This window comes from Colwellia sp. 75C3, assembly GCF_002836255.1.
GTDB lineage: Bacteria > Pseudomonadota > Gammaproteobacteria > Enterobacterales > Alteromonadaceae > Colwellia.
Map to the genome: position 1 here is coordinate 1 of NZ_PJAU01000037.1, position 50,789 is coordinate 50,789.

At 37.0% G+C, this 50,789-nt stretch carries 49 protein-coding genes, 1 tRNA gene and 1 pseudogene; 18 read left to right on the plus strand and 33 right to left on the minus strand.

The annotated features are described in order from the left end of the window. Positions 1-473 precede the first annotated feature (473 nt). Positions 474-2,732 (minus strand): ATP-dependent Clp protease ATP-binding subunit ClpA, encoded by a 2,259-nt coding sequence (gene clpA / locus CXF85_RS08475; protein WP_101228103.1) that lies wholly within the window; start codon positions 2,730-2,732, stop codon positions 474-476. Positions 2,733-2,752: 20 nt separating this feature from the next. Further along, on the minus strand, positions 2,753-3,073 hold the full coding sequence (gene clpS / locus CXF85_RS08480; RefSeq protein ID WP_101228104.1) for an ATP-dependent Clp protease adapter ClpS: 321 nt from the start codon (positions 3,071-3,073) through the stop codon (positions 2,753-2,755). Between the two features lie 283 nt (positions 3,074-3,356). Here clpS and cspD point away from each other — a divergent pair, with 283 nt between their 5' ends. Continuing rightward, positions 3,357-3,575 carry a cold shock domain-containing protein CspD gene (gene cspD / locus CXF85_RS08485; protein ID WP_101228105.1) on the plus strand — a complete coding sequence of 73 codons (219 nt, stop codon included), beginning with the start codon at positions 3,357-3,359 and terminating at the stop codon, positions 3,573-3,575. Between the two features lie 114 nt (positions 3,576-3,689). Here cspD and icd read toward each other — a convergent pair whose 3' ends face one another. Both icd and CXF85_RS08495 read right to left on the minus strand, forming a co-directional pair. Beyond that, a complete protein-coding gene (gene icd / locus CXF85_RS08490; RefSeq protein WP_101228106.1) occupies positions 3,690-4,940 on the minus strand; it encodes an NADP-dependent isocitrate dehydrogenase in 1,251 nt (416 codons plus the stop codon). Positions 4,941-5,189: 249 nt separating this feature from the next. After that, positions 5,190-7,421 (minus strand): NADP-dependent isocitrate dehydrogenase, encoded by a 2,232-nt coding sequence (locus tag CXF85_RS08495; RefSeq protein WP_101228107.1) that lies wholly within the window; start codon positions 7,419-7,421, stop codon positions 5,190-5,192. Between the two features lie 179 nt (positions 7,422-7,600). Between CXF85_RS08495 and CXF85_RS08500 the strand changes: the two genes are divergently transcribed. From CXF85_RS08500 to CXF85_RS08525, 6 genes are all read left to right on the plus strand, one after another. After that, positions 7,601-8,206 carry a pseudouridine synthase gene (locus CXF85_RS08500; protein ID WP_198555570.1) on the plus strand — a complete coding sequence of 202 codons (606 nt, stop codon included), beginning with the start codon at positions 7,601-7,603 and terminating at the stop codon, positions 8,204-8,206. Between the two features lie 190 nt (positions 8,207-8,396). Further along, positions 8,397-8,867, plus strand: coding sequence for an NUDIX hydrolase (locus CXF85_RS08505; RefSeq protein WP_101228108.1), 471 nt, complete (start codon positions 8,397-8,399; stop codon positions 8,865-8,867). Between the two features lie 112 nt (positions 8,868-8,979). Then, positions 8,980-10,122 (plus strand): tRNA 2-thiouridine(34) synthase MnmA, encoded by a 1,143-nt coding sequence (mnmA, locus tag CXF85_RS08510; protein WP_101228109.1) that lies wholly within the window; start codon positions 8,980-8,982, stop codon positions 10,120-10,122. A 73-nt stretch (positions 10,123-10,195) separates the two neighbouring features. Further along, positions 10,196-10,828, plus strand: a complete 633-nt coding sequence (hflD, locus tag CXF85_RS08515) for a high frequency lysogenization protein HflD (protein ID WP_101228110.1) — start codon at positions 10,196-10,198, stop codon at positions 10,826-10,828. A gap of 55 nt (positions 10,829-10,883) precedes the next feature. Next, on the plus strand, positions 10,884-12,254 hold the full coding sequence (gene purB / locus CXF85_RS08520) for an adenylosuccinate lyase (protein WP_101228111.1): 1,371 nt from the start codon (positions 10,884-10,886) through the stop codon (positions 12,252-12,254). Between the two features lie 498 nt (positions 12,255-12,752). After that, positions 12,753-13,226, plus strand: a complete 474-nt coding sequence (locus CXF85_RS08525) for a GNAT family N-acetyltransferase (protein ID WP_101228112.1) — start codon at positions 12,753-12,755, stop codon at positions 13,224-13,226. Positions 13,227-13,233: 7 nt separating this feature from the next. Here CXF85_RS08525 and CXF85_RS08530 read toward each other — a convergent pair whose 3' ends face one another. Beyond that, positions 13,234-13,641, minus strand: a complete 408-nt coding sequence (locus CXF85_RS08530) for a DUF4826 family protein (RefSeq protein ID WP_101228113.1) — start codon at positions 13,639-13,641, stop codon at positions 13,234-13,236. 230 nt (positions 13,642-13,871) lie between these two features. On the opposite strand from CXF85_RS08530, the gene CXF85_RS08535 reads away from it, so the two are divergent. Further along, on the plus strand, positions 13,872-14,909 hold the full coding sequence (locus CXF85_RS08535; RefSeq protein ID WP_101228114.1) for a Leu/Phe/Val dehydrogenase: 1,038 nt from the start codon (positions 13,872-13,874) through the stop codon (positions 14,907-14,909). Positions 14,910-14,989: 80 nt separating this feature from the next. On the opposite strand, the gene CXF85_RS08540 is transcribed toward CXF85_RS08535, so the two are convergent. The 5 genes from CXF85_RS08540 to thrS all read right to left on the minus strand — a co-directional run bounded on the left by CXF85_RS08540 (position 14,990) and on the right by thrS (position 19,627). Beyond that, a complete protein-coding gene (locus CXF85_RS08540) occupies positions 14,990-16,093 on the minus strand; it encodes a phosphoribosylaminoimidazolesuccinocarboxamide synthase (RefSeq protein ID WP_101228115.1) in 1,104 nt (367 codons plus the stop codon). Positions 16,094-16,294: 201 nt separating this feature from the next. Continuing rightward, complete coding sequence (rplT, locus tag CXF85_RS08545; protein ID WP_101228116.1) at positions 16,295-16,654, minus strand: 50S ribosomal protein L20; 360 nt, start codon at positions 16,652-16,654, stop codon at positions 16,295-16,297. A 16-nt stretch (positions 16,655-16,670) separates the two neighbouring features. Continuing rightward, the gene (gene rpmI, locus CXF85_RS08550) at positions 16,671-16,865 is read right to left on the minus strand and encodes a 50S ribosomal protein L35 (RefSeq protein WP_033080618.1); all 195 of its coding nucleotides are present in this window, start codon (positions 16,863-16,865) and stop codon (positions 16,671-16,673) included. Between the two features lie 168 nt (positions 16,866-17,033). After that, positions 17,034-17,591, minus strand: a complete 558-nt coding sequence (infC, locus tag CXF85_RS08555) for a translation initiation factor IF-3 (protein WP_101228117.1) — start codon at positions 17,589-17,591, stop codon at positions 17,034-17,036. A 125-nt stretch (positions 17,592-17,716) separates the two neighbouring features. Beyond that, positions 17,717-19,627 carry a threonine--tRNA ligase gene (gene thrS, locus CXF85_RS08560; protein ID WP_101228118.1) on the minus strand — a complete coding sequence of 637 codons (1,911 nt, stop codon included), beginning with the start codon at positions 19,625-19,627 and terminating at the stop codon, positions 17,717-17,719. Between the two features lie 374 nt (positions 19,628-20,001). Here thrS and CXF85_RS08565 point away from each other — a divergent pair, with 374 nt between their 5' ends. Then, a complete protein-coding gene (locus tag CXF85_RS08565) occupies positions 20,002-20,727 on the plus strand; it encodes a hypothetical protein (protein ID WP_101228119.1) in 726 nt (241 codons plus the stop codon). 719 nt (positions 20,728-21,446) lie between these two features. Here the strand turns inward: CXF85_RS08565 and CXF85_RS08570 are convergent. Then, positions 21,447-23,126: an NAD(P)/FAD-dependent oxidoreductase gene (locus CXF85_RS08570; protein ID WP_101228120.1), complete on the minus strand. Its 1,680-nt coding sequence runs from the start codon at positions 23,124-23,126 to the stop codon at positions 21,447-21,449. A gap of 147 nt (positions 23,127-23,273) precedes the next feature. On the opposite strand from CXF85_RS08570, the gene fdxA reads away from it, so the two are divergent. The 5 genes from fdxA (at position 23,274) to CXF85_RS08595 (ending at position 27,178) form a co-directional block, all read left to right on the plus strand. After that, on the plus strand, positions 23,274-23,609 hold the full coding sequence (fdxA, locus tag CXF85_RS08575; protein ID WP_101228121.1) for a ferredoxin FdxA: 336 nt from the start codon (positions 23,274-23,276) through the stop codon (positions 23,607-23,609). A gap of 100 nt (positions 23,610-23,709) precedes the next feature. Next, the gene (locus CXF85_RS08580; RefSeq protein WP_101228122.1) at positions 23,710-24,630 is read left to right on the plus strand and encodes a fructosamine kinase family protein; all 921 of its coding nucleotides are present in this window, start codon (positions 23,710-23,712) and stop codon (positions 24,628-24,630) included. 552 nt (positions 24,631-25,182) lie between these two features. Then, positions 25,183-25,380: a CPXCG motif-containing cysteine-rich protein gene (locus CXF85_RS08585; RefSeq protein ID WP_101228123.1), complete on the plus strand. Its 198-nt coding sequence runs from the start codon at positions 25,183-25,185 to the stop codon at positions 25,378-25,380. Positions 25,381-25,543: 163 nt separating this feature from the next. Continuing rightward, positions 25,544-26,956, plus strand: coding sequence for an MATE family efflux transporter (locus CXF85_RS08590; RefSeq protein WP_101228124.1), 1,413 nt, complete (start codon positions 25,544-25,546; stop codon positions 26,954-26,956). Between the two features lie 145 nt (positions 26,957-27,101). Further along, a tRNA-Val gene (locus tag CXF85_RS08595) sits at positions 27,102-27,178 on the plus strand. A gap of 328 nt (positions 27,179-27,506) precedes the next feature. Here the strand turns inward: CXF85_RS08595 and CXF85_RS23375 are convergent. The 12 genes from CXF85_RS23375 to CXF85_RS08655 form a co-directional block, all read right to left on the minus strand. Beyond that, positions 27,507-27,896, minus strand: a complete 390-nt coding sequence (locus tag CXF85_RS23375) for a helix-turn-helix transcriptional regulator (protein ID WP_101228125.1) — start codon at positions 27,894-27,896, stop codon at positions 27,507-27,509. A 773-nt stretch (positions 27,897-28,669) separates the two neighbouring features. After that, complete coding sequence (locus CXF85_RS08605; protein ID WP_101228126.1) at positions 28,670-29,326, minus strand: hypothetical protein; 657 nt, start codon at positions 29,324-29,326, stop codon at positions 28,670-28,672. A gap of 138 nt (positions 29,327-29,464) precedes the next feature. Next, the gene (locus CXF85_RS08610) at positions 29,465-30,196 is read right to left on the minus strand and encodes a hypothetical protein (protein WP_101228127.1); all 732 of its coding nucleotides are present in this window, start codon (positions 30,194-30,196) and stop codon (positions 29,465-29,467) included. 147 nt (positions 30,197-30,343) lie between these two features. After that, on the minus strand, positions 30,344-30,532 hold the full coding sequence (locus CXF85_RS08615) for a hypothetical protein (protein WP_101228128.1): 189 nt from the start codon (positions 30,530-30,532) through the stop codon (positions 30,344-30,346). A 370-nt stretch (positions 30,533-30,902) separates the two neighbouring features. Beyond that, a complete protein-coding gene (locus tag CXF85_RS08620; RefSeq protein ID WP_332870687.1) occupies positions 30,903-32,180 on the minus strand; it encodes an IS4 family transposase in 1,278 nt (425 codons plus the stop codon). 292 nt (positions 32,181-32,472) lie between these two features. Next, complete coding sequence (locus CXF85_RS08625; RefSeq protein ID WP_157829049.1) at positions 32,473-33,180, minus strand: FRG domain-containing protein; 708 nt, start codon at positions 33,178-33,180, stop codon at positions 32,473-32,475. 85 nt (positions 33,181-33,265) lie between these two features. Further along, positions 33,266-35,077, minus strand: a complete 1,812-nt coding sequence (locus tag CXF85_RS08630) for a DUF4209 domain-containing protein (protein ID WP_101228130.1) — start codon at positions 35,075-35,077, stop codon at positions 33,266-33,268. A 284-nt stretch (positions 35,078-35,361) separates the two neighbouring features. Beyond that, positions 35,362-36,027 (minus strand): hypothetical protein, encoded by a 666-nt coding sequence (locus tag CXF85_RS08635; protein WP_101228131.1) that lies wholly within the window; start codon positions 36,025-36,027, stop codon positions 35,362-35,364. A gap of 392 nt (positions 36,028-36,419) precedes the next feature. Then, positions 36,420-37,613 (minus strand): hypothetical protein, encoded by a 1,194-nt coding sequence (locus CXF85_RS08645; RefSeq protein ID WP_101228132.1) that lies wholly within the window; start codon positions 37,611-37,613, stop codon positions 36,420-36,422. 59 nt (positions 37,614-37,672) lie between these two features. Continuing rightward, a complete protein-coding gene (locus tag CXF85_RS22755; protein WP_157829050.1) occupies positions 37,673-37,828 on the minus strand; it encodes a hypothetical protein in 156 nt (51 codons plus the stop codon). Positions 37,829-38,308: 480 nt separating this feature from the next. Further along, entirely contained in the window at positions 38,309-38,527 is a 219-nt protein-coding gene (locus CXF85_RS08650) for a hypothetical protein (RefSeq protein ID WP_101228133.1), read from the minus strand. After that, entirely contained in the window at positions 38,520-39,263 is a 744-nt protein-coding gene (locus CXF85_RS08655; protein WP_232771132.1) for an MlaC/ttg2D family ABC transporter substrate-binding protein, read from the minus strand. The genes CXF85_RS08650 and CXF85_RS08655 overlap by 8 nt, the downstream gene beginning before the upstream one ends. A gap of 213 nt (positions 39,264-39,476) precedes the next feature. On the opposite strand from CXF85_RS08655, the gene CXF85_RS08660 reads away from it, so the two are divergent. After that, positions 39,477-39,674: a hypothetical protein gene (locus CXF85_RS08660; protein ID WP_101228134.1), complete on the plus strand. Its 198-nt coding sequence runs from the start codon at positions 39,477-39,479 to the stop codon at positions 39,672-39,674. An 81-nt stretch (positions 39,675-39,755) separates the two neighbouring features. On the opposite strand, the gene CXF85_RS08665 is transcribed toward CXF85_RS08660, so the two are convergent. The 5 genes from CXF85_RS08665 to CXF85_RS08680 all read right to left on the minus strand — a co-directional run bounded on the left by CXF85_RS08665 (position 39,756) and on the right by CXF85_RS08680 (position 42,243). Then, complete coding sequence (locus CXF85_RS08665) at positions 39,756-40,172, minus strand: DUF2787 family protein (protein WP_101228135.1); 417 nt, start codon at positions 40,170-40,172, stop codon at positions 39,756-39,758. A 36-nt stretch (positions 40,173-40,208) separates the two neighbouring features. Next, positions 40,209-40,667, minus strand: a complete 459-nt coding sequence (gene radC / locus CXF85_RS08670; protein ID WP_101228136.1) for a RadC family protein — start codon at positions 40,665-40,667, stop codon at positions 40,209-40,211. Between the two features lie 12 nt (positions 40,668-40,679). Continuing rightward, on the minus strand, positions 40,680-40,835 hold the full coding sequence (locus CXF85_RS22760) for a hypothetical protein (RefSeq protein WP_157829051.1): 156 nt from the start codon (positions 40,833-40,835) through the stop codon (positions 40,680-40,682). 63 nt (positions 40,836-40,898) lie between these two features. Continuing rightward, positions 40,899-41,606, minus strand: coding sequence for a hypothetical protein (locus CXF85_RS08675; RefSeq protein WP_101228137.1), 708 nt, complete (start codon positions 41,604-41,606; stop codon positions 40,899-40,901). Further along, positions 41,593-42,243, minus strand: a complete 651-nt coding sequence (locus CXF85_RS08680; RefSeq protein ID WP_101228138.1) for a recombinase family protein — start codon at positions 42,241-42,243, stop codon at positions 41,593-41,595. Before CXF85_RS08680 ends, CXF85_RS08675 begins: the two co-directional genes overlap by 14 nt. A gap of 98 nt (positions 42,244-42,341) precedes the next feature. Between CXF85_RS08680 and CXF85_RS22765 the strand changes: the two genes are divergently transcribed. Next, entirely contained in the window at positions 42,342-42,497 is a 156-nt protein-coding gene (locus CXF85_RS22765) for a hypothetical protein (protein ID WP_157829052.1), read from the plus strand. 365 nt (positions 42,498-42,862) lie between these two features. On the opposite strand, the gene CXF85_RS08685 is transcribed toward CXF85_RS22765, so the two are convergent. The 5 genes from CXF85_RS08685 to CXF85_RS08705 form a co-directional block, all read right to left on the minus strand. Next, on the minus strand, positions 42,863-43,324 hold the full coding sequence (locus tag CXF85_RS08685) for a hypothetical protein (RefSeq protein ID WP_101228139.1): 462 nt from the start codon (positions 43,322-43,324) through the stop codon (positions 42,863-42,865). Between the two features lie 145 nt (positions 43,325-43,469). Then, on the minus strand, positions 43,470-44,771 hold the full coding sequence (locus tag CXF85_RS08690; protein ID WP_101228140.1) for a hypothetical protein: 1,302 nt from the start codon (positions 44,769-44,771) through the stop codon (positions 43,470-43,472). A 1-nt stretch (position 44,772) separates the two neighbouring features. Continuing rightward, positions 44,773-46,674, minus strand: coding sequence for a DNA cytosine methyltransferase (locus CXF85_RS08695; RefSeq protein ID WP_198555572.1), 1,902 nt, complete (start codon positions 46,672-46,674; stop codon positions 44,773-44,775). A 660-nt stretch (positions 46,675-47,334) separates the two neighbouring features. Beyond that, positions 47,335-48,315 (minus strand): transposase, encoded by a 981-nt coding sequence (locus CXF85_RS08700; protein WP_101228142.1) that lies wholly within the window; start codon positions 48,313-48,315, stop codon positions 47,335-47,337. Positions 48,316-48,414: 99 nt separating this feature from the next. After that, complete coding sequence (locus tag CXF85_RS08705) at positions 48,415-49,158, minus strand: hypothetical protein (RefSeq protein WP_101228143.1); 744 nt, start codon at positions 49,156-49,158, stop codon at positions 48,415-48,417. 161 nt (positions 49,159-49,319) lie between these two features. On the opposite strand from CXF85_RS08705, the pseudogene CXF85_RS08710 reads away from it, so the two are divergent. Continuing rightward, positions 49,320-49,631 (plus strand): annotated as a pseudogene (locus CXF85_RS08710) (transposase); the annotation flags it as partial. Positions 49,632-50,021: 390 nt separating this feature from the next. Continuing rightward, positions 50,022-50,486 carry a hypothetical protein gene (locus CXF85_RS08715; protein ID WP_101228145.1) on the plus strand — a complete coding sequence of 155 codons (465 nt, stop codon included), beginning with the start codon at positions 50,022-50,024 and terminating at the stop codon, positions 50,484-50,486. The last annotated feature ends 303 nt before the right edge of the window (positions 50,487-50,789 follow it).

The following is a 50,789-nucleotide window of genomic DNA, read 5'->3' on the forward strand; positions in this document are numbered from 1 at the left end:
AATCCATGTGTCACTGGTTCGAGCCCAGTTTGGGGAGCCACATTAAAATGTGAAACGAAACCTGCTTTATGCAGGTTTTTTTTCGCCTAAAGAAAAGCAATTGTACTAACTGATTAGCCCATAACACAGTCGGCAAAGCGATGGACTGTACTCTCTTCCTCCTTTTCAAAGTATGAGCATGTATTACTGGTTCGAGCCATTATATGCAAAGAGCTGGGAGCCATATTAACATCTGAAACGAAACCTGCTTTATGCCGGTTTTGTCCGCCTGAAAAAAGTATATTCTTCTCAATTACTATAGCGATGGATACCCGATCAGAAATCTCGGGTATAACCTAATACTATCGTGGAACTTCAAAAATGATGTATTGTCATTTTGAAGTATCTCAAATAAATTAATCCATTTTATATCAGGCATAAAAAAACCTAACAATTTTAATTTGTTAGGTTTTTAATCGCTTACTTGTAAATTATTATTTCGCAGTAATTAATTCTTGTTTGTTTTCAAAGTTAATCACTAAGCGGTCTTTTTTAACATCAACTTTGGCAACGCCTCCGTGTGTTAACTCACCAAAGAGTAATTCATTTGCCAATGATTTTTTCAAATGTTCCTGAATCAAGCGTGATATAGGTCTTGCGCCCATCGACTTATCATAACCATTTTCAGCTAACCACAATCTAGCCTGCTTACTTAACTCTAGTGAAACACCTTTATCATCAAGCTGCGCTTGTAATTCAACAATGAACTTATCAACAACCTGCTGAATAACAATGTTATCTAAATGGTTGAACCATAGAATATTATCTAAGCGGTTTCTAAATTCAGGTGAAAATACTTTATTAATTTCACTTAAGGCATCAAGACTATGATCTTGTTGTTTAAAGCCAATAGATTGACGAACAGTTTCTTGAACACCAGCATTAGTTGTTAACACCAATATTATGTTTCTAAAGTCCGCTTTTCGGCCGTTATTGTCAGTTAAAGTACCATGGTCCATCACTTGCAATAAGATGTTATACACATCCTCATGAGCCTTTTCTATTTCATCCAACAATACCACTGCGTGCGGATGTTTTATAACAGCATCAGTTAACAAACCACCTTGCTCATAACCAACGTAACCAGGAGGAGCACCAATAAGTCTACTAACCGCATGTTTCTCCATATATTCTGACATATCAAAACGTAACAGCTCTATGCCCATTATTTTAGCTAACTGTTGTGTTACTTCCGTTTTACCAACACCTGTAGGACCGGCGAATAAGAAAGAGCCAACTGGCTTTTCTTCATTACCTAGGCCCGCTCGAGATAATCGAATAACGGATGAAAGCTCATCAATAGCTTTGTCTTGACCAAATACAACAAGTTTCAAGTTACGGTCAAGATTTTTTAAACCGTCTTTTTCACTAAGCGATACTGACTTTTCAGGTATTCTAGCCATTTTTGCGACAATACTTTCAATATCAGTATTATTAATGACTTTCTTTCGCTTATTAGGTGCAACAAGCTGTTGCCTAGCACCAGCTTCATCAATGACATCAATCGCTTTATCTGGAAGAAACCTTTCATTAATATATTTATCAGATAAGTGAGCAGCGGCATATAAAGCTTTATTGGTATAACGAATGCCATGATGGCTTTCATACTTTTCTTTAAGTCCTTGCAGTATTTTAGTTGTATCTGCAACACTCGGCTCTGCAATATCTATTTTTTGGAAACGACGAGCCAATGCACGATCTTTTTCAAATACACTTTGATATTCTTGGTAAGTTGTTGAGCCTAAGCAACGTATTTTACCGGCTGAAAGCAGTGGTTTAAGTAGATTAGAAGCATCCATCATGCCACCTGAAGCAGCTCCCGCGCCAATAATGGTATGGATTTCATCAATAAACAGTACTGCGTTTTTATCTTCTTCGAGCTCTTTTAATAAAGATTTAAAGCGTTTTTCGAAATCACCTCTATATTTAGTGCCCGCTAACAAAGCCCCCATATCTAAGGAGTAAATTGTCGCATCAGCTAAAAAGTCAGGAACCTCTTTATTAACAATTAAGTTAGCTAAACCTTCTGCAATGGCCGTTTTACCAACACCTGCTTCACCAACAAACAGTGGATTATTTTTTCTGCGTCGACTCAAAACTTGTAAGGCACGTTCAAGTTCATTGTCTCGCCCGATTAGCGGGTCAATATTACCTTTGAGCGCTTCTTCATTAAGGTTTACGGAAAAATTCTCTATGGTCCGTGGTTCTTCTTCGCTTTGTTGATCACCATCTAAAGTATGTGGTGCATTTTCATCATCAACTTTAGCAATACCATGAGAAATATAATTAACGATATCTAGGCGACTAATATCTGATTTCTTCAAGATATAAGCGGCTTGTGACTCTTGCTCACTAAAAATGGCAACTAGCACATTCGAACCACTGACTTCATTTTTACCTGATGATTGAACATGGAACACCGCGCGTTGTAGAACACGCTGAAAGCCTAACGTAGGTTGAGTCTCTCGTTCATCTTCTCCAACGGGGATCATCGGGGTTGTCTCGCCAATAAAATCTAATAGACTTTTACGCAATTTGGCTAAGTCTGCTCCGCAAGCGCCAAGCGCTTCAATAGCAGAAGGGTTATCTAATAATGCCAACAATAAATGTTCTACAGTCATAAATTCATGGCGAGATTCTTTAGCTTGGCGAAAGGCTAAATTCAATGATACTTCTAAGTCTTTGTTTAGCATAGCTACTCCAATTTATAACTTTATGCTTTGACCATCACACACTTTAATGGGTGCTGATTATCAAAAGCGTACTGGACAACATGTTCTACTTTTGTTTCTGCTATTTCTGCAGTATATGTGCCACAAAGGCCTTTTCCTTTATAGTGAATGGTTAACATAATATCTGTTGCTTGCTCTTCACTTTTATTAAAAAAGTTACACAATACATCTACAACAAAGTCCATCGGGGTATAGTCATCATTAAGTAAAAAAACATGGTATTTAGCCGGCTCTTCTAATTGCTCTCTAACTTCTTCTTCCACAATGCCTTGGGTGTCAAATAACTCTTTCCAGTTGCTCATATATTTATCTTAGTCTCTACTTTTTACTTTTGCTGTAACTTTTCGTGTAATTATACTTAAAAAACAGTAAAAAAAGCACTTTTTCGACTTGACTAATTTTATAAATTAGCTACGATTCTATAAGTGGCTAATATTTAGTCGCTTAGTTTGTTGTCTATGTAATTACTTATTATTTGCGTATTGTTTTGGGATTAGTCCTTTGAGGTTAATCCTTCAGTAATATGGGGTACAAAGATAAGTAAAACATAATTAAATACTAAAGGATATAAAAGGAAGTTGAAGTATGGCACACGGTACAGTTAAATGGTTTAATAATGCGAAAGGTTTTGGCTTTATTCGTCCAGATAGCGGCGGAGAAGATATTTTTGCGCACTATTCAACAATTGAGATGGATGGATATCGAACATTGAAAGCCGGACAAGATGTAGATTATGAACTTAATGATGGCCCTAAAGGTCATCATGCAGCAAGTATCAAGTTAGCTGAAGACGAATTAGAATAAATATAAAACTTTGCGCTAAAGTGACACAAAAAAACACAGCCATTTAGCTGTGTTTTTTCTTATCTACCTTCAATTATACCAACCGAACGAGTTTATTGACCCGTTTGATAATAATTACATATGTTCAATAATACAATCGCCAAACGCTGAACAAGAAACCAAGGTAGCATCATCCATAAGTCGTTCGAAATCATAAGTCACTGTTTTAGCTTTAATCGCGCCTGACATGCCTTTAAGAAGTAAATCAGCCGCTTCAAGCCAACCCATATGTCTTAACATCATTTCTGCTGATAGAATCACTGAGCCTGGGTTTACTTTGTTCTTACCAGCATACTTCGGTGCTGTTCCATGGGTAGCTTCAAACACGGCAACTTCATCACCTAAGTTTGCGCCAGGGGCAATGCCTATTCCACCAACTTGAGCAGCAAGTGCATCTGATAAGTAATCACCATTCAAGTTTAACGTTGCTATAACGCTGTACTCCGCTGGACGTAGTAATATTTGCTGTAACATAGCATCAGCAATAACATCTTTGATGATGATCTCTTTACCTGTATTAGGATTTTTAAGCGAGCACCAAGGGCCACCATCAATCAAACTAGCACCAAATTCTTCTAACGCAAGCTCATAACCCCAATCTTTAAAAGCTCCCTCAGTAAACTTCATAATGTTACCTTTATGAACCAGCGTTACCGAGTCTTTATCATTATCAATAGCGTATTGAATCGCTTGTCTAACCAAACGTTGTGTACCCTCTTTTGATACGGGTTTGATACCGATACCACAGTTTTCAGTAAAGCGAATATTACTTGCGCCCATTTCTTCAGTCAGAAACTCAATCATGGCTTTTGCTTTATCACTACCCGCTTTGAATTCAATACCTGCATAAATATCTTCAGTGTTTTCTCTAAAGATAACCATATCAACTTCTGATGGTCTTTTAACCGGACTTGGAACGCCGGTAAACCACTGCACAGGACGTTGGCATACATAAAGATCAAGCATTTGTCTTATCGCTACATTCAAAGAACTCATTCCCCCACCAACAGGTGTGGTCAATGGCCCTTTTATGGAAACTTTGTATTCTTGTAATATTTCTAGTGTTTCATCAGGAAGCCAAGTTTCACTATCATACATTTTTGTGGCTTTTTCACCTGCATAGACTTCCATCCATGCTATTTTTCTATCGCCTGAATACGCTTTTTCAACTGCAGCATTCACAACTTTTAGCATCGGTGGTGTTACATCAACACCTATGCCATCACCTTCAATAAAAGGAATTATTGGATTATTTGGTACTGATAATTTACCGTCAATAAAAGTAATTTTATCTCCGGTAGTGGGAATGGTGATTTGATTAGTCATAGGACGAACTCCACATTAAACGGGTATAGGAAGATTACTCTACTAAACTAATTCAAAAATGACCTAGGCACTAATCACTATTTAGTGATACCCACTATCACTAACATGAATAAATATCACTTAGACTAAAGTCTAACGGCAAAAAAAAGACATAAAAAAAGCTAAGTATTATTACTTAGCTTTTTATTTAATACGGTGCTATTCGCTAGCACCTGATCATTTGTACTTTATTTAAAACAATTAGTTATCTTAAAGTAGTGCAGATAAAATTGTATTAAATGTTTCACTTGGTCGCATTGCTTTTTCTGCAAGTTGAGTATCAGCAAAATAATAACCATTAATATCAATAGCTGGACCTTGAGCTGCATTTAATTCAGCTACAATTTTTTCTTCCTGCTTGGTTAGCGCTTGAGATACACCAGTAAAACTTTCTTGAAGTTCAGTATCACTTGTTTGCGCTGCAATAGCTTGTGCCCAGTACATTGCAAGATAGAAGTGACTACCACGGTTGTCTAACTCGCCAACTCTGCGAGAAGGTGATTTGTTCGTATCTAAGAACTTACCTGTGGCCGAATCTAACGTATCAGCTAGTATTTGTGCTTTAGCATTACCTGTTGTTACCGCAACATGTTCAAGTGATGCAGCAAGCGCTAAAAATTCACCTAAAGAATCCCAACGTAAGTGATTTTCTTTTTCGAATTGTTGAACGTGCTTAGGTGCAGAGCCACCAGCACCCGTTTCGAATAAACCACCACCATTCATTAATGGCACAATTGAAAGCATCTTAGCGCTAGTACCCAATTCTAAAATTGGGAACAAATCTGTTAAGTAATCACGTAATACATTACCGGTAACTGATATTGCATCTTCACCTTTAGCAACACGTGCAAGGGTATACTCACAGGCTTTAACTGGCTCTAATATTTGAATATCTAAACCAGTAATATCGTGATCTGCTAAATAAGTATTAACTTTTTTGATCATTTCTGCATCATGGCCACGATTTTCATCTAACCAAAATACCGTTGGAGTACCCGTCGCTTTAGCACGAGTAACGGCTAATTTAACCCAATCTTGAATAGGCGCATCTTTCACCTGACACATTCTGAAAATATCACCTTCAGCAACAATTTGTTCAATCAGTGTTTCGCCATTGGCATTAACAACACGAACAACACCTGTTCCAGACATGGTGAATGTTTTATCGTGTGAGCCGTACTCTTCAGCTTTTTGAGCCATTAAGCCAACATTTGGTACCGTACCCATAGTTGATGGGTTGAAAGCACCATTTTCACGACAAAAATCAACTACTGCTGAGAAAACACCAGCGTAGTTACGATCAGGGATCATGAACTTAGTATCTTTTTGCTGACCATCCGGTGCCCACATCATACCTGAAGCGCGAAGTGCTGCTGGCATTGATGCATCAATGATTACATCACTTGGTACGTGTAAGTTAGTAATACCCTTATCAGAGTCAACCATAGCCATTTCTGGACGAGTTGCATAAACAGCTTGTAAATCTGCTTCGATTTCTGCTTTTTGATCTGCAGATAAACGTGCGATCTTAGCGTAAACATCACCAATACCGTTATTAGCGTCAACACCTAATTGCTCAAAAGTAGCTGCATGTTTAGCAAAAACATCTTTATAGAACACTTTAACTGCGTGACCAAACATGATTGGATCTGACACTTTCATCATCGTTGCTTTTAAATGCAATGAAAGTAAAACATCTTCTTCTTTCGCTTTATTAATTTCAGTCTCAAAGAATTCAACCAAGGCTGATTTGCTCATTACTGACGCATCAATAATTTCTTTGTCTAATAATGGTAACTTTGACTTCAATAAGGTTACATCACCGTTTTGTGCAACAAATTCAATATTTACACTGGTTGCGCCATTAATAGTTACAGATTTTTCACTGCCGTAAAAATCACCTGATGCCATATGAGCAACATGAGATTTTGATTCTTTAGACCAAGCGCCCATTGAATGTGGGTTATTACGGGCATATTGTTTAACAGAACCAGGAGCACGACGATCTGAGTTACCTTCACGTAATACCGGATTAACTGCTGAACCTAATACTTTAGCGTAAGTTAGCTTAATAGACTCTTCTGCTTCGTTTTGTGGCTCAGCAGGATAGTTAGGTAAGTCAAAGCCTTTAGCTTGTAACTCTTTAATAACCAATTCTAACTGTGGAATAGACGCTGAAATATTTGGCAGTTTGATAATATTAGCTTCTGGTGTTTTAGCTAAATCACCTAACTCAGCCAAAGCATCTTCGACACGTTGTTCTTCAGTTAAGTATTTTGGGAAATTAGCTAAAATACGAGCAGCTAAAGAAATATCACGTGTTTCAACGTTAATACCTGAAGAAGCGGTATAAGCTTGAATAATTGGTAATAAAGAATACGTCGCTAAGGCAGGCGCTTCATCGGTAATAGTATAAATGATTTTTGAGTTATCAGTGCTCATTGAGATTCCTACTTTAATTAGCCAACAGCTCCGGTGATCACATAAAAATTCACTAGAAATTAATTAATATTCACCCAAGCTAAAATTTATTTTTCGCGCGCATAGTATAGTAATTCAAAGCGTATTAATATAGCAGTGCGAAAAGCCATTACAAATTTTGAAGGAAAATAAATCTAAAAATGAATCAGAGCAAAGGCTATACAAGACATGCCGCTAAAACACAGCAAAAGGTACGACCAGTTAACGAAAAGCGAAAAATCGTGCTTTTCAATAAACCCTTTGATGTTTTATGCCAATTTACCGATGAGGATAATCGCCGTACCTTAAAAGACTTTATCAATATACCTGGTGTATATGCTGCAGGCCGACTTGATAGGGACAGTGAAGGTTTATTGTTACTTACAAATGATGGCAAGTTACAACATCAAATAGCTAATCCAGTGAAAAAAACGGAGAAAACGTATTGGGTGCAAATTGAAGGAGCACCTTTAGATGAAGATTTAGCTAAATTACGCCAAGGAGTTAAATTAAAGGATGGTATGACTAAACCCGCTAAAGTCACCATTATGCAAGAACCTAACGTTTGGCCACGCAATCCACCTATTAGAGAGCGCGCTAGTATCCCAACCACTTGGCTGGAAATTACTATAACTGAAGGTCGTAATAGACAAGTAAGGCGCATGACAGCAAACATAGGCTTCCCTACCCTTCGACTCATTAGATATCGTATTGGTAACTGGACCTTAGACGATATTAATAATGGAGAATATAAAGTTGAAGAGTAACGACCGTATTCTATCGCGTTCTAATAACGATGAGAAAAACGACCATGGAGCAGCACAATTCAAGCCAAATACAACTGTTGCTGTATTTCTAAAAGACACTTTTTAAATTTGAGCATTATGTCTTTTCGATTTACAACTATAAAACACAGCCAACACTCTGAAATAAAAAACACTTAAAGGTTTGATTTAAATGACAAATATAGAACACGGGGTAGACCAGTTCAAACCGAACTGCACTGTTGCTGCTGTTATCCATCATCAAGGCAAGTTTTTATTTGTTGAAGAACAAGAAAACAGCAAGATAGTTTACAATCAACCCGCTGGACACCTAGAAGAAAATGAAAGCCTTATTACTGCAATACAGCGAGAAGTACTCGAAGAAACGGGATTAGCCTTAGAGCCCGATTACCTGTGCGGTATTTATTATTTTCATCGTCCAGATCTTAAGCTATATTTTTTACGTTTTTGTTTTGTCATCGAATTAGAACAGTGGTTAACCGGTCAACCACAAGACAATGAAATAATCGATACCCATTGGTTTACACTCGACCAAATAAAGGAAAAACGTCAAGAATTACGTAGTTCTATGGTGCTAGAATGTATTGAAGATTACCTAGCGGGCAATAAAATTCCCTTATCACAGTTAAAATCTAATCTTTAATCTATATCCTGCTTGTTCTGCATGTTATAATGTCGCGCCTCTAATTTCGGCATACTTAGTTAGTACCGTTAGTTAGTACACTTATTTCTTAACGTCTATTGGTCAAATAAACATGTTAACAGCCTCAAATAATAAAGCCCCAGAGCAAACCAAAGTCATTGTTGGTATGTCTGGAGGTGTCGACTCATCTGTCTCTGCTTATTTGCTACAAGAGCAAGGTTATCAAGTAGAAGGCTTATTTATGAAGAATTGGGAAGAGGATGATACTGATGAGTATTGTGCTGCAGCCCAAGACTTGCAAGATGCACAGGCTATTTGTGACAAACTAGATATTAAATTACATACTATCAATTTTGCTACTGAATATTGGGACAATGTTTTCGAGTACTTTCTTGAAGAATACAAAGCGGGACGCACGCCTAACCCCGATATCATGTGTAATAAAGAAATAAAGTTCAAAGCTTTTTTAGAGTTTGCTTGTGAAGACTTAGGCGCCGACTACATTGCCACGGGTCATTACGTTCAACGTGAGTTACGCGATAATTCATGGAAAATGATACGAGGTCTTGATAATAACAAGGACCAAAGCTACTTCCTTTATACACTTGATGAAAAACAATTAGCACAAACATTATTTCCTGTCGGTCATATCGAAAAGCCAGAAGTTCGCGCTATTGCAGAGAAAGCTGGGCTAATTACCCACAATAAAAAAGACAGCACCGGTATTTGTTTTATTGGTGAGCGTAAATTTAAAGACTTCCTTGGTCAATATTTACCTGCCAAGCCAGGTATTATTGAGTCAGCTGAAGGTGTCGCTGTCGGTCATCACGATGGTTTGATGTACCATACTTTAGGTCAACGAAAAGGCCTGCGTATTGGTGGTTTAGCCGATGCTGGTGAAGCGCCATGGTATGTTGTTGAAAAAGATTTATTACGCAATGTGCTTATTGTTGGTCAAGGGCATAATCACCCTCGCCTATTTTCTAAAGGCTTAATTGCTAATCAGCTACATTGGGTTGATAGAAAAGAACTAACTAGTAGCATTAAATGCACCGTAAAGACGCGTTATCGTCAAGAAGATGTTTCATGTACTGTCACTCCCCTTTCTGTATCAACAACTGGCGAAGCTGTTACCGGTGAATATCAAATAGACTTTACCGAACAGCAAAGTTCAGTAACGCCAGGACAGTCCGTGGTATTTTATCAAGATGATGTCTGTTTAGGTGGCGGTATCATTGATACCCTTATTCGCTAATATTGAGCATGACTAAGCCAAGTTCAACTAAGACTAATAAAGTAAAACAGATAAACTAAAAACTAGAGAAAAAATGAAAGATCAAACAATTACCTTTGCGGCTATTTGCCAAGTAGCTTATCAAGTACAGCACGTATCACGCACGGGGCAAATCACTGATGAAGATTTCGGTGTTTTATTACAAAGTATCATTGAAACCTCGCCAGTCAATACCTTAGCGGTTTATGGTGGGAAAATCGATAATATCAAAAAAGGTCTTGAGCTATTAATCAGCCATTTAGGCAGCGATGATGGTAGTTCTGGCTCAAAAAAACACAAAGATCCCGAATTAACTCGCTACATCATTAGCTTAATAAATTTAGAAAGACGCCTTGCTAAACAACCGCAACAGCTTAATGCTCTGGGTGAACGTATAAACGCAACCGAACGCCAACTTGAGCATTACGGTCTAACAAGTGACACCTTAACGGCAAGTTTCGCTAGTATTTATAGCGATATTATCAGTCCATTAGGACATAAGATTCAAGTCACTGGCGAACCAAGTATTTTAAAGCAAAACGTCAATCAATATAAAATTAGAGCTTTATTATTAGCGGGTATACGTGCGGCCGTATTATGGCGACAAGTCGGTGGTAAAAGACGCCACATATTATTCAGCCGTAAAAAAATAGTCGATACAGCTAAAGAATTACTCAACACTATTTAACTCTTAAACTGAGCCTATTAGTTAAAGAGAATATTAATATAACCTAGGAAAAATTATGGAACTTTCAGCATTAAGTGCAATATCACCTGTAGATGGTCGTTATGGTAGCAAAGTAAAATCATTGCGCCCTATTTTTAGTGAGTTTGGCCTAATTAAATACCGTGTTACTGTTGAAGTACGTTGGTTACAAAAACTTGCAGCAACAAGCGCAATAGCAGAAGTTCCTGCATTTACTGCACAAGCAAATGATGTTTTAAATAACATTGTTACTAACTTCAGTGAAGAAGATGCTTTATCAATCAAAAAGATTGAAGCAACAACTAACCATGATGTAAAAGCAGTTGAATACTTCTTGAAAGAAAAAATTGCTGATAACGTTGAATTAAACGCAGTAACTGAATTTATTCACTTTGCTTGTACTTCAGAAGATATCAACAACTTATCGCACGCTCTAATGTTAACGGATTGTCGTGAAAATGTTTTATTACCAGAAATGGATAACATTTTAGCGGCAATGAAAGCGCTAGCGATTGAATACAAAACTATTCCAATGATGTGTCGTACTCATGGCCAACCTGCTTCTCCTAGCACGCTAGGTAAAGAGATGGCTAACGTGTATGTACGTCTACAACGTCAACGTGAGCAAATTTCTAACGTTGAAATGTTAGGTAAAATTAACGGTGCTGTTGGTAACTACAATGCTCACCTTAGTGCTTACCCTGAAGTTGACTGGCATGAATTTGCTAATGAATTTGTTACTTCATTAGGTTTATCATTCAACGCATTTACGACTCAAATTGAACCACATGATTATATTGCTGAGTTATTTGATGCTGTAGCACGTTTTAATACCATTTTAATCGATTTTGATCGTGATATTTGGGGTTACATCGCTATGGGTCACTTCAAGCAAAAGACTATTGCTGGTGAAATTGGCTCATCAACTATGCCACATAAAGTTAACCCAATTGATTTCGAAAACTCAGAAGGTAACTTAGGCATTGCTAATGCACTATTCACTCACCTTTCTCAAAAATTGCCTATTTCTCGCTGGCAGCGTGACTTAACTGACTCAACAGTTTTACGTAACTTAGGTGTTGGTTTTGCTCATACAATGATCGCTTACGGCGCTACATTAAAAGGTATTAGCAAGTTAGAAGTAAATGAAGCTAACTTAGCTGCTGAATTAGACAGTAATTGGGAAGTATTAGCAGAGCCAGTACAAACGGTTATGCGTCGTTACGGTATTGAGAAGCCTTATGAGAAGCTAAAAGAACTAACACGTGGCAAACGTGTTAATGGCGACTCTATGCGTGCTTTTATCATGACACTTGAATTACCTGAACATGCTAAAGCTCAGTTATGTGAAATGACTCCTGCTAGCTACATTGGCCGCGCAGTTGCATTCATTGATGAACTAAAATAGATAGTAAAATAGATATTTCTATCTAAATAGTATAAAAAAGAAGGCACTACGCCTTCTTTTTTTATGTCTAAAATTTATACCGAATCTATTAAACTAACTTAACTTAACCTTCGGTAACAAACCGTATAATAAAAGAACAAAAAAACACGAATCTGTATTGGCAATAACCCAAATTTTTAACTAGTCTGAATGTACTTCTGGTTTATACCAAGTCCATTAAGTTAGTTCCCTTTCAGAGCTTACCTGCGGTTTGAGAACAAGTAGAATTTTTTTGCATATAGTCACTCTATATGAAAGAAATTCTGTGCAGTTATCGAATCGTAGGAAAGCTCCCGAAGGGCGATTTTAAAAGGCTTACATGCTGCGTTATTGATTTTGATAAGGGAATAGCCATTATCTACAATCAATGCCTTGCCTCTAAGCCTTTTAACTCTCGCTGAGCGGGAAGTTACTTATTGGAATTGGTATTACCTTCACTAGTTAACGTTGGTTCTTTAAATGTCTTACAGTATTAGCCAAGTAAAATGGCAACAAGCAGCTCCGCTACTTAAAAACATTCGTGAAAAAGTCTTTGTCTGTGAAAGACGCATCCCCAAAAAAATTGAATTTGATCAAGGTGACAGAACCGCTTATCACATGTTGGTATGTGATGATAAAAATCAAGAACCTATTGCTACAGGTCGCATATCCCCACAAGGTGAAATAAGTCGAATCGCGGTAGTTATGGGTTATAGAAGTGAAAAAATAGATAAATTTATAATGTTGGGGTTATTTCGTATTGCAGATAGGTTAACTCTTAAAGAAGTATTTATTTCAAGTCCACTTGAAAAAGTAGAATATTTTACTAAGCATGAGTTTTATCCTATCGGCTCAGTATATATGGAAGCTGGCATGCCAAAACAACGAATGGCATGCGCAATATCTAAAGCAGTTAAACATGCTGAAAAAGCAAAGTATTACTTAAATCACTAATGCTGAACTATTTTGACTGCCATAAAGACTCATCATCATATAGCTTATACAAGCCCTCAGCACGACCAATTAATAACTGAGCAAAATTCTTTTGTTCTTCATTTTCAGCTTGTAATAAATTTTCAGCTTGCATTTGCCACTTTAAAGCAAAGTGTCTTAATGCCTCACGGGCATTTGGTGCTACATCAACACTGCTATGGTCACTAGGTAAGTCGCCACATAAAACCCAAAACTTTTTACCATCCATTGCCGTTAATTTCCATAACGCCAATAAAGGTACTAAATAGCGACTTTCTTCTACAGTAACACTATTAGTAACAATACCTTTCTCGGCTAAGTATTTAGTCGCTATTTGATATTGTTTTTTTACCCACTGCTGCTGTTCTTCTTCTGTCATCTCTACTGCTTCGGTCATTTTAACTCTCTAATTATTCGGGTTTATTTGGGGTTAGTTATTTATAAAGTAAACAAGGTTGTCATGATTAATTTGCAAGTTGTAGCTTTTCGCTTACAGCTAGCAACTTAATATTAAATTGTTAATTTTATCAGTGACTAGCTTGGCTATTTTCTAGGTGCTATCGTTCCTTAACAACATTACAACACATTTAAATTGCCTTTTCTAGCAAGAAAAAATGGAGATACCTGATGGCTTTATTTGATTTACCTGATTTTGATGACCACGAGCAAGTAGTTTATTGCAGTGATGATACAAGTGGACTAAAGGCTATTATTGCCGTACATAGTACCAAACTTGGTGCAGCTGTAGGTGGCTGTAGAATGTGGGATTATGCGAGTGACGAGGAAGCCCTTGTTGATGTGTTGCGACTATCAAAGGGCATGACATATAAAAATGCGATGGCTGGTCTTAAGATGGGTGGTGGGAAGTCTGTCATTATTGGCGATGCTAAAACACTTAAATCTGAAGCACTGTTCAAAGCTTTTGGTGAAGCATTAAATAGGCTCAATGGACGCTACTTGAGCGCAGAGGATGTCAATATTACGACAAGTGATATCGCTATCGCAAATAGTGTGACCCCCTTCGTAACAGGTACCGAAGGTAAGAGTGGTAATCCCGCTCCCTTTACTGCCCTTGGCACATTTCTAGGTATCAAAGCCTCGGTAAAACATAAACTTAATCGTGATGATTTAACTGGTCTAAAAGTTGCTGTTCAAGGTCTAGGTAGCGTTGGATATGCTTTGTGTGAACACCTTCACAACGCTGGCGCAGAACTGATTATCACAGATATCAACCACGCAGCTTTAGACCTTGCCGCTACTGAGTTTAATGCTACGGTTGTTGGGTTAGACGAAATATACGATCAAGACGTTGATATTTATGCTCCTTGTGCACTAGGTGCCACTATCAATGATGAAACATTAAGTCGTTTGAAAGCGAGTATTATCGCAGGCTGTGCAAATAATCAATTATCTGAGCCCCGCCACGATCAAGCACTAGTTGAGCATGGTATTTTATACGCGCCAGATTATGTAATTAATGCTGGTGGTATTATTAATGTCTCATTTGAAGATAATTACGATAAAGTAAAATCAACTGAAAAGGTTGGCGATATTTATCACACCTTATTAGATATTTACGCTAAAGCTGATATTCAAAACAGACCTACTGGCATCATTGCTGATGAAATGGCACGTGAAATAATCAAAAATGGTGGTAAAACATAACCACGGTCGATGATCATAAATAACAGATAATAAAAAACCAGCAATAAGCTGGTTTTTTTATTGATTAACTATTTTACAACTTAATCAATTAACTGATATTGCTCACGCAAAATCGAAACAATTTCAGCTTTAGGGTTATCAGATAAAATTATTTTTTCACCGGTAATTTTTTCAGCGATATCGGTATAAGTTTTTGACACATCCATCAATACAGACAACGGCAACTTATTGTCACGTGCTAATGCTTCACGCTCATCCATACGATCCTTATTTAATAAAACATCTGGATCTGGAAAGTGTTTTAATAATAGCTGACGAAAGCCCTCTTTAGAGTTTTCAACAACATTGCCTGCACGATATTGTTCGCCGTCCCATATACGTGAAGAATCAGGTGTACCGACTTCATCCATATAAATTAGTTTGTCATCACCATTAACGTCTTTGACATAACCAAACTCAAATTTAGTATCAACAAATACTTGATCTATTTTTGATAAAGCGGCTGAAATAACATCAAAACCTTCGGTCAGTAGTTTTTCATAACGTGCGATATCACCGATAGATTTAAAGTTGAACGCTTCAAAATTATCTTCAATATTTTTTCGGGTAATATTCACATCATCAACTGCAGGAACGCCAGGAATACCTTCTAAAATACCTTTAGTAGAAGGTGTTTGCAGTAGTGATGTTAATTTACTATCTTTTTCTAACCCTTCAGGTAATTCAATACCACAAAAGTCTCTTTCACCCTTAGTGTATGAACGCCACATTGAACCGGTAATATATTGACGACAGATAGCCTCAATCATCACTGGCTTAGCTTTTTGCACAATCCATACAAATGGGTGTGGGATGTCTAAGATATGACTATCGGCTAGCCCTTGCTCTTTAAACAACTTAAACCAATGGTTTGATATAGCATTTAATGCTGCACCTTTACCTGGTACACCACGCATATCATTCTCACCTGACCAAATACAGTCAAAAGCTGAGATTCGGTCACTAATCACCATAATAGCTAATGAAGTATCACTTGGAACATCATAGCCCTTCTCTTCGATAAGACGTTTGCTATCTGTTGCTGTTAACCAATAAACAGAGCGCACTTTACCGCTGTGTACCGGTGCATCAGTACGGATAGGAAGGTCGTTATTAACAGCTAAAACTTTATCAGCTAGATTCATACTTAGTTCTCTTGATTATTTATTTTGGTTAAAGATTAAATATTTTCAGCATCTATAAAAATGCTGCTTAACTAAAGTTACTTAAGTTAGCGCTGAGTAATAACTTTAGTTAAACAGTATTCGCTTAAAAATAAAAAGGACGCTATAAAGCGTCCTTTTTTTCAAGCTTAGCTAATTTAGCTGAGCTTACATTCTATTTTCTTAAGCAGCTAAAGAAGCTTGCGCTTTTTCAACTAAGAACGTGAATGCTGCTTTATCGTATACTGCGATGTCAGCTAGGATCTTACGATCTATTTCAATAGAAGCCTTTTTAAGACCATTAATGAATTTACTGTAAGATAAACCATTTTGACGAGCTGCAGCGTTAATACGCGTAATCCAAAGCTGACGGAACTGACGTTTACGTTGACGACGATCGCGGTAAGCGTACTGACCTGCTTTAGTTACTGCTTGGTAAGCAACACGATAAACACGGCTACGTGCTCCGTAATAACCTTTAGCTTGCTTTAGAACTTTCTTGTGACGTGCACGAGCTTGTACACCACGTTTTACTCTAGCCATTTTCTATATCTCCTAATTAACCGTGACGTAAAAGTTTTTTAACTGACTTAATGTCAGATGCGGCGATCATGCATTTAGCACGAAGATGACGCTTAACTTTAGTACGACGCTTAGTCAAGATATGACGAAGGCCAGCTTGTTTGAACTTGTAGCCATTGGCTGTTTTTTTAAAGCGCTTTGCAGCACCTTTATTCGTTTTCATTTTAGGCATGAGAATAACTCCGCATTTATACCCGTAGGTATTGCCAAACATTAAGTAGATAGGGCGAAAGTAACCAAGAAAACTTGAATACCTTACTTGTAAGCCTTAACTACAGCGTAAAGATAAAGTTGGTGTATAGGAGATTTAAAAATCTCCTATTACTTATAAAACCAAGTTTTATCTATTTTTAGGGGCTAAGACCATCACCATTTGACGTCCTTCCGCACGACGCGGGAAGAACTCGAGCACTGTAAGCTCTTCTAAATCGTTTTTAACACGAGTAAGAAGCGCTAAACCTAGCTCTTGGTGGGCCATTTCACGGCCACGGAAACGTAAAGTTACCTTGACCTTATCGCCGCCTTCTAAAAAGCGTTTCAGGTTGCGTAGTTTTACCTGATAATCGCCTTCATCTGTACCAGGTCGGAATTTAATTTCCTTAACCTGAATTTGTTTCTGATTTTTACGTTGTTCTTTCTGCTCTTTCGCTTTTTCGTAGATAAATTTACCGTAATCCATCACACGACAAACCGGAGGCTTAGCAGTAGGGCTAATTTCAACCAGATCAACACCAGCGTCATCCGCTTGGTCCATTGCTTCATCTAATGTAACGATGCCACCAGGCTCTCCGTCAAACTTAATTAAACGAATTTCGTTGTCTAGGATATCTGTAATTAACTCATTCAAACGATGAGCTGGCTCTTTACGCCCGCCTCGTTGTCCACCTTTAATAGCCATGTTCCTCCAAAGAACTCTTTAATCTATTTATTTAATCTCTGCCTTTATTCTATAGAATTATAGAAAAGGCAGACTATTTTGCTTTTATTATATTATCCGTTTAGTACTTTATCGTTATTTAAGTCTTACTGACGTGTTTTAACTTCATCAGATAACTTAGCAATAAAATCATCAACCGACATTTTTCCTAAATCTTCACCACTTCGAGTTCGAACGGATATTTCACCTGATTCCATTTCTTTGTCACCGACAACTAATAAATATGGAACTCGCTTCAAAGTGTGCTCGCGGATTTTAAAGCCTATCTTCTCATTTCTCAAGTCTAATTTTGCTCTAAAGCCATTTTCTTTTAGTTTTTTAACAACTTTCTCACAATATGGCGCTTGTTTATCAGTAATATTCATAATTGTGGTCTGAATAGGTGATAACCATGTTGGAAACTTGCCAGAGAATTCTTCGATTAAAATACCAATAAAACGCTCTAATGAACCTAAAATTGCTCGGTGAATCATTACCGGAGTATATCTTTCGTTGTCTTCACCAACATAAGTTGCACCTAAACGCTCTGGTAAGGCAAAATCAAGTTGTACTGTTCCACATTGCCAAGCACGACCTAAACAATCCATTAAAGTGAATTCTATTTTAGGACCGTAAAAAGCACCTTCACCTGGTAAGTATTCAAAAGCAATATTACTGTCTGTTAATGCTTGTGCTAAACCAGCTTCAGCTTTATCCCAAATTTCATCACTGCCAATACGATTTTCAGGACGAGTAGAAAGTTTAACAACAACATCTTCAAAGCCAAACGAGCCATAGACGTCATAGACCATTTCGATACATTTTTTCACTTCAGCTTGAACTTGTGATTCCATACAGAAAATATGAGCATCATCTTGAGTAAAGCCACGAACGCGCATCAAACCATGTAAAGAGCCTGAAGGTTCATTACGATGACAACAGCCAAATTCAGCAATACGCAATGGTAAATCACGGTAAGACTTCAAACCTTGATTGAAAATTTGAACATGACCAGGACAGTTCATTGGTTTAATCGCGTATTCACGCTTTTCAGAGGTAGTAGTAAACATACCATCTGCATATTTGTCCCAGTGACCCGATTTTTCCCAAAGACTTCTATCCATCATCATTGGCGCTTTAACTTCGTCATAATCATATTCGTGTAATTTTTCACGAATAAATTTCTCTAACTCAGTATAAATAGTCCAACCATCGTTATGCCAAAACACCATGCCTGGCGCTTCTTCTTGCCAATGGAATAAATCTAATGTTTTACCAATTTTACGGTGATCACGTTTTTCAGCTTCAGCTAAACGTACTATATAAGCTTTAAGTTGCTTTTTATCAGCCCATGCTGTGCCGTAAATACGTTGCAACATTTTGTTATCTGAATTACCACGCCAATAGGCACCAGCTACTTTCATTAATTTGAACTGATGACAATGACGCATGCTTGGTACATGAGGACCTCGACACATATCAATGTATTCTTGATGATGATATAAAGCCGGCGTATCAGTTTTCTCGATGTTTTCATCAAGAATTTGTAATTTGTATGTTTCACCACGTTCAGTAAACGCATCGTAAGCGTCTTGCCACGTACCTGTTTTCTTAACTACTTCATAACCCGTACGAGCAAGTTCTGTCATACGTTTTTCAATTTTGGCTAAATCGTCTTCAGTAATTGACTCTTCAAGGTCAATATCATAATAAAAACCATTTTCAATCGTTGGACCAATTGCCATTTTAACATCTGGGTATAACTGCTTAATAGCATGCCCTAATAAATGCGCACAAGAATGACGAATTATCTCAAGACCTTCGCTGTCTTTATTGGTGATAAGTTGCAAAGAGGCATCTTGGGTAATTAATTCGCACGCATCAACAAGGTTTCCGTCAATACGGCCAGCAATGGTTGCTTTAGCAAGACCAGGGCCAATATCAAGCGCAACATCCATTACAGATACAGCTTGTTCAAAAGAACGTTGAGAACCATCAGGGAGAGTAATTACAGGCATGTTTTTTCCTTATTCAGTGGCGGCACACACGTAGCGTCGCTTGAGTTTTAATAGTTAAAAATAAGTGGTATTAGCTGCTGCATCTTGCAATCGCTTAATCATGTTCATCCTGAACATAAAAAAGAGCATATAGCTCTTTGTTTAGAATTCGTTTTTTCTGCGGATGATTGTAAAAGCCTTACCCTTTTTAAACAAGGGTTTTCACAAGCTTTGACCAATTAAAGCATTTTAAGTCTTATGATAGGCAATACTATGGTTTAACCCAGCTATATAAGTAGGATAAATGACAAAGCGATAAGCACAGATCTACATAGCACTTTACAGGGAAATCAGTAATACTGATAACAATAGTACTTAATAACTAGCTGAGTTTAGTGAAAATATTTACCCTTTTAACAACGTTCCTGCTTTTTATCTCTCTATCCTTCGCACACGCCACAGAAAACCCATGGAAGTTATGGAAAAAGAACAGTTCACAAAGTGTCAGTTCTCGCCCCGCTATAATTGATGGCAATATTGACAAAAACCTCATCGAAATTAAAGCGACAGCAATAGTCCGCTCAAGCCTGTCTGGATTTTTAGTCTTTTTAAAAGATGTCGACAACACCCAAAACTGGTTAATTAATGCCCGTGAAAGCAAAGTAATTAAACAATACTCAGCGCAACAAAATAGCTTCTATATAAAGCTAACTAAAATTTGGCCATTACAACCAAGAATTTTAATACTAAATTCTCTATTTTGGCAAAACGATGACTTAAGTCTTGAGATAAAATTAACAGATGAAGCAAACGTTGAAGACTACCTGCTTTCTTCTGTGAACAATTTCGACGATTATTTACAAGTAAAAACTCATAGCGCCCATTGGAAAATAATACCGAAGCAATTAGAAGATGAAGGTAGCGGAATTGTTATTGAATATACTTTTATCGCTGATGGTCGGGGAGACACACCAAAGTGGTTGGCTGATCATTTTGCACTTAAGTCTATTTGGAAAAGTATACGTAATATTAGGCGTCAGTTACCACAAGAAAAATGGCAACAACAAACAGTTAAAGGTATTACTGAATTATCTACAATACCTTTAACTGATAAACCTTAACGAATAACAACGAGAGCATCACCAATAACCAAGACATCAAAAGCTTAGTCAGATTTCAATCATCCTGAATCCATTCATCGTCATTCCCGAGTTCTCTTGTCGGGAATCCATCGGCACAATAAAACCAAAAAACTGGATTCCCGATTAGACACTTCGGGAATGACGGCGAGAGTTTGGCGCTACCCATCTACAAGTAACTTAAGCCAAAATTGTTTACCGAAAATTCAACGAATTACGTTTATGTTACTTAGAGGATAATGCATCACCAATAACCAAGACATCAACAGCTTAGTCAGATTTCAATCATCGAATGATAAAGGCTTGGAAAATTAATGTAAATGGCTATTTAGTTAACCCCAGAGCTTGCTGTTAACGTCATCTTCGAAGTCTCTGATCGGAACGTAGCATGGACGCTTCTTATTAGACAATGCAGGACGCATATTGTCCTGATCCATTGTCTTTTAGAAACTAGATCCAGGAGAATGTGCATCCTGCATTCTATTCTAAGTAACTTAAAATTAAGTTGTTGATTTTTAGGCAAAGAACAAAAGTATAAACACCGTCATCTTCGAAGTCTCTGATCGAAGATCCATCACTCTTTATAAACTGGATCCAGGAGAATGTGCGTCCTGCATTCTCTAATAAGTAGCATCCATGCTACGGCCGATTAAAACACCACGGGAATGACGTGCCTAAGCCAGATGCATAGGCACATTAATTTACTGCTCTGCTGTAATCGCTAATGCCATTGCTTCAGCAATTTTAATACCATCAATACCAGCAGATAAAATTCCACCTGCATAACCAGCACCCTCGCCCGCAGGATACAAACCTTGTGTATTAAGACTTTGCAGACTCGCTTTATCACGGGTAATTTGAATAGGTGATGAAGTGCGTGTTTCTACTGCGGTTAATGTTGCTTCCGCCATCGAGAAACCTTTAATTTTCTTATCAAAAGCCGGTAATGCTTCTCTAATAGCAGCGATAGCATAATCAGGTAAGGTTTCACTTAAATCACAGTAAGTAACACCGGGTTTATATGACGGAGCAACACTACCGTGATCGCCACTTTTACGTCCTGCAAGAAAATCTCCTACAAGCTGTACCGGTGCATCATAATTTTCGCCACCCACTTTAAACGCTTTTTCTTCTAATTTACGTTGGAATTCCATACCCGCAAGTACATAATCTCTATCTGAAGCAAATTCACTGGTGATGAAATCTTCCGGTTCAATACCAACAACAATAGCACTATTGGCATTACGTTCAAGACGAGAGTATTGACTCATACCATTGGTCACTAAACGGCCTTCTTCCGAAGCAGCGGCAACAACAGTGCCCCCTGGACACATACAAAAACTATAAACCGAACGACCATTACTACAATGGTGAACTAACTTATAATCTGCAGAGCCTAAAATTTCATTACCGGCATTATTGCCAAAGCGTGCTTCATCAATAACCGCTTGTTCGTGTTCAATACGAAAGCCAACAGAGAAGGGTTTTGCTTTCATGTAAACACCCTCATCAAATAACATACTAAAGGTATCACGAGCACTATGGCCAATGGCTAAAGCAATATGATTAGTCTCTATATGATCACCATTAGAGAGCGTTAAACCGGTAACTTTTTTGTTTTGGTAACCTTCAATGCCTTCTGCTGTACATTCATTACCGTCAACATCAGTAAAGTGAATTTTATCAACACGCTGGTTAAATCGAACTTCACCGCCCAACTCAAAAATTTTAGCGCGCATTTTTTCAACCATGGTAACTAATTTAAACGTACCAATGTGTGGCTTACTGACATAAAGAATTTCTTCTGGTGCACCCGCAGCAACAAACTCATGCAGAACCTTACGACTGTAATGCTTAGGATCTTTCACTTGGCTATAAAGTTTACCGTCTGAGAAGGTACCTGCGCCGCCTTCACCAAATTGCACATTTGATTCAGTATTAAGTATTTTTTTACGCCAAAAGCCAAAAGTATCTTTGGTACGTTGTCTTACTTCTTGACCACGCTCTAATACAATGGGATTAAAGCCCATTTGTGCCAATACTAAGCCAACAAATAAACCACAGGGTCCCATACCAATAACAACGGGACGATTTTTAAGGTTCTTTGGTGCTTCACTAACAAATTTATAAGCCATATCTGGCGTTTCTTTTACTTGAGTATCATCGGTAAATGTTGCAAGCAGCGCTTCATTAACATCCGTTTCCACATCAAGGGTATAAATAAGGAAAATACAATTTTTCTTACGTGCATCATAACCACGTTTAAACACGGTGAATTTTATTAACTGAACATCTTTAATGGCGAGTTTAGTTAAAATAGCTTGTTCAAGTTCGTGCTCTTGATGGTCAAGCGCGAGTTTAATATTGGTTAAACGAATCATTCTTTGAGATCCAGCATAGGAAGAGTAATATTTTTCACTATTTTACCTGTACGCCATCATTTTAGAAACAAGAGATTGAATTTGCCCTCAACAAAGGTATGATCCACACCACTATTAAGACAAAAATTAACAGATTTAGATAAAGCCATGGCATTTGTAGTAACTGATAACTGTATATTATGTAAATACACTGATTGTGTCGCAGTGTGTCCAGCTGATGCCTTTTATGAAGGACCAAACTTTCTTGTGATAAGTCCTGACGATTGTATTGATTGTGACTTATGCCCTGTTGAGTGTCCTGCAGGGGCAATTTATCAAGAAGATGAAGTACCAGCAGACCAAAAAGAGTTTATTGAACTTAATGCCGAATTAGCAAAACACTGGCCTAGGATCACCGAAGTTAAGCCGCCGTTAGATGAAGCAAAAAAGTGGGATGGCATCACAGATAAAATTCAATATTTGGATATACAGTCAGACGACTAGCCATCTAACAGGCTCATCTGCCACACAATCTATCGCTCTATAGGAAAGCAGCTATACTACATAAGATATAACATTAGGTATAATCACCTTGGAGATATCTATGTGGCATAGCATAGAACAAGCCATTAGCGCTGAAACTGGCAAGCCGTTTTATATTTCTGAAAAAAAAGAAATATCCACAAGTATTGGTAGCACCTCTTCATTAAGTAGTTTAATTGATAACAAAGCGCCCCCCTCCAATTTGTCGTTCAAAATTACAGATGGTCACCGGAGTTACTTTTTAAAAATTAATAACAAAGACTATTTAGATCACTTTCAAGCCGAAGCTTACTCATTAAAGCAACTTAATACACTGGCTAATATTGCCAGCCCAACCGTAACCAGTATCGGCACCAGTTTAGACAAAAGCTTTTTGGTGCTAGATTATGTTGATTTTAGTAAAGCAAAACCTATGCTTTGGTATCAACTCGGTCAAAAACTCGCTCAAATGCATTATGAAACCCGCCATGGCCAATTTGGTTGGCAACATGATAATTTTATCGGTGACACAATTCAACCTAATCACTGGAGCAGTAACTGGACTACCTTTTTTTCTGACCAACGCATTGCTTGGCAACTACAATTACTGTCAGAGCGTTCCGTTATGCTGGGTAATATTGAACATATCACCCAAGTTTGTCACGATGCTTTACTTCATCATCATGTAACACCCTGCTTAGTGCATGGTGATTTGTGGCAAGGTAATACCGGCTTTAGCGGTGAACAAGCGATGATTTTTGATCCTGCTTGTTATTATGGTGACCGAGAGGTAGATATTGCTATGACCGAATTATTTGGACATTTCCCTGATGATTTTTATCATGGTTACCAAGCAGAATATCCTTTAGATGCGGGTTATGAGCAACGAAAATTAGTCTATAACTTTTACCATATCCTCAATCATGCCAATGTTTTTGGCGGTATTTATATTGACCAAGCAAAAGCCGCATTATCACGAATAATGTCACTACCATTACATTAACAAATTACATGCCTATATAGTTAACTCAGAAGATTACTGTAAACGTCATCTTCTAAGTAACATAAGGTTACTATAATCGTCATATTCTAAGTAACATAAGGTTAAACTGTTGATTTTTAATCAAAGAACAAGAATGTATAAATCGTCATCTTCGAAGTCTCTGATCGAAGATCCATTGTATTTTAGAAACTGGACCCAGGACAATAAGCTCAGGAGAATATGCTCCTGCATTCTCTAATAAGGTACTTCCTGTACCGTCTGCATTGTCTGCATTGTCTGCATTGTCTGCATTGTCTGCATTGTCTTCATAAGTGGCACCCATGACATAAGGCACAAGCGCGAATAAAAATGTTACTGGTAGATGGTTGGGGCGCAGCAGCTGATTTGCTAATAAGTACCATCCATGGCACGACAAATTAAGATACGATACAGATCAAAGACCTAGTCAATAATCATTAAAACAGAGGGCTATTTTTGGTAATTTAGTTAAAAATAGTCATACTTGTATCAAACCCGATAATTACAACTGATACCATTCTCCCCGGAGGCTATATGACAATTAAACTCACTGAAAAACGAATTACTTGTCCACACTGTGGCCACCATCTGCATACAACAGTAGATGCCACAGCAGGCGATCAAGATTATTATGATGAATGCCCTGCTTGCTGCATGGAAATTCACTACCATTTACATATCGATGAATATAGAAAGACGATTGAATTAACCGTTGAGAGTGATGATGACTAGGTGTTTTAACTCAACTGCCCATTCCTACGTTTAGATCTAATAACCTGACAATACCACTTTACTTTTTAAGACATTTTTTGCCTTGTTTGCTCAAGCTATCTCCTCTATGATGCATGAAGTTTCGCGATAACCGATCCCTCCCCTTACTAAAGTTACCAATGACATGAACCTAGCCGACTTTTTCACCCACAGTAAAAGCTTATTAAAGCTCACTTACCCTATTTTAATTGCACAATTAATTCAAAATTTAATGGGCTTTGTTGATATTGTCATGGCAGGTCGTGTTAGCGCCACTGATCTAGCCGCAGTTGCCGTAGCCAATAGCATTTGGTTACCCTTAATATTGACCATTTATGGGCTAATCATGGCGCTTTCTGCGATCGTTTCACAGCTTGCAGGTGGGGGGAAATATACTGATATAGTAGAGCAAACCTATCAAACCGCTTGGATAGCGCTAGTGCTCGGTATTTCGTTAATAGGGCTTTATTACCTACTCACGCCTATAATCGCACCAATGGTTACCTTAGATGGCAACCTTGAAGTATTAATGTTTGATTATTTAGGTTTTATTGTCTGGGGCGCTCCAGGGTATTGTTTATACCTAGTATTAAGAAACTACTCTGAAGGACTTTCATACACTAAGCCAACCATGATCATTAGCATCATAGGTTTACTAGTTAATATCCCTGCTAACTATATATTTATTTATGGAAAATTTGGCATGCCAGCACTTGGTGGTGCAGGTTGTGGCCTCGCCACTGCATTAGTTTTTTGGTCAATGTTTATCAGTATGCTTATTTATTGCTTCTATTCAAAAGTACTGAAACAAGCCAATTTATTTAGTGCTTTTTACTGGCCAGTATGGACCGAAATAAAAGGTATTCTAGCCTTAGGTATCCCTATCGCGTTATCACTACTGTTTGAAGTCAGTCTATTTGCCATTGTTGCTATCATTTTAGTACCCTTTGGCTCGCAAGTGGTGGCAAGTCACCAAGTGGCCTTAAACTTTACCGGATTAGTGTTTATGGTACCGTTAAGTATAGCGATGGCGACAACCATTAAAGTCGGTTTTGCTATTGGGAATAAAAACTTCAAACAAGCCAGAGACTATACCATGTACTCCATTGTACTTGGCCTAGCCCTAGCTTGCTTTACCGCATTGATAACTGTTCTATTTCGAACTCAAATTGCCGCAATTTACAGTACCGAGGCGCCGGTGATAGAATTAGCAGCCAGTTTAATGTTACTGGCCGCTATCTATCAGTTTTCAGATACTATTCAGGTAGTTTCAGCAGGTGCATTACGTGGCTATAAAGATACCAAGTCTATTTTATATATAACCTTTGTTTCTTATTGGTTAGTTGGCTTAACAGTTGGTTTAATACTTGGCATGACTGACTGGATTGTTCCTAAAATGGGACCTTATGGTTTTTGGATAGGTTTTATCGTTGGTTTAACCACAGCGGCAATATTACTCGCTTGGCGTTTACACGTAATTCAACAGCGTATTAAAAATGCTGAGCTATTACGAGGTGATAAAAAGCAGGAAGATGACAGTCAAGAAGCGCAAGCCTAACTATTTACCAGACGACTAGACTCATATTCAACCACTTTGTTTATTTTAAAAGCATGTAGCACTTATTTATCAATGAATTAAACAAAATTGCTTGCAAGGCTATTAAGCAAAAGCTAGTATAGCCCTCGTTGAGTTATCAACATGTGCTCGCTTAGCTCAGTTGGTTAGAGTACTTGCATGACATGCAAGGTGTCACAGGTTCGAGTCCCGTAGCGAGCACCATATAATAGCAAAGAGCTACCTTCGGGTGGCTCTTTTGCTTTCTGCTATCCAAGCTCTATTCCAATTTGTACACACGATAAACATTCAAGCCGTGCCTATAATTATTCTATGATTTATTGCTAACGTTAGCAATGACCAATTGTTAACGTCAAATAATCGTGAATACTTTCCTGCAAAGATATGAGAAAACTGAAGTACTACTCTTTTTTCATACTTAGGGGGTCAACCCAAGCAGCAATATTTTGGCAATTATTCTAACAGTTTGATGGTTTAACTATATGAATAATATCTTGGGATACAATAATAGCCCTGTGATTTATTGACAGGATTATCTATTGTTTATCTTACCTAAAATCCATTGTTCAACATCAACTCTAACCCATGCTACAGAACGAGAAGATAACTGTATTGGGCTTGGAAATTCACCTTTATTTTTATAAGTGTATATCGAAGATCTTGATAGTCCTGTCATGCTTATAACTTCTTTGATTCTGATTAGGTCGCTAGGCTGCTTACTACGTGTCTGAGTTTGTTCAATACTCAGTTTTTGTTCAGGAATATTTGCTCTTGTTTGTTCTGATATATCTCGTTTTGTAAGCTGTGATTTAAATCCATCAATGTGTCGTTTAACTAACTGCAATTCATTAATAGTATTTTGGGTTTTAAGTGATAGTTGTTCTAAATACCCATTGAGAAGTTCAAACTCCAAATTATTCATGTCAGATCCTTTATTATTAAAGCTCTAACTATCAATGAAATTACGTACTTTTACCAAAAAATTTAATTGTACATATTGACCGAGTTTATCTGAGCTTTAAGCCAAATGGAGAATTGATATTAAATCTCATGGATACTTTGTCTTCATCTACAGAAGCCGTGACAGAAATATCTGTGTCGTTTACTTCTAGCGTAGTGCCAACAAAGCAATACTTAACTTTCGAAAAGTTTCTTTCTCACATTTCGTTGGCAATTGATTACGACCTAAGGTTCACCGTCAAGCAAGCTGCTAAAAAATGGGGGTATGTTGGGTTCGGTAGATAACATCATAAAGAATGAGAGCTGGCGGTAAGTTAAAGCGTAACCAAAAAAACCTTAGTACCTGCAACGCCCCTAAATTCTAGAGGCCATAAGTCACATCGTTAATGATTACTAAACTAATAGAAAGTATTCATTTAGTACCTATTAAGCTTAAGTTTCCTAAAATGATTACCTTATTAACTCTAATAATGTTTCTTATATAAAAGGTAATCATTTTGGGGGAATCACACTATTTCAAGCAACAAGAAGCCCACCGAAGTGAGCCGTTTGCAAAGCAGATTTATTTGCCTAAATACCACTTATAACAATTTCATAAGTGGTTGTTTTTCTAAAACCTGACATTTCTTAATTCGCTGGATAGGCTCACTGTTACCACAAAGAAGACATTAGCTCATGCGGTTAAAGGTTGTGATTGGATTAGAATTTGTATTGATAAATCACCATAGTCACTTGTTATGTATTGTGCTTCGCCAACACTACATTCTTGTTATAGAAGTCCACTGCAAAATCCGTTGCTTTAGAAATAAAATGATAACCAGTCATTGCTACAACTTCATATTGTGGACTTGCATCAACGACCCCAAGAACTTTGTAAGCTGATGGATGAATCAGCTTAGAGCTTAATTTATAGAAAAAGTCATAGTCTTCTTGGTATCCGTGAGTCTTTGCTAAATAGCGCATACGAAAACAATGAGTTTCAATATTTTCAAACGGAGATTTATCTAGCTCTTCTTGGATTATATTTTTATCATTATCAGAAAGCTCATAACCTACTGCTTCACATTTATTCATAAATGCATCATTAAGTTCGTCCCTATCATTCCCCAACTGAGCAAAGAACCTCTTCATGGAATGCTCATTTTGATTAACTTCAATAAGTATTAAATACAGTTCAAAAATATTGCGACTTGCTAGAGTCACGATAGAGCCATTATCCAAGTTTTTCAACCACAGCAGTATTTCATTATCCAATGCTTTAAATAAGTACATATTTAGCAAAAATATGTTACTTAACGAATCTGGCTTTCCCATCGAGACAGCAACAAAAGAAAGATCCCGATGGCAATCGTTAAGCATATCTTCTATTTTTTTTGGGTCATTTAACTTCATAAAAACTTATTACCATGCTCAAAGTGTTGCTAGAACTACCAACAATACATACCAACACCGCGTTTAGTGGACTAAAATTGTGGGTTGTAATGTGTAGTAAAGCGTAACCTACTGTTTTAGCTCCATTTAAACGCCTTGTTAAATTCCGTTCTCGAAGCATTCGTGGACAATATTTGATACTTTCCAAAACGGCTCATAGTCTTGCTCAACAGTCCTCGATAATGGGTAGATTATTTTATCAAATGATTCAGAATAGCAAACGAAAATGGCTTCGAAAACACCACATTGACTTAAAGCATATTGTGCATCCATGTAACCATCACGATTAATTAAATAATCCTGTTTTAAAAAATGCTTCTGAGCTTCTAGGTACTCATTTTTGTGCTCGTCTCTGATAACACCAGAAACACAATGCAAAGGTATTCTATGTGCAGCAGGATCTCTAAAATCTTTTAACTCAAAAAACCAGTCCTTGAACTCGTTAAGTCTATTTACTATTTCAGGGTGATATTGTGATAAGGCTTCCTGAAACTTGTTATTAAACAGGCCTACTCTGGTTCTCTTCTTGTTATTCTCATTAGCACCATCTATTAAGTTAAACTCGTGTTGAAGAGCCCATGCTAAATTATCTATTGCACCAATCATGTTTAAGTAGAATGCATTTAGTAATATATTGACCTCAGTCATTTTATAAGGGTCTAGCCTTTCGCCACCTGACTTGTTAATCACTTCGGTAAGTTTGTAATGACTTTCCATAATTTGAAGTGAACGCTGCCCATACCCATATTGAAGATAATCTTTGGGCTTCTTTTTGCTAATCGTAGCTGAAAGTTCCTGAAACTTACCTATTACAAACGAATCTCTAATCATAATCACCTAGGAAATTAACGCCCACTTAAGCAGACAAAAATAGTTGGTTGAAATGTGTAGCCAACCGGAACCTAATCAACTGTTTTTGTTCCGTTTGAAGTGCTTGTTATGTGCTGTACTCTCTTATTGACTCAAGAGATTACGAATTTACTTATTATTGTTTTTCGATGCAATGTAGGCTTTGCAAGCTTCTGCACGAATTGATATATCAATAGCCTTTTCACATTTTTCCCCATGAATAGAAAGTATATTCAAAGCCTCACCTAAATCCGTTATTAACACATTTCCCATTGTATATTTTTCTATTGCTTCTTTTTCAATATCACTTGGCTTCATATTTATTCCCGTTTAATCTGCTTGTTATTATGTGTAAGACCTAAACCAGAGCGGTTTACCGCCTTTACCTGAGTATTAGATTATTACATAAAAACGTATACGATCGTGAGCTTAGAAAGTTTAACCAGAAAAATACAAAAGATAAGTTCTTTCCCTGAACCTTAAAGATTAACGACTTGATTAATATGCTTTACTTTTAATATTTAACCAATCTAAAATTAGAATGAATACTAAGGCAGTCAGTGCCACATAAAGCATATTACTGAGAAGTCTCAGTAATATGACACAAGTGATTCATTAGAAAATATATGGCAAATATACTTGTGGCTAATGTCTCCTTTGCGCACATCAATGTCATTAACTTAAGGATTTAACACGTACGTTTATAATTCATTGGGTACTTATTTGTCTTGTTTCTACGGTCTTGTCGAACAAACTTACGATTGGGTCGAATAACACTTAAACTCTTTGATATTTTACTTATCAGTAATTCATATAGCTCAAGTTCAGCTAGCTTCATTGTGAAGCGAACTATATTATCTTTGAGCTGATTTATCGCAAAGGTAAAATTGATTTTATATTCGTAGAGCCTAGTGTTTTTAGGTTTCTTTATTTTTCGTTTTGCATCATGGATCGCAGAAGCTGAAAGGTTTTTGGTCAATAGCTTAGCGTGTAAATCTTGTAAAATACCTTCAACAGAAACACTAGAATAATTCTCAATATTGAGACGACTTTTCAATACTTTGTAATCTTCTTCAACTCCCCAGCGTTGGTGATATAAATCAGCAAAAATTGAAGTAGGATAAGCTTTCAAGTCAGTTAATGACGAAACTAAAACTTCTGATTCACCCGATGGCAAGTCAACTCTCACTAGCCTTAAACGTATGGACTCTGTAGATATGTTGTCTTTTCTACACCGACGAAGTGACTTCTCAGTGCAAGGGAAATCAACGATATCACTATATTCACCACTCTCTAAGAATGCTTTAATAATATTAGGGCTTTTAACAATGCGCATGCAAAAATCAACATTCTTTAGCATGTGGTACTTATAAAACCAAACGGCAGGGTAACCTCTGTCGTAAAGCACTAAGTCTCCTATTTCGGTTTTATTTAAATGCTTTAATGCCATTTCACGCTCACCTGTTGAATGGCTCTCTACCTGTAAATCTACAGTAATATTATTATTAACATCATAAAGTTGAGAAAGGCGAACGGCAGGCATAGAAGCTTGTGAACGTGCTTTACCAAAGTGATTGAGTAACTCATCAGAAATAGGTAATTGTGTGACTGAGCCGTCAACAGCTAACAACCTATGGCCCTGCCATTTATCAAGGGTTGCAGTTTCATAGTAGGCTTGAACTAAGTCATCATTTAATTCAATAAACGCCTTATGAGAGAGCTTCATTCTTGCTTTACAAAAAGCGGCTGTGCTGACTGATTTTGTTGATAAGTAGCTATCGTCTATAACATTGAAAAAACGAACAAGCTCAGCTTGAATTGAAGCGTTGAGAGCATTCAACATAAAACTCATTAAACGAGGAAAAGTAAGGGTTCTATTTCGAGTGAAATCAGTAGATTTTTTACGATGATTTTCTAAAAATTCAGTTGAATGAATTTTGTTGGTTAAATTTTGTACTATTTGAATTAAATACTGAACAGGTCATTTGTGATTTCTCTCTATTTTTAATTCATAGACAGGTTAGCAACAGGGTAACCTATTGTAAATATTTAAATTAACCTTAAGTTAATGACATTGTTGCGCACATTGCGGACATTGCGGACATTGCGGACATTAGCATTTAATCATTAGCGGTGATTTGGATTAGATTTTGTATCGCTACCCCCTTACTAAGCGGTAAATATAGTTGGCTAAAATATTTGAGGAACGACAAACAACCAACTGTGAATTTTCCGTTTAAATGCCTTATAGCAATTAATTACAAACCGAAATCTCTTTTGATTGATTTTGCTAAACCATCAAGGTCTGGAAACAGAAACTTATGAGTTACCCCTAACTTATGTAATTGTTTTCTTAACGCGGGTTTACTTTCTTTAGGTATTTCATATTTACCTAGATAATCTACTGAATTGCGATCAACTTTAACTTCCGTAAAACTATTTAGGCCACCTGGCATTGGGGATAAAGTAAAACAACCTTCTTGGGCTGCTACTCTCATATTTAAACTTGAAGAATTAAATCCTGTGATTTTTCCAATATTTTGAATTTCAACATATTTATCCATTACGAAGTTAGTCATTACTGAAACACCAAAAACTGCTCCATCTAAATGGTCAAGTTCAGGATTTTCAACAGCAAAGAATAAAGCTTTTAGTGGATTTAAACTCCAATCTAGTAATCTTGTAGGTAAACCGTGATGTTGTGCATGAATCAACCATTCAAGCGAATTTTTAGGTGGAGTCTTGAGGAGGGAACACCCATGTTTTTCAAAAGCACGTAAAATTTCTCTTTCTAAATTAGACCACTCGTAACTATTCCATATACCAATTGAAGAAGTATTAATTGAAGACACGTCAATTCTAGCAAGTGAAGGAAGCAGAGCCCATTGTGTATCTGCGTGACCACGATAATAGTTTACGTCACTAAAGTTATCAATTGAGCTTAAAAATTCACTAATTTCGCGCATAAGTATCCGTATTAGAGCTAACGCCGCAATAAGCGGTGAGCAATAGTTTGCTAAAATGTTTAACGAAGCGGAACCGAGCCAACTGTTACGAATCGGACTTAATGGCCTTGTTAGCTGCATTTTCTGGTTTATAGTTTTGCTTCCAGTGTGTACCTAGAGGTAGCATAACTATATGTAAAACCAGCCACCAAAGAAAAACTGGTGCAACACCAAAAAAATGTCCCGCAGGCATATATCCATGAGACATTTGATTTCTCAAGTCACCGTAAATCTTATCTATTAATATTGCTTGGATATTTCCAACAATATCTTGACCTAAAACCTCGATAATAACAGGGTGATCTAATAAAAATTTAAGACCACTCCTTTCTTGAGTGCCATCGCCATGTAATGTTGTTGGTTCCTCCCCTTGGCTTCGTGCTACATACCTAAGCGAGTTCTCTACCTGTGGAATAAGGATATGACATGCACTTAAGAAATCGCCTTCAAGGCCAAAAGCTATACCTTTTACAAAAAAACATTCATGCCCATATGGTATAAATGGATTATTTTTGAGGATTGATTCAAGCGCATACTCAGAAACATGGTGCTGTATCATTAATTCGTCTAGCGCAGGTCGAATTTGCCCTTGAACTGCTAACTGGTGATCAATACCAATATTTTTCATCATCGTTGCCCAAATAGCAGAAGCATCTGGGTTGTCACTAAGTCCCATTCCAGATGGAACTGTAGCAACTGTTATCCCCTCATGGTCAATATGTGTTCCACCAAACATCCATGCGAAACTATTTTTCATTTGATCAATTGCTTGGTCTTTTAGCTTATTAATATCTGTAGGTCTCGAAACCAAAACCCCAAGCCTAAACAGCATATCGAAAAAGTCTTTACCTTGGACTGTAGTTTTAGCTTGATGAACAATTTCACTAATATCTTGAGGTGGAGATGAAAACTCATGAAGTTGATGTAAAGACTCTATTTGGTGGTCTCGCATTGTCTCATATAGCTCAAGCCTTTCTTGTCTTGTGTTAGGAATTTTAGATAAAGCATCAATCGCTTTTAATATACATCCAGCAGCTATTAGGCCTCCACCATGAATCTCGGCATCTTTAATGTGGCAGTTAGCTATTTCTCTCCAAATTTTCTGTTGTTTGCTTTTATTACGGTCTGAGTTTGCAGAGTTCAAGGCACATTCCCAAGCATTTGTCGCTGTTCTTGTATCACCTAATTCAAAGCGCGCTTGTGCTATTTCTTCTGCGACATTAAGAATCCAATCATTACCACCAACACCGCATTCATGTGATAACGAGAGAAGGCGTAAAGCATAAAAAGGTGAGTCATCTAACTTTTTAGTATTTACCTCAGATGTAATAAAACTAGACAAATTTTCAAATAAATCAGGACGCTGATTATCTCTCCTGAACATACAACTTAGCCTCAAAGCCCTTTCTATTCGTTCTGCTGGGTATATCCACGACACACCATCATCCAGTAGGTTTTTAGCCGATTCAAGATATGCTTCAATTGCCATATATGCATGCCCAATACTTCCTACTTTCATAACCCAAGAAATATCTGCAATTCGAGCTTTTAGTTCTGGGATTTTAACAAATGGACAAAAATCTGATAATGCAATCAGAGATACTTTTGGAAAGTCGGAAGCGATAAGACCTCTACGATCTTGCATTATAAATTTAGGTGAAAAAGGAGCCTTAGTGTTTTCAGGTTTAAGATGCATTGAACAAGAAGCAGATAACAATTTTGCAGCACTGGAGTCTTTAATGTTCCCAAATGCTGTTTCCAACTCATAATAAATTACTTTTTTGCACGAGCTAACAACCTGATCTTGATCTATGGATTGTAAATCCTCTAAAGTTACTTCAATTTCCTGAATCGACACATAGCCTCCTTGTTATGGCTGCAGCTTACAGCTTTATTATGGATAAGTCACAGAAACACCTGATCCATAACCATTATTCAATTCACGCTAATATCCCACATTATCAATAAATTAGACACCACAAAAGATCAAATTTATATAAAAAGTAGGATGCTACGGATACGTTTCAGTAATACACTTAATAATCCTTATTCATTAGAGAATTTATGGGAAAGGTTTTTAAGTTTTGTTCCGCTTTGCGCACCAAGGGAACATTGGCACTAAGATAGTATTAGTACCAAAAATTAAACACTTAACCTGACTCGCAATTCATCTTCAACATTAACTAATATTTCTATATTATTTAATGTCAAAGCCATCTTATTGTCGATAATCCGAATTCGCTCACGTATAGGAACCCCTTTTTTAGAATTAATGATTTTATATCCCACGGACTCCATTTGTTCGGTCAATTGAGAGAGAGTAAATTTAGGTTTAAGCGCCTTTTTTCGCCAAAACACCATTTTTTTGTCTGCGTTCTTTTTTAACTTTAAATAGTATTCAGATCTTGTCACGGGGGATAAAATAAGGTTTTCGATGGTTACTGGTGAGTTTTCGTTTTTGAGTGTGAAATACTTTTTCTTGATATCAAGCTTATCCCGAATAATTTGATAAATATCATCAATGCTAACGAGGACTGGTTGGTTAAAACGGCTTAACTTTGTATGAAGCGCTATGGCTTGATTACGAGCTTTAATGTTTAGCTTATAAGTATTATAGTCGTCAGCAGATAAGCTTAGGAGGTTTTTTAAGGTGATTGCCTGTGTCTTATCAACAATCACAAGCTTACCTCTTGGGCTCTCTGCATAAACTGAAAATAGAGGCTCTAATTCATCGAGTGACAACTCACATTGCAAGCCCGTTCTTAGCCATCTAGATCTAATTTGAGCAGCTCTGGTTCTGATATTCATATGCTTAAAATCCCTTTTAATACGGTTAGCTACTTACACTAGCACTTAAAGCTTCTAATACACTGACAAAATTAGCCGTATTACGACACTATTTACCACATTGCTGACATTAGGAATTAGCTCGAATCCGTATTTTAGATTAGATTTAGTATCGATATCCGAGCTATTTTGAGTGACTGTCCTTTATAAATTTCACAAAAATGCCTTTCGTACCGTGAGACTGCATAGGTGATAGAAAGGCGTGTCTAATAAACTAATTTTTTGTGAACGAAGCTTATGCATAATAACCACACTTAGTAATAATAAAATAAGTGTGGGTTATTGATTGAAATATGGCCAAGTTATCATGGGTAGCCTGATAAGTTTCCCGAGCTTCGTCAAAGCAATACTTACTAACAAGCTTGTAAGTTTGCTTTCTCTATTTGATCTTTTAGCCAGCTAATTAGCAACGCCTTAACCTCTTCATCTGAAAATTGCTTAAATATCTCATCGACAATGCCCCATCGGCAGCCATAATCATCAATAGTCTCTTCAAAATTAGATTCAGATATTCCACCCAACTCTGTTAAGTATCGACTATCAAATGCTACTGACAATAATGAATTCACAGCTAAATCAATTTCTAATAGCCTTATTGCTTGTGCATATGATTTGCTTGCTAATAGACCATCATAAAGTTCGTCAGATTCTTCATAGAAACAACTACTACGCTTTTCTAAGTTACTTTTCATTTGCTCTAGATCTGAACTACTTGAAGATAAAATGAATTGTTTGAAATCCGACCATTCGCTATTTTTCACACTCATTGGCTGATTAATGAAAAATTCACTATCCGTAATACCCTCCTGCCCATACACAAAAGGTTCATCATATAATTCATAACAATCATTAAATATCACTTCTCTAAACTGAGAGTCCATTGGAATAATTGTCAACAGCTCACTTAAACAACTTAACCTTTGACCCTTTTCATAACGGTCTAATTTTTCTGAAGGAGTCGTGAAAGGTATTTTATCAAACCTAGTTAGCCCACCCTCACAAAACTCACCATTCTTATTAGGGCTTTTTTCGTGTACTTTTTTATAACTATCAATTAAGTCATAATTATTGAAATAACCAGTTAAGGAGATAATTTTACATAGTGAAATAAACACACTAATAGGGATTTCAAAGCTACCCAATATGGTTATCATTGTTTGCTGAATAAAACGAGGGGACTTGCTAATTATAACTTCTTCACCCGCCTCTTCATGGCAGCCAAAAGTAGATGTGAATAAATAAACCGCGTCTTCTAAGTGGCCACTGTTAATAAGAAAAATTATAGCTCCCGTCTCACCTCGATGATAGTTCTGTAATATATTTTTATAATCATCTTCACCATTTAAATCAATAAAATATAACTTTAGATACGAGAAACAAGTAGTCGATTTTTCTTCAAAACAAGAGTGTAAAAGTTCCTGTAACTGATAATAACTAACACCACCACTTTGCTCAATGAATGATTCTAAGCCATGTTTGTCATCTTCTTTCAGCCTTTCTTGAGCGGCTTTCATATCAAAATCGGTTACTTGTTTTAGCGCTGTCATTTTAATTCCTTGATATTTTTTTTGCTTATGGCTTGTTGTTTAATTGGCTTAGCAATTTATTAATTGGTTCCAGTAACATTGACAGAGACAGTATTGGCATACATACCTTCAGCTCTCGCCCTAGCTTCAATAGGGTTTTTTGCTTCAATAACAACGGTAACTTGCTGAGTTCCGCCAAAGCGAGGTTTATATCTAATTAGGCAACGGTATTTCATCTAACAATCCTTCATAAGCTTTAAATTAATGTCTGATATTTGTTAGGGTTAGTGTAATAAAAAGGTGTTAATAGTGGTGTTAACAACTGTTAACTAATTAAATTAAAATGTAGCAAGCCACCCGTAATAATTATTCATGTCGTTGGTTAAGTAACTACTAACTATCATTATTTTAATGGCGTGAATTTACTAGAAGATGAAAAGATTAAATACGCATTAGATGTAGCTGCTTTAAAGGTATTTGTTACTGAGGTGTTTTAGTAAAATCGTAGAAACGATTCATTAGAAAATATATGCCAAATAATTTGAGGCTAAAGTCCGGAATGCGCACCTTTCGGACATTAAGGATTTAAGGTGTAGTTACGATTCGGATTAGATTTTGTAACGCTAACTTTAATATAAGGAATCAATTGAGAGTTAGACCTCGCAGCTTCACTACGTCCATTTATCACAGCCAAAATCTATATGAATCAATTACAATCATAAATCATAGACCTGACCCTCGGCACTAGCGGTATCTACCTTGGTCACCGCTGAAAAGTCCACGGTAATATGCTCATGACCGAAACCACTGATGTCTAGTCCCTGAATCAACTGGGGCACAGTGTAACGGTCATCCTGACTGCTGAGGTTGACTTGGCAACCGTCAATGGCGATACCAACCAGCGCGTGATTTATGCTATTTCCTAGCTTACTCACCGTCTTGCCTACTGCCGCCATTGTCTTTTTTGATTTGCGCTTTGGATTTTTCTATCAGCTGTTGAGTGAAGTTGGCCCCCCCACCTTTTTTACGCAACAAATCTCTGAACTCGGCTTTCGTGGCGTTCACCATACTAATGCCCTCGACGACCATATCATAAGCGCGCCATGTGCCAGTCCTTATGTTCAGCCTAACTTTAAAGTCAATATGAATATCTGGACGGCTGCCATCAATAATCCGAGTTTTCACCGTAACCACTTTTTTGCCCTTAATATTACCGGGGGCTTCGAACACCACTTTCTGATCGGTATACTTAGTAAATACCGTGGCATACGTGGTGATTAGGTACTCATTAAACGCTTTGTAATACGCCTCTTTCTCTGCTCTGCTCACGGGGGTTTTGCCTAACACTATTTTTGCCACTAATTTGTATTTGATATAAGGCATCAACTCTTCACGCACCACGGTTTTCAAATAATTGGCATCTTCATCAATCAACGCCTGATCATCGACAATCCGCTTAAAGGTAGACTCAGCCACCCTTTGGATCATCTTATAAGGATCTTCTCCTACTGGCATAACCTCTGCCGCCTGTGTATTAAAACCTGCGAAAAGACCACCAAACAGCACCATCGCTGCCATCCACAATCCAGTTGTTTTTAAATTCAACATGCTATCCTCCATCATTGTAAGTAACCACAAGCCCTGCAACTGAACCCTTTTTAAGTTCATCATCCTACCCTCCATCGCGACCTACTTTAAACATAAACTGACCGGAGTATAAGTAGTCAGCATAAACTCACCATTTTTTAAAAGCAAAAGTACCTTGCTGTCCTATTTTATATATACCACCCATTGCTATGTAAATAAACAACCATAAAGTAAGGATATTCTCGCCTATTATACGGTTTTTTGGCGCCAATCAAACAAGGACGAAAGGTATTCATAGTGCAAACCATATCACCTAAGGAAAAACAGGGCGTTGAGTCAGACCGCGTAGCGAATGTAGCAGGCTTCAATTTACATGCAGGCGTGATGAGTGAAGCTCAAATTAGAAAATATATGGCAGAAAAATTGAGGCTAGCGTCTCCTTTGCGCACCAAGAAGTCGTTAACGAATACCTATTTTTCACTATTTATTGGCTAAAATCTAAGGCTCACTTTTACCACCAAACTGCTGATACCTTAATCACCCAGTAAGTAAATTACCGGGTGAATTTAGTAATTGTCAATCAAACTCCACCGTCACCGTGAAGATATTAGTTTCCACATAACTGATAAAGTTAGTTAAGAACAAGTCGATTAATTCACGCGCACTATCACCTTTGAGGCTGCCACTATATAAGGTGTAAATCTGACCACTGAGAAAACACGCATCAATATCTTTCACTAGCTCAGGGTAAGCGCCTTGAAAACTAAAGTCAGTGATGTACTCGAACGTCCACAGGTTGTCGCTATTAACAATGCGTACTTCTACTGGGTGATATCCACCAAGCTCAGCCGAGTAGCTATCATCACGAAAGTTAAAGGTAATACCATTAATGCCAGGCTCGGCATTATCAATCTTAGTCAGCTCACCATTTAAAATGGCGGTTAATCTTTCAGGCACAGCAAAGCGCTGGCTCTTGTTAAAGGTCAGTTTCATATTGGTTTCCTAATGAGTAGTTATGATTGGTGGGTGTTACAGCAAGCCAGTTTCAGCAAACGATAGTGGTTCTTTAGCTATAATGATGTGGTCCAGAACTGTTATGTCAATTAACGCCAGCGCCTTTTTGATACGTTCGGTCACTTGCTTGTCAGCAATTGAAGCCTCACTTAACCCTGAGGGGTGATTATGAGCAAGTATAACGGCGGCAGCATTAACCTTAAGCGCTTGCTTAATGATTTCACGCGGATATACCGATGCAGCATCAATAGTGCCAAAGAACATTTCATTGTATTCAATTAGCGCGTGCTGGTTATCCATGAACATAACAGCAAACACTTCCCGCTCAAGACCACCAAGTTTGTGCTTTAAGTAATCTTTGGTTGCTTGAGAGCTAGTGAACTTAGCACCAGTACAATACCTGGCATCAATCACTTCAATCGCCTTCTCCAATACTTGGTCTGCTGTTAATGGTCCTGTTGTTACGTATTCCATATTATTCCCCAGTTAATTAAGTTTGCCACGAAGATAACTCAACGCCTGTGTTACTAACCAAGCTAAGCTGGCGAACACACTTGCTACTTTGGCAATACTTTCAGCAACGTTAGTCACTTTGGGTGCAATGCTATCGAGCATATTTTCTATAAATGTTAGTAATCTCATGAGTCACCTGTTTGTATCTATTCGTTAATCCAGGGCATGGCCTATGCCCTAGATGTATAACTGCTAAGCAGCTTGTGCGTATTCATGCTCATCAATAGTTACCGCATCTTTTATCCAACTAATGGCTTGTTTCACCTTGGTAACCACTAAGTCTTTCACTTCTATCACTTTGCTCAGCAGTAAGTGCCCTGTTGCTTTAATTAAGGCAAATATCCCATCAGCATTATCAATAGCAAATGATTTGGCTTTAATAATTAACTCAACTGCGTTAGCACAAAGACTACTGAAATAGCTCATTACAGCCTTACCTTTGAGTGCAGCAAGAGCCAAGATAAAGCCTATATTAAGACCAACAGCTTTAGCGATAGTGACAGCAATCACTACAGCTGCAACGACAGATGCCTTTTTCATGTTACGAGTAAGGAATGCCTTCATACTTTCGTACGCTGACTTAACTACTGTGACAATTCTAAATACGAACGATGCTTTTTTTTCTGGGTTACTTTGGTTACTTTGGTTACTTGATTTCATGGTTTCTTCCTCGATGGTTACGGATGGTTTAACGTCATGCATTTTGCTGACTTTACGATAGAACGGTATTACAACGCTTGGTACTACTTCAGCTGACCTAACCGCTTCATGAAGCAGTTGGATAAACTTGTTTAAGTCATTGTTAAAGAAGTATCTAAGCTCTTTGCCACAATACTGATCGTCAATACTGTGGATGAAGTCGATAACTCGCTTTAGATGTGCAGGTTTAATTGTTTTCACTAAGTTTGTCTCCTTTTAGTTCTTTAGCAACAGCTGCAATGGTCATGCGACTGGCACCGGTGATTTGTCGAATTTCGGTATAACTGTGGTTGGTGTTTAATAGTTTCTTAATCGATTGCCATAAGGTTTGGTTACGACGGCGTCCTATGTATTTTGTCGGGTCAGCTGCCTTAGCCCTGGCGATACCTTCGAGTGTTCTTTTACGACGTAAGTCATAATCCTTTCTTGCAGTTGCCGCCAGGATATCGAGCAACATACCGTTAACTGCTTTAAGAACTGCAGCAACGAAGTCATCACCACTGCCCTGCTCCTTCAGTGCAATATGACTAGTCGGTAAATCAAGTGCGACAACACTGACACCTTTAGCTTCGATGATATTCTTTAGGCGTAGCCAATCGTCATTCTTCAAACGACTAATACGGTCGACCGATTCAATCAATATGATATCGCCAGCACTAACATCAGATAACAACCGGTTAAGTTCGGGTCTGTCTAATGACGTTCCGGTGAATTTCTCCAGGTAGTAGTTTGATATTTGTTGGTTATGACTATTAGCGAATGCTTTGATTTCTTGTTTGGCACGAAGTACGTCTTGTTCGGTTGTACTAACGCGCAAGTACGCACGTAGAAATCCCATAGGTAAATCTCCTGCGGTAAAGTTAGGGTCGATAATGTGGACTGGTAAAGTATGGTTGGGTGGTAGTGCTAAAGTGTACCTAGGGTAGTGGTACAGGTATGGTATACCCTTTGTTTACTGGTGGTTTTGGCTTGATTTGGCTTTGTGGTGTTGTTGGTGTTTGTGCTGGTTGGTTGTTATTTAAAGCTAATGGTTTAGAAGAAGGGTTTAATAACTTTATTCTTACTGGCACGCATACAGCATACTATCAGTAAACCTTGGTTGAGTTAGTTAAGCTAGACGTTTAATTTGGGCCCAAAACTCCTATGTTTATTATAATAGAACCATTAGTTTTGGGCCCATTTTGTAATGCTGACTTGATACTTAATAGTTACTCAACAAAAAGGCCCACCGAAGTGAGCCGTTTGCAAAGCAGTTTTATTTACCTACATGTTACTTATAACAATTTTATAAGTGATTGTTTACTAAAAAACAGGCATTTCAAGCTAGAATGTTTATTTTTAACTCTTAATTTAAAAAATTAAATAATAAAAATTAAGCTCTATCAACAAGTTTAATTTTATAATATTAGCTAATTGTGATTTAGTTGCGCCAGCTGAACCCCCGTTATTATATTTTATCACCTAATTTCACTATTATTTAATAACTCATAATCATTAGAGGTTATCTTTTTGCACCCACCTTGGAGTGATGTTCCCCAATATTTAGTATTTTTAGGTACGAATGATAGATTACTCAAAAAATCTTTCAAATTAACAGGAGCAGAAAAATAGTTTGGGGTATCAAGTATCAATTTTTTATATGGTAACGATACTGAATAGTCCTCGTGATCAATTAAAGAGTTATCAACACTAACGTCTAATATAGTTGCACTTGCAATTACATGTCTGATCAGTTCTTTTGTTCCCCCAACATAAAATAGGCATTTATCACCTGAACTAATATGATCTTTATGATTAGTTCTTTGATATATAGGCCATAACCTCAAATTTAAACGGTTATTTATTACTTCAACAGCGGGTAGTTTTTTTCGTAGTTCAAAATGCGAGGCATCGACTGTTATAAATAAAAAGTACTGCATAAAGTCCTTTATAAAAAAAATTAGAATACTTTTTAGTAATTTAAGTTATAAAAGTATCTTTAAATTTAGGATTAAATTTTCATTTAACCCTTCAAATAGATAAAGCTAGGTATTACTTTAGAATATTTTTGACTATATTTTTCTTTTATAACTTATTTAATTCGGCTGTTATTTCTTTAACCCAAGTGTCACACGGTTCATCGATTGGTGCGAATTTTCTTTTTCTTTGACCTAAAGATAACACTAAGTTGTTTATCCACTCGTTGCTTAAATCAGCCTCAGAAATATACTCACTGACTCGCTCAAAGGTAATATCGACCCATTGTTCAAAGCTTAGTATTTTAACTTCTACGTTAAATACGTTAGCTAACTCTTCTTGTTTTTGTACTACATCTTTAGATAGCATTGGTTCACTGTCGACAACAAACCCTACAAGTTGTGCCATAGGCTGTAACTCGAGTTTATCACCTAGTTCATCCAATTCATCTCTTAAATATGCTTTACCAAATTTTGCATCCCATGACTCAAATACCATTCGATCATTTGTGGTGCTTACTATTTCTATATCGCCAATATTCTTATGTTTTTTATTTGCGGAACGCATTTGAGAAAGAGCTTTTAATTCACCCTCAAAACAATTTTTTTCTGAAAGAACCTGAAACAAAGCATGCATTGAAACTTCAAAAATTCTAGCTGCATAATCAGTATTTGAAACCAAGTTAGTGATAAATGCTAACGAGTTTTTTTTATTAGAGAAATAACTTTTTTTCTCATCTAATTTATTAATACAAGCAGTGGTTAAGTCATTAAATTTTTTAGTATTGTTATTCAGCTTCTTAATGCTATATTCGAGAGCATGCTTAGCATTTAGCTCTCCACTTTCAAGTTTGTTAACTATACACGTCCAAGAGTCTTTTTTTCCTCTAATTGCTGCTTTATATAGTGAGCAATACGGATAATTTTCTGCCAAAGTACGTGTCATCATAAAGCCATCACGGTTTAGTTTAATCAGATCAAACTCTCTTAGTGTTGGAGTTATAAAGTTTTTATCCAAAACCCTCATGGATATCCCTTCAGACCAACTAAAATTACTCCCTCCACTTCCACCTTTGTGCAAGCGAATTGACTGTTCAGAGTTTATTGATTTTAGGACCAATTGCATGACGCATAAAGCAACTATAGCTCTACCAACTTCGCTTGTTATACTTTCTATTAGTTCATCTAGTTCTTTTTGAATTTCAGCGTCCAATTCAAAATCAAACTCAGGTTTAGCTAAACATTGAAGAATAAAACTCTTAAAAAAACCCTCCTCTAAAGATTTTTTTATTTGAGCATACCGTTGCTTTGCAGCTTTGGATTGAGGGCCTTCTATAAATTCAAAACTTTCTCCTCCTTGATAAAGGATTGATTTATCTTTATACACTTCTAACTTTTCAACAATTGTCACTTTATAATTCCTTGCTATATTGTACGCTTCTTCCATAAAGGGTAGGAAATTCATAAGGTATAAGAATTTCTTGTTCTTTTAACATGGGATTAGTATTTGAGTTTCTAACGTCTAACCCTAATTTTTTATATTCTCTCAGAGTTGACATAGTATCTAAATTAAAACTGCTAATTAAATCATCTATAGTATCTATTAACATATTTCTTCGAGTAAATTCAAGCGATGTTAATTTACTAATTAGTTGATAAGTTTTACTATTAGATAATGTATTAGGACACCATTCAATTTTCACAGAAGGCATATATTGATAATAACCAGCTAACTGGACTAAATCTGACTTTAATCCCTGCCTTCGAAGTTGATCTTCAAAAAATTTCCATACAACTATATAATTTCTTAAACAATCACCGTTCCAGTGCAACTCAATCATATCAGTAGATAAAGACCACTTATCTACAGGAGAGAAATAAATTATATTTTTTGCATCGCCTGCGTTCTTATTAAGAACTCTAATAATTGTTTTTTCAGGTGTAAAAGCTAATTCACCACTAAAATGACTATCTTCTGCATACTCAATTGTTAACTTATCGCTGAAAGTGAACTCTGTACTTATACTACTAATCTCTTTGACTTCTTGATTATTGACAGAGTAAAGGTGTTCTATAGCATTTTTGGCTTTTTCTGCGTAAATTTTAGTTAATTGTCTTTTTCTTTTTCTAAAAGTCAATTCTTCTGTTGGTGAAAGGTATTCAAGTTCCACAGGTGTGCCATTATTAAAAATTTGCTTTTGAATACTACATGCTAATAGCCTTGCAAGCTGAGGAGGTACAGAATTACCAATTTGATGAATTATCTTTCCTCTACCACCATAGATTTCGTAATTATCAGGAAAGGTTTGTAGTCTTTTTAGTTCATTGGTATCAAATGCCCTTGCATCCCAATGGAACGGACCTGTGTATTGACCTCCTTGAGCTTTTATAGTTCTAACTGGTTTTTCGTTATCTGCCTTATATAAAAAGTCTGAAAACTTAGACCTCCAGCCAAAAATAGGATTTGGGTGCCCCATTTTTTCAGTATAAAATGAATAGTTTAGACCGGGAGGAATATCCTTTAACAAAGGACCATGCTCTCCACCAAGGGAAACTTTTAATTCTTGCTTGAATTTAACCTCTTTTAAACTTTCTTCAGCGGAGTAATGAGGCACATTATCAATTGAGTCGGGTCCGTGTGTAGGCCTTGGGAATAAATACTCCCCTTCCTTTAACCCTATAATAATAAGTCTTTCCCTGTGCTGAGGAACACCATAATCAGCAGCATCAAGAATTCTGTAATGTAATTTGTAACCAACATTTGAAAATGCTTCACGAATCTGCTGCCATGCTTCACCATTCTGGGCACCCAAAATTCCGTAAACATTTTCAAATAAAAAACCCTTTGGTTGTAATTTTTCTAATAATCTTACATATTCCAAAAACAATACACCACGTGCATCAGTTGTGCCCGCTACACCGCTAGCTCTTCTTCCTGCGGCAGAGAATGTCTGACAAGGAGGTCCACCAATAATAAAGTCAACTTTTTCATCAAAATCAAACTCTCTAATATCAATGCAATTAACTTCTGTTGTTTCAAAATACCTTCCTTCACCAGAGTTTTGTCTTAAAGTCTCTGAAAAAACCTTTTCAATTTCAACACTGCTAACAATCTCAAAGCCTGCATCATGAAATCCTATGTCGAGGCCACCTGCACCAGAAAATAGACTTAATGTTCTTATACTCTTCTTAGGGCTATAAAACTTCTTTGTCTTGTTTGTAAAATCATTCAACCAACCATAACTAGGCTGCCAAATACTATCTGTAGAATTTTTTTTCAAAAGGACCTCTGGAAATATTTTCATTTGCTCCATGACCAACACCATAACTGTATTTATATACAGTATCTTGGCATAAGTTATATAGCAGTGTAAACTTTTATTTTAAGGCTATATATTACCATGCTAAGGAGTATAAAGTCGTAGAAATTTTAATAGTATAATTTAAGTGAAAACACTTTTTATATATGCATTAACCTTAATCCAGACATAGCTCACCACCATATGTTTTCCAATTAATCTCGTTTGTATGTTGTTCTTGTTCAATAGACACACTCTATTGAAAGGCAAGTTCTTTTTTCTGAACTATATTATTTTTGATGTTTTAGTGGGTTTTATTCCCGATGGGGCCTCATCGTCTTCGAAGAAGACGTCCAAAGCTGCATATAAATAACACTCATCCTTATGCCGAGATAATGCAACATAAGCATTAGCTCTATCTATCATTTGGTCGTGTAGAACGAAGACGTTGCCGTCTACAACTTAACCATGCCACCCATAATAAATCCAAGTAATACAAACATTGCTAATGTTTGTATTGTTGGTTGCATACTCATCGAATAAAAATGTACCTAGCAAGTAAATCCGCATTTACTAACAACTTGCGACTAATATCGATAAGACCACCAAATATAAAATACAGTGACACCCTCCCCCTAGGGTAACTTTTCTTTTTATACTAATTAATAAATAGAGTTATGCTGTGTTCAAACAGGCTTGGGCATTGGCTATACCATGAGTTCGTTGCAAACCTACATGTTCGCTAAACTCACACAAATGCTCTGCTGTGCCAACAGCGCCAGTGAAGATGCATTCAAACTCTGTGGTGAGTTTTAACCAGCTTTCATCACTGATGTGCAGCCTTGCTAAGATGTTTATCGCTTTTACACTAATAGCACCACGTTTATCATCACGCAGAATTCGTCCTGTTTCATCCACAAGGGTTAAGTAGTCTTTTAAACTAAAGCTGATACCTATTTTTTTGTGTTGGCGCTCATTACCCGTAAAAGATAACAACGATTGTGGCTGTGTGCCTTTTATTGCGGCTTTTATTCGTAATTGAATACTGGTAAAAGCTGATTGCTCAGGTGTATCGGAAATTTTTGCGCGAACAGGGTTTAAATCAACATAAGCCATGCAAGAGAGTAAAGCACCTTCATCAAGCAGTGCCTGAGATTTAAATCGGCCTTCCCAAAAATGTCCTGTGCATTTATCTTCTTTATTTGCTTGTCGAGCTATTGGCTCGTTCAATGAGCGCATAAACCAGCTGATATCGGTTAGTCGTTTTTTATAAATCTCTGCTGAGCTTTCAACCATGGCTAATTGAAACTTATCAAGGGGTTGTTTATTTTGATATTGTCGGGTGAGATATGTTCCCTTGAATAATTGATGCCAACGGTTAAGTACTTCATCAGTCGACCAATTCTTAACTTGTTCACTATCAACATGTAGCACGAGGTGTAAGTGATTATGCATCACCGCATGAGCGCAAATATCGATAGCAAATACTTGAGCTAATTTGAAAACACGCTTTTCAATCCATGCACGCCTATGCTCAAAACTCACACCTGTTTCTTTATCAACGCCACACAAAAAGGCCTTTCTAACCGTTCGACTGCAAATATGATAATAGGGCGTATCGAGTAAACTAATTTGTTGTGAACGAGGCTTAGGCATAACAATAACCGCACTTAAGAATGATATATTAAGTGTAGGTTATTGACGTGAGTATTGGGACGTTATTATGGGTGGCCAGATAATCCTTAGCCGCTTACTTTATATAAGGCTATCAATATCGAAGCCTGCGTCTACAAGGTGGTTGATTTGGTCACTGTAAACTTCCAGGTCTTTATGTCTGGCTATCTCACTTAAAATACGATTTTTTTCGGTACTGTCTATCTGGTTGTTCTCTCTTTGAGTATTGATGTGATTTTTCATGTCACTGTTGATTTTCTCTTTTCCGGCGACAAGTGATTCATCTAGTGTACTTTTTATTACGCCCAAAACACTCTTTTTTTCCTCGGCGAATTGTCGACAACCCTTTTCATAGCCTGATTGATTAGACCAGGTGCGTTCAGTACAAAAAGTAATACGATTTCCGTCGGGATCCTTTAGTAAAATATACGCACCAAAGGGTGATCCAAAATCCCACTGTGTTTTTTCAATAGGGATATTGTGTAAGCAAAATATGTTGTGAATGGTATGCAGATCCACCAATTTTCCTATTTCGATATGAAGGGCTTTATGGTTATGGTTCATTTTATCGATAGGATTTTTGGGGAGTAAGGTGTTGCACTTTTGATTGTTCCATAACTCAATGTGAATGTGCTTCATGCGCATAACACTAATCATATCGTCGCAAAATACGTCTCGAAAACCAATTGACCAATAAAACTGGGTTGATAGTTTTAAGTCCTCTACATACAACACATGAGCGCCATAGCTCACCATATTGTGAAAGAGTGACAGGTTGTTATGATCAATCTGATATCTGGCAGCTTTTGTTGTTTTAGTCATCATTGAATCACTTATTATATGGTGGTTATTGTTAAGTATATTTACGTGCTGCTTTAATTATTTAAGTGCTAGCTAAGGGGCTGTTTATCTTTCGTGATTAATTTTCGTACAAAAAAGGTAATATCGAATAATAATTTCGCCAGAAATAGAAAGACTAGATCACCATGCCCCTAAGTATGCTTAACGATGATCACTGGACAAAACTAAGCATTATAATGCTAAAAGATAGAGTGTATGACAAGCCTACACACAGAAATACCATGGAAGGTATTTTATATAGAATGCGAACAAGTTGTACTTGCCGTGATATACCAGAGTCATTTGGTGACTGGAGTTCCTTATATAGACGCTTTAACTTATGGTCAAAGAAAGATGTTTTAATGAGGTTATTAAGGTATGAGCCTGATCTCAAGTGGGTGTTTGTTGATGGTGGCATTGTTCAAGCACAGCAACACATTACTGGCGATAGGAGACAATTTTGATATTACTAATCTCACTGCTTACGATTTATTGCCCCTTGCTGACTAGGCTGGTATTTAATTTCATGGGTAAAAGAGTTGCTAGAATATCAACTATCAGAACGAAAAAAATTGATAGCTAAAATTTTGTGGCGTTTGAGCTCGATAAATTAAGCCTAATAATTATCGACGAATTAAAATGGCTAGTGGCTCTACTAGCTTATTCGTTATTTGATGAGTCTACAGAAATGAATTTGGTCGCGAACAAGCAACCTAAACAAAGTAAAATAGATTAAGATCAAATAAATAACAAAAGGTTACGGACAACAACAATAAAAAATAACAACTACTACGCTCAGTGACAAGTTAGCGTAATTTTTTTATTCATTATTAGGATGTTAGACATAGATGACTCAATTTGAATACGACACGGCCAAATTGGAAGGCTACTTAGATGCGCTAAACGGTATAACTCAACATGAGCGTTTTGTTGTAAGGAGCTTTCCTGCTGAAGGTGATAGCGACCGTGAATTAGAAGATGCAATTAAGAAAGCTATTTCCCCGTCTAATAAAGAGTTTATTTCCCTAGAAAAAATTATTGAGTTAGAAGTTAGTAATTTTTTACAAAATAACATCTACTCAACATTGGTTAACTTAAATGATTTTCAAGCCTACTCGGTTAGTTGGAATTTACACCACAACCTTTTATGTTTGTCGAAATCTTCACATATTAGTGATGGACTTGACGCATTAATTTTAGGTGATTGGTATGAGGTAAAAATACGTTCAGGAGACAAAGTTAATTTATCGAACTTACTGCTGGTGATTGAAAATAATACAATTTTAATAACGGTAGTAACGTATAAGAGCTAAAAAATCAGTAATTAACCTTCATTCACCTCATGTCTTTCAGATAACCTACCTATCTTCTGCACATTGTATTGCTCACCATCACCGGAAAAATAGAAAAATCTGCGTCAAGAAAAGTCACTCCGCATGTATTCTTTAATGGCTACATTCTTTTCAAGGTCGGTATCATATTCCTGCCTGAAATGTTGACAACGTTTATTTTAAGAAGAAATAAACGTATTGCACCACAAGAAATAACGACTAATTAATCTAGATGAAATTATTTAATTGTGATTTTTTATTAAAATAATTCAATACAAAAAATCA

Bases quoted from the DNA above. Each gene is read 5' to 3' on its own strand.
- clpA (WP_101228103.1), bottom strand. From the start codon at position 2,732: ATGCTAAACAAAGACTTAGAAGTATCATTGAATTTAGCCTTTCGCCAA.
- hflD (WP_101228110.1), top strand. From the start codon at position 10,196: ATGAAAGATCAAACAATTACCTTTGCGGCTATTTGCCAAGTAGCTTAT.
- CXF85_RS08715 (WP_101228145.1), top strand. From the start codon at position 50,022: ATGACTCAATTTGAATACGACACGGCCAAATTGGAAGGCTACTTAGAT.
- purB (WP_101228111.1), top strand. From the start codon at position 10,884: ATGGAACTTTCAGCATTAAGTGCAATATCACCTGTAGATGGTCGTTAT.
- CXF85_RS23375 (WP_101228125.1), bottom strand. From the start codon at position 27,896: ATGAATAATTTGGAGTTTGAACTTCTCAATGGGTATTTAGAACAACTA.
- rpmI (WP_033080618.1), bottom strand. From the start codon at position 16,865: ATGCCTAAAATGAAAACGAATAAAGGTGCTGCAAAGCGCTTTAAAAAA.
- CXF85_RS08610 (WP_101228127.1), bottom strand. From the start codon at position 30,196: ATGATTAGAGATTCGTTTGTAATAGGTAAGTTTCAGGAACTTTCAGCT.
- rplT (WP_101228116.1), bottom strand. From the start codon at position 16,654: ATGGCTAGAGTAAAACGTGGTGTACAAGCTCGTGCACGTCACAAGAAA.
- CXF85_RS08700 (WP_101228142.1), bottom strand. From the start codon at position 48,315: ATGCCTAAGCCTCGTTCACAACAAATTAGTTTACTCGATACGCCCTAT.
- CXF85_RS08570 (WP_101228120.1), bottom strand. From the start codon at position 23,126: ATGATTCGTTTAACCAATATTAAACTCGCGCTTGACCATCAAGAGCAC.
- radC (WP_101228136.1), bottom strand. From the start codon at position 40,667: ATGGAATACGTAACAACAGGACCATTAACAGCAGACCAAGTATTGGAG.
- CXF85_RS08625 (WP_157829049.1), bottom strand. From the start codon at position 33,180: ATGCGCGAAATTAGTGAATTTTTAAGCTCAATTGATAACTTTAGTGAC.
- thrS (WP_101228118.1), bottom strand. From the start codon at position 19,627: ATGCCTGTAATTACTCTCCCTGATGGTTCTCAACGTTCTTTTGAACAA.
- CXF85_RS08680 (WP_101228138.1), bottom strand. From the start codon at position 42,243: ATGGGATTTCTACGTGCGTACTTGCGCGTTAGTACAACCGAACAAGAC.
- CXF85_RS08505 (WP_101228108.1), top strand. From the start codon at position 8,397: ATGACAAATATAGAACACGGGGTAGACCAGTTCAAACCGAACTGCACT.
- CXF85_RS22755 (WP_157829050.1), bottom strand. From the start codon at position 37,828: ATGAAATACCGTTGCCTAATTAGATATAAACCTCGCTTTGGCGGAACT.
- CXF85_RS08645 (WP_101228132.1), bottom strand. From the start codon at position 37,613: ATGACAGCGCTAAAACAAGTAACCGATTTTGATATGAAAGCCGCTCAA.
- icd (WP_101228106.1), bottom strand. From the start codon at position 4,940: ATGACTAATCAAATCACCATTCCCACTACCGGAGATAAAATTACTTTT.
- mnmA (WP_101228109.1), top strand. From the start codon at position 8,980: ATGTTAACAGCCTCAAATAATAAAGCCCCAGAGCAAACCAAAGTCATT.
- CXF85_RS08655 (WP_232771132.1), bottom strand. From the start codon at position 39,263: ATGATGAACTTAAAAAGGGTTCAGTTGCAGGGCTTGTGGTTACTTACA.
- CXF85_RS08525 (WP_101228112.1), top strand. From the start codon at position 12,753: ATGTCTTACAGTATTAGCCAAGTAAAATGGCAACAAGCAGCTCCGCTA.
- CXF85_RS08685 (WP_101228139.1), bottom strand. From the start codon at position 43,324: ATGCAGTACTTTTTATTTATAACAGTCGATGCCTCGCATTTTGAACTA.
- CXF85_RS08585 (WP_101228123.1), top strand. From the start codon at position 25,183: ATGACAATTAAACTCACTGAAAAACGAATTACTTGTCCACACTGTGGC.
- CXF85_RS08615 (WP_101228128.1), bottom strand. From the start codon at position 30,532: ATGAAGCCAAGTGATATTGAAAAAGAAGCAATAGAAAAATATACAATG.
- CXF85_RS08635 (WP_101228131.1), bottom strand. From the start codon at position 36,027: ATGAATATCAGAACCAGAGCTGCTCAAATTAGATCTAGATGGCTAAGA.
- CXF85_RS08705 (WP_101228143.1), bottom strand. From the start codon at position 49,158: ATGATGACTAAAACAACAAAAGCTGCCAGATATCAGATTGATCATAAC.
- clpS (WP_101228104.1), bottom strand. From the start codon at position 3,073: ATGAGCAACTGGAAAGAGTTATTTGACACCCAAGGCATTGTGGAAGAA.
- CXF85_RS08530 (WP_101228113.1), bottom strand. From the start codon at position 13,641: ATGACCGAAGCAGTAGAGATGACAGAAGAAGAACAGCAGCAGTGGGTA.
- CXF85_RS22760 (WP_157829051.1), bottom strand. From the start codon at position 40,835: ATGAGATTACTAACATTTATAGAAAATATGCTCGATAGCATTGCACCC.
- CXF85_RS08665 (WP_101228135.1), bottom strand. From the start codon at position 40,172: ATGAAACTGACCTTTAACAAGAGCCAGCGCTTTGCTGTGCCTGAAAGA.
- CXF85_RS08590 (WP_101228124.1), top strand. From the start codon at position 25,544: ATGAACCTAGCCGACTTTTTCACCCACAGTAAAAGCTTATTAAAGCTC.
- CXF85_RS08500 (WP_198555570.1), top strand. From the start codon at position 7,601: ATGAATCAGAGCAAAGGCTATACAAGACATGCCGCTAAAACACAGCAA.
- CXF85_RS08535 (WP_101228114.1), top strand. From the start codon at position 13,872: ATGGCTTTATTTGATTTACCTGATTTTGATGACCACGAGCAAGTAGTT.
- CXF85_RS08495 (WP_101228107.1), bottom strand. From the start codon at position 7,421: ATGAGCACTGATAACTCAAAAATCATTTATACTATTACCGATGAAGCG.
- CXF85_RS08580 (WP_101228122.1), top strand. From the start codon at position 23,710: ATGTGGCATAGCATAGAACAAGCCATTAGCGCTGAAACTGGCAAGCCG.
- CXF85_RS08540 (WP_101228115.1), bottom strand. From the start codon at position 16,093: ATGAATCTAGCTGATAAAGTTTTAGCTGTTAATAACGACCTTCCTATC.
- CXF85_RS08695 (WP_198555572.1), bottom strand. From the start codon at position 46,674: ATGGAGCAAATGAAAATATTTCCAGAGGTCCTTTTGAAAAAAAATTCT.
- cspD (WP_101228105.1), top strand. From the start codon at position 3,357: ATGGCACACGGTACAGTTAAATGGTTTAATAATGCGAAAGGTTTTGGC.
- infC (WP_101228117.1), bottom strand. From the start codon at position 17,591: ATGGCTATTAAAGGTGGACAACGAGGCGGGCGTAAAGAGCCAGCTCAT.
- fdxA (WP_101228121.1), top strand. From the start codon at position 23,274: ATGGCATTTGTAGTAACTGATAACTGTATATTATGTAAATACACTGAT.
- CXF85_RS22765 (WP_157829052.1), top strand. From the start codon at position 42,342: ATGGTATACCCTTTGTTTACTGGTGGTTTTGGCTTGATTTGGCTTTGT.
- CXF85_RS08605 (WP_101228126.1), bottom strand. From the start codon at position 29,326: ATGAAGTTAAATGACCCAAAAAAAATAGAAGATATGCTTAACGATTGC.